Raw genomic sequence first — 57,671 nt, 5'->3', positions numbered from 1 at the left:
GTGATGAAAGGCTACCAGAACTTCTGCGTAAAAGAAGTGAAACAGGAAAAACAAAGATACAAAAGCGTGAAATGATAAGCATTCAAAAAATGAAAGAAGCAAGAGACTTCTTAAGACACTTTTTTGACATAATGGATATTCCTGAAGATGATGATGGACTTGTAGATTTTATAATTAGAAAATTTGAAGAGCTGAAAGAACACTATTCTAAATTAGAAGAAAAATACGAGGGGAAAAACTATCCAGATAAGAAAAAAATCCTTGAGGCAAAAGATTTATTATTAGCTCTTCTTGATGCTAGAAAGGACAATATAGGCTTTGTAAATAAGCTTATAGACATGGGGGATAAGCTTGAAGATATGCAAGAGGATATGGAGGCAGTAGAGGATTTCTTTAAGGTACAAGTATCAATCTTTGATGAAGCAACTAACCTAGAGAGTTTGCTACGTTTTGATTTAGATTATCTTCAAGATGAAAAAGAAATAAATGATGCCCTAAATAAAATAAGATTAATAGTCAATATAAATCCAAAAAAAGAAGACTTTGACTATGGTGATATCCCTAAACTTAATGGCTATATGGAAAGAGTTAAAGAAGGACACAACAAATTACTTGATAATAAACGCCAAGAAATATTTGAGATAGTTAGACAATGCATGGAAGAAATCCATAAGGGCGACAAGTATGACACTTATATCGGCAATATTATTAAGGAAACTGATGACTTTTATACACAAAAGAAGAAAGAGATTTCAGAAACACTAAGCCTAAGAATACTAGATGGGTTTATTCCAAGTTTGTGGGCAGAGAAAGATAAGGCAGTTAAAGATATTATCTCTATTGAAAAGAGTAATAATGTAGAAGAGAAAAGTCAAAAAGACCAGGATGGGGAAGAGGAAAGAGCAGACTCCAATTATGTAAAAGAAAACGATGGAGAGTCTGAACCTGAAAAGAAAAAGCATATTAAGAAATTTTATAGACAGGCAATTTTCCCAGCAAGAATACTTGAAAATGAAGGCGAAATAAAGGAATACGTAAAGACAATTGAAAGGAATTTAATGACTTTACTAGGGGATTGTGATGGAATAGAAATAAACTAGGAGGAAGATAGGCTATGAATAAAACAGCTATTAAGAATTTTGCAATTTGGGCAAGAAATGAACTTATAGAAAAAGTAATCCAAAAGGCAAAAATATATGGAATAGAAAAGGAACAAAAAATGGAAGATATGGATACTGCCCTAAATGGGCAGATCCTTACCAATGATGATAAAGAAGCAAGGAAAGTTTTAATAGAAAAAATAAAATCAGATGGATTTGACATAACCATAGAGGAAGTTGCCTATACTTGGTTTAATCGATTTATTGCCATAAGATTTATGGAAGTGAATGGATATTTACCAAGTCATATTAGGGTATTTTCTTCAGAAGACAATCAGTTTGAACCTCAAATACTATCTGAAGCCATACATATTGACCTTCTAGGACTTGATAAATCAAAAGTTTTAGATTTATTTAATGATGGGAACAAAGAAGAAGAATTATTCAACTACCTATTTATTACCCAGTGTAATGCCCTAAATGAAGTTCTTCCAGGTATGTTTCAGAAGATTAATGATTATACAGAGTTACTTTTACCAGATGGTCTATTAAGAGAGAAATCTGTCCTAGACCTTATGATAAAAGAAATACCTGAAGAAGATTGGAAAGAGCAGGTTCAGATAATAGGTTGGCTATATCAGTATTATAATGAAGAACGTAAAGATAAAGTTATAAATATTTATAAAGGGAATGTGGCCAAAGAAGATATACCTGCAGCAACACAACTCTTTACCACTGATTGGGTAGTTAGATATATTGTTGATAATTCTTTGGGTAAATATTGGATTGAACGAAATCCAGATAGTAATTTAAAGGATAAATTAGAATTCTTTGTAATGCCAAAGAATGGTGAAATAGAGTATATAGATGAAAAAATAGATCCAAAAGATTTAAGGATACTTGACAACTGTGTTGGTTCAGGACATTTCCTCTTATATGAATTTGATGTTCTTATAGAGATATACAAGGAATGCGGATATAGAGAAAGGGAAGCTGCAGAATATATTTTAAGTGATAATCTATATGGCTTAGATATTGACGAAAGAGCAAGACAACTTGCATATTTTTCTCTTATGATGAAAGCTCGTTCTTATAGTAGAAGAATTTTAAATAAGGGTATTAAGCCACATGTTTACTCTATACCAGAGTCTAATAATATAGATAAAAAATACTTTGAAGTATTTGGTAGTAGTTTGGCAACTGAAGAGAGAATAAAAGCTATAGAATCAATAAAAGAGCTACTAGCGAACTTTAAAGATGGAAAGAACTATGGGTCTATTATTAAAGTTGAAGAAGTCGATTTTGAACTTTGTAGAAGATTTATAGAAGATATTGATTTAGGACAGATAGATTTATTTACCTATCAAGCTATAGAGTTTCAAGAACAAATAAAAAATATTTTTGATGTATCTGAGGTGATGGCTATGAAATATGATGTAGTAGCTACTAATCCTCCTTATTTAAACAAGATGAATGGCCAGCTTAAAGAATATGTCAATAAACACTATAAGGATTATAAAACAGATTTATTCTCAGTATTCATACATAGAAACTTTGACCTGTGTAAACCAAGTGGATATTCAGGCTTTATGACACCCTTTGTGTGGATGTTCATTAAATCATACGAAAAATTAAGGAAGTATATTATTGAAAATAAAAGCATTTCTACACTGATACAGATGGAGTATTCTGCCTTCGAGGAGGCTACTGTACCTATATGTGCCTTTGTATTTAAAAATGGTCATGAAGACAATAAAGGACTTTATTTTAGGCTTTCTGAATTTACAGGTGGTATGGGGGTTCAGAAAGAAAAAGTACTTGAAGCAATAGAAAATCCTAATTGTAGTTATTTTTATGAAGCTAGCAAGGATAACTTTGTTAAAATACCAGGTATGCCAGTGGCATACTGGGTTAGTGATGAATTTCTTAAGAATTTTAAAAAAACGTTATTAAGTGATTCATGCACTATAAGAGTTGGCATGCATACGGGTTCAAATGCATTATTTGTGAGAGCATGGCAAGAAATATCAATAGTTGATTTTACAGACAATTGTAGTTCAAACGTAGATAGTAATAAATCAGGCAAGAAATGGTTTCCATATAATAAAGGAGGAGGATTTCGAAAATGGTATGGTAATCAAGAATTGGTTGTTAATTGGTATAAGCTTGGACAGGATATCCATAAATTCCATGGCATTCCAATGGATTATAATGGTGCTCCTGTAAGAGCGAAGCAACTTCAATTCAAAGAATCTGCAACATGGTCATTTGTGAGTTCTAGCTACTTTGGAGTCAGGTATTCTCCACCTGGCTTTATGTTTGATGTGGGAGGTTCTTCATTATTTGCTAGTCAAAGTCTTCTGTACTATACAATCGGATTATTATGTAGCAAAATATCATTTGAGATAATTAAAGTTTTGAACCCAACACTTAATTTTCAGGTAGGGAACATCTCAAACATACCCCTAATAACTAGTGAAGAAGATAAAGAAATCATCATAAGTTTAGTAAAAGAAAATATCTCTATCTCCAAAATAGACTGGGATACTTGCGAAAGCTCATGGAATTTTAAAATATTACCTTTAGCAAACTTTAATAAATATATGGAAATCTATTATGATAGTTTATATGAAATTGGAATAATTCCTGAAAGAAAAGAGATTTATATAGCTAACTTAGAAGGAGCATATGAGCATTATAAGGAATTTGCTAATTCCCAATTCTATAAGCTTAAAGCTAATGAAGAAAAACTAAACCGTATATTTATAGAAATCTATGGTCTTGAGGAAGAGCTAACCCCTGAAGTATCGGACAAGAACATTACCATAGCCAAAATCTTTGATTCTAAGGATGAAATATATGATGATATCAAGGGTAATAAATATATTTTAACAAAAGAAGATGTAATCAAAAACTTCTTATCTTATTTTATAGGTTGTCTTATGGGAAGATACTCCCTTGATATAGAGGGCCTTGCCTTTGCAGGTGGGGATTTTGATCAATCAAAGTACTCCTCTTTCAAACCAAGCAAAGACGGTATCATATCCTTTACTGATCAGGAGTACTTTGAAGATGATATCGTAGAATTATTTGTTAAGTTTTTGAAAGTTATTTTTGGTGAAGAAAATATAAATGAAAACTTAGACTTTGTAGCTTCTGTCCTAAAGGGGGGGCAGAATATTGGAAGCAGGGATAAAATAAGGAATTATTTCTTAAATGATTTTTATAAGGATCATTGTAGCATGTATAGGAATCTACCTATTTACTGGCAATATGACTCTGGCAAAAATGGGGCCTGTAGGGGCTTGTTCTACCTTCACAGATACGATAAGGATATGTTTGCAAAAATAAGAGTAAATTATGTTTTTGAAATCCAAGATAGGTATAAACAAGAGCTTGCTAGGCTAGAAGAAAATATTAGCCAGGCTAGTGGAAGTAGAAAAATAGAGCTTGAAAAAAGAGCAGATGAATTTAAAAAGAAAATTATTGAATCCCAGCAATTTGAAGAAAAGATCCAGCATCTTGCAGACTCCTATATAGATATAGACCTTGATGATGGAGTAAAAGAAAACTATAAAATATTTAAAGATGTTTTATCTAAGATTAAGTAAGGGAGGCAAGGACTTTGGACTTAGAAGAAATTTTAAAAGATTTAGAGAAAAGATTTAAAGAACCTTATCCTGAATTTTACAAGAGAAGGATTATCTTTTGGAAAGATGAAGAGAGAGAATTTGAAGATGCAATTGATACTATAAGCATTCAAGACGTAAGAGTTCTAAAGATGGCCAAGAATAATAAGTTTATAGTGAAAAAACTCTTATCTTTTGATGACCAAGAATCAGATTTCCTTGTTTATTGCCCATTTTATTTTGACAACATTGAAGATAACTGGATTAGAGATATCATGAGGTATAGTGAGGATTTTAGGGCAGACTTAGGGTCTATACAGACTAAAGAAATGAATTTACCTGATACCATCACCATAAGGCAGTCTGTAAAAGAATATAAGAAATATTTTAATGCTAAAGCAAGAAGAGAGTTTGTAAAGGGAAAAGCAAATAGAATTGAAAGTTCTGCACATTTAGAACTTGCCATTATGAGTAGTATAGCTGGATCTGACATGCAACCAGGACCCATTATTAGAGAAGTGTTGAAGGCTGGACTTGAAAATGATGATAATCATATTTACAAGGATTTTGTGAACTATAAGATAGATAAAAGATTTTGGGAAATGGTATATCAAGGTACAGGTTATCAAAGTGAGGAAAACAAACTGAAAAGTCTTTCCATCCATATATTTCTTACTGCTACATCAAGAAATATAAATAAAGAAGCTTTTTTAGGCCTAGATGACTATATATCTAGTCCTCATGAAGCCTTCTGCTTTCAATTTGTTGAGGATTGGCTTAGAAATGCTAAGGAAGAAAAATACATCTATAAGCTCGCTCGTATTATAGAAAGAGAGATTCGACTAGATGAAAGATTAATGAAATTAGACATTATAGATTTTGAAAAAAATGAAAGTTTTCCATGCGTTGATGAAGTTATACTTATAAAACTAATGACCAATATTAAAAATGATATTATTGACCCAGAGGATATTTCAGATATATTTGAAAAAAGACGAGTAGGAAGCTGGTTTGGAGAATTTTCTTCATACTATGAAGGAATCTATAATATAGGTAAAATGAAAGATTTTTATAATAAAAACCAGTCTTCATTTCATATGACAAGTGCAAAAGGACTATGGAAGACCTATACAGACAAGTTTTACTTAATGGATACCTACTATAGGAAATTTCAGAGAGCATATCAGAAAAGTCTTAGAAATTCAAATGACAAGCTTGATGATTTATTTAAATTTACTGTGGATAGGGCTGAAGGAATCTATAAAAATTGGTTCTTAGAAAAGCTTCTTACCAACTGGTCTAATATCAGCAGTAGAGAACTTGAGGAGTATGGAAGGGTTCTTGAAGTTGACCAGCAGGTAGATTTTTATGAAAACAATATTAAAAGAGCTAAGTCAAGAACCTTTGTAATTATATCAGATGCTTTACGATATGAAGTAGCAAAGGAACTAGTTACAGAATTAAAACAAGATATGCAATGTAAAGTAGAAATTGACAATATGGAAGCTGTTTTTCCAACAATTACACCTTTTGGCATGGCTGCTCTACTGCCTAATAATGGCTTAAAGACAGAAATCAGAAATAATAGCCTAAAAGTCATTATTAATGGGGAATCAACAGATATGGGAAACAGAGAAAGAGTACTACAAAATACCAATAAGAACTCTAAACTACTCAAATATGATGATTTAATCCATATGAAGAAAGAAGAAAGAAGAGAGCAAGCAAAAGGCATGGATGTTGTTTATATATATCATGATCAGATAGATTCATCTAGTCACACTTCTGATTCAATGGTTTTTTCAGCCTGTGACAAGGCTATAGAAGAGATAAAAAATTTAGTTAGAGTTCTAGCAAATGATTTTCCAAGTATAAACATTGTAATTACATCAGATCATGGTTTCCTCTATACCTATGAGGAGTTTACTGAAGATGATAAGATTTCAAAAGAAGGCTTTGATGGCCTAGTAGATTATGGTAGAAGATATGCCATAATGGACAAATCTGCCAATCCAAGCTTTCTAATGCCTATCAAATTTATTGATCAAGAATCAGGTTTAAAGGGTTTTGCACCAAAAGATAATATCCGAATTAAAAAACAAGGTGGAGGAATCAACTTTGTCCATGGTGGAATTTCACTACAAGAAAAGGTTGTCCCTCTAATTAAATACAAACACCTTAGGAGTGACAATAAAGAATATCAGAGGAATAGAGACAGATATGATGTTAAACCTGTAGAATTAAATATATTATCAACAGGAAGAAAAATCAGCAATATGATATTCAATTTATCTTTTTATCAAAGTGAAATGCTTTCAACTAATAGAGAAGCAGCTAACTTCCTACTTTATTTTGTTAATGAATATGGGGAGAAAGTATCTGATGAAGTTCGCATTATAGCTGATAAAAATACCGATGATGAGCAAGATAGAGTATTTAATGTGACCTTTAATTTAAAGGCTGGAAAATATGATAATAAAAAGACTTATAATCTTATTATTTTTGAAGAATCAGGACAGGTTCTTCCCAAGAAAACTGAGTTTGTTATAGATATTCCTTTCGCTACAGGGGAATATGATTTCTTTAGTTAGGGGGGATAAGTATGGAATTAGTGGATATAAGAGCCGAAATAAAACAAAAACTTAGAGAAAATTTTGATGGAAAAATAGTAAGCAAAGACTTAACTAAAAAAATTAAAGAAGGAGCTAATGTTCCTGTGTATGTTCTTGAATTTTTACTTGGCCAATACTGTAGTAGTGATGATGAAGAAGTTATAGATAAGGGCTTAACAACAGTAAAAAAAATACTTTCAGATAATTTTGTAAGGCCTGATGAGGCTCAAAAAATTCTTTCTATACTAAGGGAAAAAGGAAGCTTCTCCATTATTGATAAGGTATCAGTTAAATTAAATATTAGAAGGGACAAATACGAGGCTGAATTTTCAAATTTAGGAATTAGTAATATCTTGGTGCCTGATGAGTATCCTACAAGATATGATAGGCTTTTATGTGGGGGCATTTGGTGCATGATTCAACTTGATTATGATTATGACGAAAATGAACAGAGTAAGCATCCTATAAATATAACAAGACTTACTCCTATTCAAATGCCTCAGGTAGATATTGATGAACTTAAGGAAGGAAGGAGTAAATTCTCAAAAGATGAGTGGATAGATATAATGCTTCGTTCTATTGGTATGGAGCCAGATGAGCTAGAAGAAAGGGAAAAGTGGCTTTTACTTACTAGACTTATCCCACTTGTTGAGAATAATTTCAATTTATGTGAATTGGGGCCAAGAAGTACAGGAAAATCACATATCTATAAAGAAATATCTCCTAACAGTATTCTTGTATCAGGTGGACAAACTACAGTAGCTAATCTTTTTTATAATATGTCTACTAAGCAAGTTGGACTTGTAGGCCTTTGGGATTGTGTAGCTTTTGATGAGGTAGCTGGTATAAAATTTAAAGATAAAGATGGAATTCAAATTATGAAGGATTTTATGGCATCAGGTTCTTTTGCTAGAGGGAAGGAAGAAAAAGCAGCATCGGCATCAATGGTATTTGTAGGAAATATTAATCAAAGTGTTGATGTTCTTTTAAAGACTTCCAGCTTGTTTGATCCATTTCCTGAAGAGATGGCAAGAGATACTGCTTTCTTTGATAGAATGCATTGTTATATACCGGGATGGGAGATTCCTAAGTTTAGCCCTGAACATTTCACAAATGATTATGGATTTATAACTGACTATTTATCAGAATTTTTGAGAGAACTACGTAAAAATCAATTCGGAGATAGTTTGGATAAATATTTTAGACTGGGTAAAAACCTAAATCAAAGGGATACCATAGCTGTTAGAAAAATGGTTAATGGCTATTTAAAATTGATATATCCTCATGGTGATTTTACAAAAGAAGATATAGAAGAAATACTATGCATATCTCTTGAAATGAGAAGAAGAGTAAAAGAGCAACTGAAAAAAATAGGTGGTATGGAGTTTTATGATGTTAATTTTTCATATATAGATTTAGAGACTTTTGAAGAGAAATATGTAGGTGTTCCTGAGCAGGGTAGTGATAAGTTAATTCCTGACGGCATATTAAATCCAGGACAAGTTTATACTATAGCGACTGGTGGAAATGGAATGATAGGCTGTTACAGGTTGGAATCTCAAATGCTTCCTGGCAATGGTAAATTTGAAAGAACAGGACTTGGCTCAAATCGTGATGCTAAAGAGGCAAGCAATACAGCTTTTAATTATCTTAAGGCTAATGGAAATAGAATTAGTGGTACTATAAGCACTACAACAAAGGATTACATTATAAATTATCAAGATATGCAGGGAATAGGAATGACTGGGAAACTAGCTCTTCCTACACTAATCGCCCTATGTTCAATTGCACTTGGAAAACCTGTTATAAACAATTTAGCTGTACTAGGTGAGATAAGCATTGGTGGAAGTATTATGAAGGTTACGGAAATAGCAGATAGCCTACAAGTAGCTTTAGATAGTGGAGCAAAGAAAGTTCTTATTCCTAGTACATCCTTTGTTGATTTTGGAATAGTACCATCTGATTTAATGAGTTCATTTCAGATAATACCATATCAAAGTGCAGAAGATGCCGTCTTTAAGGCTTTAGGGGTAGAGTGATTAAGAAAGAGAATTAGTTGGTTGAATTTTAAATATTAAATTCGAAAGGAGATTACTAATAGTTATGATTTTTACTGAAGAGCAATTAAGAGATTATGCAAAGCCACTTAGTGAAACAGAAGAAAATCAATGTAAGAACTCTATACGAATGGTGTCAAAAGCCTTGAGTGATTTAGGATTAAAAGAAAATGAAATAGAGACTTTATATGGAACTTCTACAGCATATCAAATAAGAATGACTGACAGTTTAAGTGGATATGATATTAAATTATTTTTACAAGGGTCTTATGCTAATAATACAAATGTGAGAGGACATAGTGATATTGACATTGCTGTAGTCCAAGAAGATACATTTCGACCTAAATATAGACCGAATGTGTCCGGGGAGGATTATGGATTTACAAATGCTACTCCGAGAGTTAAAAGTTTTAAAGATGAAGTTGAAGATGCTTTAATCAAACATTTTGATAAAGATGTAGAAAGAAAGAATAAATCTATAAAAATAAATGGAAACTCATATCGAAAAGACACTGATAGTGTTCCAGCTATGCGTTCTAGAGACTATAGACAAGACTATAGATTTGATGATAAAAATTATATTGGTGGTATTTTAATTAAAGCAGATAATGGGCAAGAAATAATTAATTATCCAGAACAACATATAAAAAATGGAGTAGAAAAAAATAATGATACTAATTATTATTTTAAAAAAATGGTGAGAGTTGCTAAAGAATTAAGATATCAGATGAAAGATTTAGGATATTCATATGCTCAAAAAGCAAGTTCTTTTGGAGTAGAATGTTTGTTGTGGAATATTCCTAATCAATATTTTACTAAATACTCTACTTATTGTTATGTATTTGATGATATTGTTAAATATTTATATGATAACAGATTTAGTCTTCTTGATTTTATGGAGGTAAATAATATAAAAAAATTATGTGATGATTCTCCAGATAGGCGAGATATTTATAAAGGGTTTATAGAAGAATTAAAAGGATTCTATGCCTATGAAGTCTAGAATTAATAATTTATTAAAGTGGGCAGGAATAATAAGTGCTATTATTTTCTTAGCACTAAAATATTTTAAAGGTGCTGAAAACATATGGGATTACGGAGGATTGGCTGGTGAGGCAGCAGGATATAGTTCTATATTAGTTTTATTATATGAAAAATGGATTTGGAGATATAATCCCTTAATAAAAATACCTAAGCTGAAAAAAGAATATAGTGGTTTATTAAAATATAACTATGATAATATTCCAGGAGAAAAAGATATAGATATAATTATTTCCCAAACCTTAACCAATATAAATATTATTATTAAAACAGATGAAATAATAAGCAATAGTATAACAAGTGAGCTTATAGAAGAGAATAATCAATATGTTCTTTACTATACTTATTTAACTCAACCTAAAAGTCAATTTAGTGATAAAAACCCTATGCAATACGGTTCTAGCAAGCTTTGTATTGATAATGAGGATGAATTTCATGGAATTTATTGGACGACGAGGGAAACTAAAGGTGACATTTATTTCAAATCAATTTAAAAGAGGTAGAGCTACTATCTCTCAACCTCTTTCCCTAAATAATTATCATAGTTCTTCTTATACTGATATAGCCTATCCTGCTCTTGGCGGGATTGATTGAGTTTCTCAATGAGAGACTCTTTTTTTGTATGAAGTTTTTCAAGATCTTCGTATATTTGTTTGGTAGTAGGCAGGACATCGGAGTCCTGGAAACTTTCAGCAACTGCCTTTTTATAAAGCATAAGTTGAAGGTTATATTCATCAATAAAGGCCTTATCTTCAGGGTGATTTTTAGCATATTTATAAATTTCTTTATATTGTTCTATAGTATAGCGGTTCTCCATAATTTTCTTTTTTGCTTCTATAAGTTTTTCTATATCTTTATTTTCTGTAAGAAGATTTTGAACTTCAGTAGCTTTTTCATGTATAGCTTTTTCTAGTTGTTCTCGTGTTTTAAAACCCTCACTTCTAACCTGGTTAATAGTATCTGCCATAGTAGAAAGATTATGCTTTGTTGCCCAATACTTGTACCCTGGAGAGCTTTTAACCTTATCATTATCACATATATCAATAACATTATCTAAAGGCTTAAAAGGGGCTTTAGTGCGTTTGCTTTTCATGCCAACTTCTTCTAGGATACGTTCTTTTAATCTTTCCTCAGTATAATTTTCCCCTATTCTCATAGCCCTTGTAAAACGTTGCTGACCATCTATTTTTTTAAAAGAAATGTATTTTCCATATTTTATTTCATATCCATATTGCTTCATAAGATTAAGAAAATCATCCCAGTCTTTAGCTTTCTTAATTGCTCTATCTATATCAAATTGAAGCCTAGCCTTCCATGAGGTACCTTTCTTTCTCTCCTGATATTCCATATAAGATTTACCTTTAGTTTTATATTTTTCCTTGTATTTCTCATAGTATTCATCAATGACAACAAGATTATTTTCCTTGCATAGCTTGTCGCTTTGGTATCTTATCCTATGGTAACTTCGCTTGTTGGATTGATAGCATTTTCCTGTTTTCCAATTAACATTATTAAAAATAATATGGTTGTGAATATGGTTACGGTCTACATGGGTAGCTAGTACATATTCATATTCACCATTTAAAACTTCTCTGGCCAGAGCAAGACCTATCTCGTGTGCTTTTTCAGGGCTTACCTCTCCAGGAACAAAACTTTGTATTAAATGTCTAGCCAAAACTATTCCTCTAGTATCATTGACTTCCCTTGTATTAATAAATTGTAGATGGGCAGTTGCAGGAGAGCAGCCCACAGAACTTATTAATAGTTGATCATCAGTTTTATCATCGCTAGTAATATAATCAATTGCAAGGCTGAGAGTGGATTTAATGGGATGTATCTTTGTAATAGCCATTTTAATCAGCCTTATTCATATATTTTCTTGTCAGGATATTTTGAATTTTAATTATTTCCCTTGAGATATCATCATTCTCTTTTTTTAAGTCTTCAATATCCTCTCTATAGATTATTCCTGTACTATTTACTCTCTTTGCAATTTGATTAAGGTTGTTAGAGTTCTTTCCTATAAGAGTTTGTAGTTTTCTAAAGATATTCATATCAATCACAAATATAGGGGCTTCTAGAACACTTTTTCTAATAAAATGTCCCATTGATTTTGACTTGCTCATTTCAAGCTTCTTTTTAAAAAGTTCTTTTTCCTCATCAGTAACCATTACATGAATATCGTTTTTTCTAAGTCTATTTGCCATATAAATTCTCCTTTTCTTTTTTATTTGTAATAGGGTATTAGGGGAACCCTAAATCATTCCGATAGGAACAAGTAGAAAATTGGATAAAAAAGAAGCGAGCCTAAAGGGGGCCGCTTCATCAATTTTCTCGTAAGTGTGTCTACACTTACTGTGCTTGCTATTAAAGTTTTTTAAAAGCAGGCATTAAGCCAAGTATTTGATTTATATATCTATATTACCGCACTATGTGGCTAATGTCAGCGTAAAATATAAAATTATATATAAGATTCCTTAATATATACTTCTAGTTGCTACTACTTAATTACATTGTAAAAGGGAAAAAGAAAATGTATAATGATATTAACAATGTTGTCGGCAAGGTTATTATAAGAGGGGTGAGCAATATGAATGATGTTAATGAATTATTAAATGAAGCTATTAAGGAAACGGCAAATTTAAAAGAAGAAGAAATATTTTTAGTAAAAGAGTTGTTTAAAGGCTATGAGTGGAACAGAATACCACGAAGTGAAAGAATATTACTTGGAACATTATTTCTACACCATATTAATAAGGGAACTACAAGCATTAAGGCTATTCAAAAAACAACTTCTGGACAACAAAAATATCAGATAACAAAATCAAAAGGGGTTTAAATCCTATGGATAAATATAATTTTCAAAAACTTACTCCAATAAATGATGTAGAATTAAATATTTATGATCATGCCTTAGACTTTATTTTTAAAAATGATGATGTTAAAAACATTGCTATTTCGGGTGCATATAGTGCTGGAAAGAGTAGTGTTCTTGAAACATATAAAAAGAAACATAGTAATATTAAGTTTTTACATATTTCCCTTGCACATTTTAAGTCACCAATGGAAAAAGAAGATGAAGAAGCAGAAATAAAAGAATCTGTTTTAGAGGGTAAGATCCTTAATCAACTGATTCATCAAATTAATTCTGATAAAATTCCTCAAACGAATTTTAAGATTAAAAGACAACTCGACAATAAAAAAATTATTCAAAATGTAGTTCTAATAATGATTACTATTGTTATGATATTGCATCTGACAATGTTTAATTCTTGGCAAGCTTTTGTAAATAGCATTTCTATTAATTGGTTTATCTGGCTTAAAAATATACTGTTACTAACAGCCTATAGTGAAACACGAATTTTTAGCGGAACTATCCTTTTTATACTGTTTGGTGTTATTTGGGGTAAAATTATAAAAATCCAAAAAAATAAAAATATCTTAAAGAAAATCAGTCTACAAGGTAACGAAATAGAAATTTTTGAAGAAAATGAGGACTCCTATTTTGATAAATATTTAAATGAAGTCTTATATCTTTTTGAAAATTCGGATGCAGATGTCATAGTTTTTGAAGATATGGATAGATATAATGTAAACCAAATATTTCAAAGGTTGAGGGAGGTCAATACTCTTGTAAATAATCAATTAAAAAAGGAAAATAAAAATCCTCTAAGATTTTTTTATCTTTTGCGTGATGATATATTCATTTCTAAGGATAGAACGAAATTTTTTGATTATATAATGCCAGTTGTCCCTGTTATTGATAGTTCTAACTCATACGATCAGTTCATTGCACATTTTAAGGCAGGGGGGATTTTTGAATTATTTAAACAGAATTTTTTGCAAGATGTTTCTTTGTATGTTGATGATATGCGTATACTCAAAAATATTTATAACGAGTTTGTGGTCTATAATAACAGAATCAATACTACGGAACAAGATTATAATAAACTTCTGGCTCTCATAATTTATAAAAATATCTTCCCAAGAGATTTTAGTGACTTGCAATTAAATAAAGGATTTATATATACCCTTTTCGCAAAAAAAGAAGGGTTTATTAGCGATGAAAAAAATAATATAAATAAAAAGATAGATACCTTAAATGAAAAAATTGATAAAGCTCAAAAAGAAATTTTGTGTTCTGATGAAGAGCTTTCTATGGTATACAGTAAAAAGATTGAAGAACTTGGATATTATCGGCATAAAGAAAAAGAAATATTAAACGAGGAATGGGATGAACGTAAGGAAGCTGTTAAAAATAAGGAAGTAGAAAATATCGAAAGAATCAAGCAGGATATTTTTAATCTTCAGGAAGAGCTAGAGATGCTTAAAAATAAAAAGTTATGCAATATTATCTCACGAAACAACATTGATAATATTTTTAAAACTACATATATAAATGAAATAGGGGTGGAAAGAGATTTTAATGAGATAAAGGAAACCCCTTATTTTGATTTAATTAAATATCTTATCCGCAACGGTTATATTGATGAGAGTTATGCAGATTACATGACCTATTTCTATGAAAATAGCTTAAGTCGTATTGATAAAACATTTTTAAGAAGTGTTAGCGATAAAAAGGCGAAAGAATATACATATGAACTAAAAAGTCCTCGAATGGTAATTGATAGATTGAGTGATGTGAGTTTTGATGAGGAAGAAATTCTTAATTTTGATTTATTTTGTTTTCTGCTGACAACTCCTGAATATGATATGCAACTTCATAGGTTTTTGCTGCAGTTAAAGAATACGAAGAATTTCAAATTTATTCAAGGCTTTTTTATTTCCGAAAGAGAAATCCAGCAATTAGTATTTAAACTCAATAATCAATGGCAAAATTTCTTTTCTGAAATTTTAAGCAATGGTGTTTTTACTGAATCTCAAGTTAAGTTATATTCCATATATACACTTTATTACTCTCAAGATATTATAAATATGGTAAACAATGAAAAATCCCTAACCGACTATATCTCTGATAATTCTAATTACTTGGATATTGAAAATCCTAATATTGATAAACTTATAAAAGGATTTAAGCTAATTAATATATGTTTCAAATCAATTAATTATGACATAGCAAATAAAGACTTATTTATAGCAGTTTATGAAAACAGATTATACCAAATCACTTTCGGGCATATTACTTTGATGCTCAAAACCTTCTATGGTATAGAAGAAAGTGAAGATTTCAATCATAAAAACTATACATTGATTTTATCATTGCCAGAATCGCCATTGGCACAATATATTAATGGAAATATTAATTACTATATAGAAATAATAATTAATCATTGTGAAGGAAGTATTGTAGACGATGAATCGGTTGTGTTATCTATGTTAAATAATGATGAGATTACTCTTGAAAATAAACTTGAATATATTAAAGTTCTAAAAACACCAATAACTTTACTCGAAAAAGTTTCAGATAAGGATACTTGGTCATTATTACTTCAAAATAACCTAGTCGTATATTCGGAGAATAATATTCTCGAATATTTCTTTAATAGTGAAAAAAACTTAGACGACATTTTAGTTGAATTTGTAAATAGCCAAGATAATCATTTGGATTTTTCTGATTCAATCAATGATTTTGGTAAAGATGCTTCATCTAGTTTTTTCAAGGTTGCAATTGTATGTAACGATTTAAACAATGAAAAATATAGAGAAATAATGAGGTCGCTTAGGCGATATTATGATTCATTCAAAACCGAGGGGATTTCAAATGAGAAAATAGATATTCTAATTGATTTAGAAACCATAAGAATGTCACAAGACTCTTTGTTATTTATTAGGGATGAATATCCAACCAATACACTTCACTTTATAAAAAAGAATATTGATTCATATGTGAATGATGTTATCTCTGGGGAGACCTTTGATTTTAATGAAATGGTAGATGTGCTTTCTTTAGATACTAGCGATGAAAATAAAATTAATCTTCTTAAATTTACAGATGAAGCTATATCAATTATAGATACTGATTACTCTAATACGGTAAAGATTTATATACTTAACAATAATTTGGAAGAAAATGATATACCTAAACTGCTTACTGCGTATTTACATGAGAATAGTCCTATGAAAATAGAAATTGAAAATCTAACAGTTCGACAAAAACAAGTGATTTTCTCTGAATCATATCCATTTTCTATGCAGTTATTTGAAAAACTACTCGCAGATACAAGGCTTACTTATGAAGATAAAGTGGAATTTTTCATTATTATTCTTCCGACTTTTGACAAAAGACAAGCAATCATTTATCTAGATAAATTGAATTTGAAGGATTATGTAAGATTGTTTGATTTGGGTCGACCCAAATTTGTAGTTAACAATGTCAATGAACGGATATTAGAAATTTTCAAGGATAAAAATTGGATAACGAAATACGAAGTTGATAAAGATGACTCAGGGTATTATCGTGCTTTTGGTAGAAGGTTACAAGATGAACTTCCTAATGAACTTCTATAACATATATTGATTAGGTTAGAACCACATATCTACTTTAACTGCGTCCCTATTGGGACGCAGTTTTTTGATTGTATGCCCAGTATGGGCAACAACTTGGTTGTGAAAGTCCACTACGGGCTTGGTAGTAGGAACCGTTAGCTAAGAGCAAGGGTGTCCACGGCGACGTGGAATCTGAAGGAAACTGGAAGCAAAATCCCGAACCGACGAACAGAAATCACATCAGGCTGATTTAGAGTGGACGAGTTTACGATACAAAACAAAGTCCAATACTACCCGAACTATACACAGTAAATGTGACGGTTACATGGGATGAAGGTTGTTGTTCTTACCTGGGGTGTGGGAGGTCGGTAAATAAATTAATTATTTATCTCTTACCCGATTACCTAGACTTAGATCCATAAGGCTATTTATCCATCGGATTAGGATTTCCATAGCCAGACAAACTTCTAAAAAACTATTTTTATAAATCCTTATAAATTCCTTATAATTACCTTGTATACTTTAATTATAGATTAAATATAAGATTAATTTAGGAGGTAAGGGAATGTCAGATTATATTTTAGAAGTAAAGGGATTAACTAAAAAATTTAGGAGTCAAGTAGCTGTTAATAATGTTTCTATATCAATTAGGAAGAATTCTGTATATGGACTACTTGGACCAAATGGTGCTGGAAAGTCAACCATATTAAAAATGATTACAGGGATAATGAAACCATCCTCTGGAGAAATATTATTTGAAGACCATCTGTGGACAAGAAAGGACTTAAAAGATATAGGAGCATTAATTGAAGAACCAGCAATTTATCCAAATTTAACTGCAAGAGAAAACTTGAAGGCTGCCTCTACTCTTTATGGACTGCCAAAGGAGAGAGTAGAAGAAGTACTTGACATTATAGGTCTTAGGCAGGCTGAAAAAAAGAAAGTAAGGAATTTTTCCATGGGGATGAAACAAAGATTAGGACTTGGAATGGCTATTATAAATAATCCCAAACTGCTTATTCTGGATGAGCCTACTAATGGACTTGATCCAATAGGAATAGAAGAATTAAGGGAATTAATTCGTTCATTTCCTGCCATGGGAATTACAGTGATTTTATCTAGCCATATTTTATCAGAAGTAGCACAAGTGGCTGATAAGGTGGGAATCATATCCAATGGTATTATTGGCTATGACGGAGAGTTAAGCAAGGAAGATGATCTTGAATATTTGTTTAAAGAAATTATAAAAAGAAACAGGGGTGAAAATTAATGATTGATATAGTAAAATCAGAATTCTTAAAAAACAAAAGAACATCAACAAATAAATTTATCCTAATAACACCATTTTTTTCTCTTATATTATCTGCCTTATGGGGAGGAGGTCAAAATGGTGCATATAACTGGTGGTATGCTATGTTCCTTCCAGGAATGTTAGCTCTTATATCTGCCCAAACAATTACAAAGGAGAAAAACCTTTCCTATAAGGGGATGCTTTTGTATCCTCAAAGTAAAGAGAGGATATGGATAGGAAAGATACTATACATTAGTATTTTGTTAGTATTTACCAACTTGATATTTATGTTAGGAGCAGAGGTATTTGCTTTAATATGTGGCTCTACTATTCCTTTAAGAGCAAATATATTAGGAACTATTGTATTAATTTTTACATTTTTATTTAATATTCCTATCATTATGTTTTTAACTGCTAAGTTCAACATTTTCCTTGCTGTTATTTTTAATCTAGGAATGACAATTTTCGGAATTATAAGCTATGGATCTGGAATAAATTTAATTTTAAAGATCTTACCTTATGGGACATCATCCGCTCTAATGGTTCCAATTTTAGGTATTCTACCAAATGGCCTTCCAGCTCCAGAAATCAACTCAATGCCAAATAGAACTGGGGTATTAGGCAGTACTTTAATCAGTATTATTATCTTTCTGATATTGGCTATTCTTACTACAATATGGTTCGGAAAAAAAGAGGTGAATTAAATGATAGAATTTAAAAAGCTTATAAAAGCTGATATAATAAAATTTAAATCTACCCAAATTCCATGGATGCACCTGTATATCCCTATATTAGGGTTAATCATATTTTTAAGCTATTATTCTTATACACCTTGGACTAGTTTTAGCAAGATATCAGCTTATTTACAAGTTTTAAGCATAACATTTCCAATGTTAATAGGAATAATCACTTCAATAGTAGCAGAGCAAGAATATATAGCAGGGGGCTTTAAAAATATTTTAATTGCTTCAGAGACAAAGAATTTAAGTATAATGAGTAAATTTACCTTATGTTTATTATTTGGAAGTTTAAGTACTATATTGGCAGTTGTTGGTTTTTATATAGGTTATTCTTTTATAGATAGTAATATCTATCCTATTTATATAAACCTGGCTATTGTGGCAATTCTAATAGGGTCCAATATATTCTTATATATACTACATTTATTTTTAAGTTTTAGATTTTCTAAGGCAGTTTCTATTGGAGTGGGTATTGCTGAATCTCTTGTAGCAGCCTTATTTTTAACAGGAATGGGGGATGGCAGATGGCCTTTTCTTCCAAGTTCATGGAGTATTAGGTTTACTTCATCATTGCTTATGAAGTATCAAAGTGCTGAAGACATATTGCTAGACCAAGATTTAAAACTAGGAATTATTATATCTATAGTTTTAACTTTTATATCATTTGTAATTATGTTAGTATGGTTTAAAAACTGGGAAGGAAATAGAACCGAAGAGTAGGGGGTATTAAATGGCCAATATTTTAGTAGTGGATGATGATAAAGCTATTCTAGATTTGATTGAAAACATATTAAGTAAAAGCAATCATTTTATTAAAAAAATAGATAAACCCGAAAAGGTTCTTTCTGAAGATTTAAGTTTCTATCATTTAATAATTCTAGATGTAATGATGCCTGAAATTGATGGATTTAGCTTATGTTCTAAGATAAGGATACAGGTAGATTCACCTATTTTATTTCTTACAGCAAAATCAGACGAAGCAGATATAATTAGGGGGCTAGGATTAGGTGCAGATGATTACTTAACTAAACCCTTTGGAGTTCAGGAACTTCGTGCAAGGGTAGATGCCCATATTAGAAGAGAAGAAAGGGAAAAGATAAACTATATAAATATAGGTGATGTTAAATTCTTGCTATCAAGTAAAGAATGTTTCGTATTAGATAATAGGGTATCTCTAACTAAAAGTGAATATGAAATAAGTGAGTATTTAGCCCTTAATAGAGGTCAAGTTTTTTCAAGGGAACAAATTTTTGAATCCGTTTTTGGCTTTGAAAAGGAAAGCAATTTAAATGTAATAGCTGAGCATATAAAAAACATTAGAGCCAAGTTTATACAATTTAGCATAGAACCAATCAAGACAGTTTGGGGAGTAGGTTACAAATGGGATTAAGAAGAAGTAAAAGCAAAAGTCTTCGTACAATATTTATAAAATATATTTTATATCTTGGAGTATTTATTACAACCCTAATGTTAGTGAATTATTTAGTATTTGGGATAGCTTCAATTGGAGTATACCCAGCAAATTATTCTGAAAGAATAATTCAAAAAAACTATGATGAACTAAAAAATTCACCTAAGGTAAATATGGATTTATTGACACCAATGTGTAATTTTGGGGTCTATTCAGAAGCAGGAGATTTTTTATATGGTAATTTTTCTGTTAAATATATAGATGATAGTTGGGATAACTATAGGAAGGGGAAAAATACAATTGGACTATCAGACTATATTATTAGTATTGAGAGGGAAGAAGAAGTATTGATTATTAGCTATCCTTTAAGTATGCAGTTTACAAATGATGGATTGAGAAAAACTTTGCCTAATGCAGAATTAACAATTATATTTTCATTTTTGTTTCAATTATTTATATTGATTATTCTATGGTCGAATAGATTAGCTAAAAGGATAAATAGCGAGTTAAGAAATCTCTTGAATACTGTAGAGAAAATAGAAGAACATAATTTAGACTTTGATGTAGGTGTAAGTAATATAGGGGAGATAAATCTGGTTCTTCAAGGTATTGATATGATGAAGAATTCTTTAAAGACTGCTTTAGAAGAACAGTGGAATTTTGAACAGAAAAAGAAAGAACAAATATCTGCTCTCGCCCATGATGTAAGGGCGCCCCTTACTATAGTAAAGGGAAATGTAGGTTTACTAAAGGAAACTGATGTCACAGATGAACAGAAAAATTACTGTAACTATATTGAAAAAAGCAGTAATCAGATGGAAGAATATTTACAAAGATTATTATCAATAACTAAAGAAGAAATAGGCAATAGTGAGTTAGACAATATCATTAATATTAGAAAGTTTATACTTTCACTAAAAGACCAAGGGGAAGCTTTAGGAAAGATAAAAGATATTAGTATTATATGTAATATAGAGATTGATAAAGGTTTACATTTAAAGGGAAATGAAATTGAATTGGAACGTTCATTTATGAACATTATAACAAATGCAGTTAACTTTTCCCCAAACAACTCAACTATTACCATTAATGCTAATATAAAAAATCGCAATTTAATTATTGAGGTAAAGGATCAGGGAAAAGGATTTTCTGAAAAGATACTAAAGCACGGAAAAGAACAATTTTTTATGGAAGATGAAAGCAGAACAGAATCTGGGCATCATGGATTAGGTTTATATATTACAAATAATATTATTAAAAACTATAATGGGGAGCTTATATTATCCAATGACAAAAATGGAGGTGGGGTGGTTCAGGTTATAATACCACTAGTGAGAGGATAGAGTAAATAAACTAACCAGAGATTATTTTTATTCTTTACACAAATTAAACGACTACTATTAGGAAAAATTATTTCTACAGTAGTCGCTTTTTTCTGCCTAATTTTATTAAATTTCCTCAAGCTTACTTATTCGGTATCTCCATACAGGGAGTGTAATTAGTCCAAAAATCATATACTTTAAGAAAAGATTTAACATATGATTCTGTGATAGAACAACATCCCCATTAAAGGTAAAGTCAGTAATAAATATCTGAATTACAGGACTTAGTAGCCCAATGGCAAAGGGAACTGCAATAGACACACCTATAAATGCTATGAATAGATTAAGTGCATTGCTAATTATAGGGAAGGTATCGTTGATAAAAAAATTAAAAGTCCATATATAAGTATTGCAAGGATTCCAACACCTGTATTAAGAAGATATTGCAATTTACCACCAACAAGTTTTACTGATATATTGGGATGAAAAAAATATATTGAATAAAAAATACAATAAAAAAATCAACTCCAAAAGCCAAGGTCTTAAAAGAAAACAAGGTAATATTTTTATAAAGCTTTACAAAAAGAATGGATATGATTAAACATATTCCTATAAATAATCCTATAGGCATATTGACTTCCTAAAATTAATATTTATATTTTCTGTGCCATCTTACAAATAAATTATACCACTTAGCTAGGGCAGGCTGCCAGACCTAGATTTAAAATATTATTAAGTTTATTTTTCTAAAAAAGATTCTGAGTCTTACTTGACAAATAAAATAAAATTAAGTATTATAAAATGTAGTATTAATCAAAGGAGTTTTATCATATGAGGCATAATATTTTTAAATAACTATTAATAAAATAGAACAAGTACGTTTTCCATGCAAAAGGATATTTGTATGGCTTATTAATTGTACTTTTATTTAGAAATATTCTCATAACAATAAATTTATATTTTTATGTATTATATAGCATTGATTAGACTGTAGATGTAACACCTTGATGTTATATCTAATTGTGTATGTTATATTTACTTTAAGTAATTATATAAAAATAAGTTCCCCTGTGAAGAGAGTATTTTATCACAGGGGATTTTTTATATAATTATGGAGGTATAAAATGAAAATTATTAATATAGGAATATTGGCACATGTTGATGCAGGTAAAACAACTGTTACAGAAGGTTTATTATATAAAAGTGGGGCAATTAATAAAATTGGAAGGGTCGATAATGCTACAACGATAACGGATTCGATGGAACTTGAAAGAGATAGGGGGATAACTATACGGGCGTCTACAGTTTCATTTAATTATAATGATACAAAGGTGAATATCATAGATACACCTGGGCACATGGATTTCATAGCTGAAGTTGAACGAACTCTGAAAGTGTTAGATGGAGCTATTTTAGTAATTTCAGCAAAAGAAGGAATTCAAGTTCAAACTAAAGTGATTTTTAATACTTTAGTGAAATTAAATATACCAACACTTATATTTGTGAATAAAATAGATCGAAAGGGAGTATGTTTGGATGAGATATATGCCCAAATACAGGAGAAATTAACTTCTAATCTTGCAATAATGCAATCAGTTAGAATAAAAGATAAAGATGATTTTGAATTGACAAATATAAAGGATGATAAAGTAATTCAAAATCAAATATCCGAAAAATTGTTAGATATAAATAATGAGTTGGCAGAAAAATATATAAATGGAGATGTCATTACAGGAAAAGAATATAATGATGTATTTTTGGATGAGGTTAATAATTGCAATCTTTATCCTGTATTTCATGGTTCGGCTTTAAAAAATATTGGAATTGACGAGCTATTATTTGCTATTACAAACTATCTTCCTACTAATAGTTATAATACTGAAGACCTTTTATCAGCATATGTTTATAAGATTGATAGGGATGAAAAATCCCGAAAGATGACTTTTTTAAGAATATTTAGAGGTAGTATAAAAATACGTCAGGAAACTTTTATAAATGGTGGAGAAGAAGTTTTCAAGGTAAGAAACTTAGGATCAATTATAAATGGTGAAATTGTTAAGATGGATCAGGTTGGTAGTGGAGATATTGCCATCATTTTCAATGCTAATTCCTTGAAGATAGGAGATTATATTGGACATAAATATGATGAGGCGTTGGATACGGGGATAGCTCAACCATTATTAAGAGCCTCTATTAAGCCTTGTGATTTAAGTGAAAGAAGTAAACTGATAGAAGCGTTGTTTGAATTAACTGAAGAAGATCCATTTCTAGATTGTGAAATTAATGGAGATACTGGAGAAATCATATTGAAGCTATTTGGAAATATTCAAATGGAAGTAATAGAATCACTACTTAAAAGCAGATACAAAATAGATGCTAGATTTGGTGAACTGAAAACAATATATAAAGAACGACCTAAAAGAAACTCCAAAGCAGTAATCCATATAGAAGTTCCACCAAATCCTTATTGGGCATCTGTTGGATTGTCTATAGAACCACTACCAATAGGATTAGGATTATCGTATGAGACCACTGTGTCATATGGATATCTGAATAATTCATTTCAATATGCAGTAAGAGAAGCTGTAGAAAATGCTTGTAAAGAAGGACTTTATGGCTGGGAGATTACAGACTTAAAGGTAACTTTTGACTACGGATTATACTATAGTCCAGTAAGTACCCCCTCTGACTTTAGAAATTTAACACCATATGTATTTTGGGAAGCTCTTCGAAAAGCAGGAACTGAAATATTAGAACCTTATTTAAAATATACAGTTCAAGTTCCAAATGATTTCTGCGGAAGAGTTATGAGTGATCTCAGGAAGATGAGGGCTTCTATTGAAGATATAATAGGCAAGGGAGAAGAGACAACTTTAAGTGGAAGGATACCTGTTGATACATCGAAATCCTATCAGGCAGAATTACTTTCTTATTCAAATGGAAAGGGTATATTTATTACTGAGCCTTATGGGTATGATATATATAATGCTGAGCCGATAATTAATGATATTGTGAACGACAATAACGATAGTAACAAGGAAGGGTTAAGATATTTATTTCAGAAACAGGATAAAAATTGAGGCCTAGATATAAAATTTGAAATAGAATCGAGAAATCCTAGCTTAAAAATAGTTGGTGAGGATGCATACCTGTATCAATTAGAAAACTTGAATGGTAGTACATTACTAAAAAAATGAAATTGGTGATTTTCACTTCTGTATGATGGGAAAAATATAATTAAGATGACAGATTTAAAACGAGTATTTGAATCAATTGAATTTTATGAAGTAAAGACATATATTCAAAGTGGAAATGTTCTATTCAAATCAAATGAAGCGGGGGAATCCCTAAACGAAAATCATAAATCCTGTTTTATTAGTAAGTAAAAACGATGTTGTTTTAGTTGACTGTGGTTACCCTAATTTCTTATCCTTATTAGAAGATGAAATGAGATCAAAAGGAATAGACGCAGATTCATTGACAAAAGTACTGATTACACATCATGATGATGACCATATGGGGGCCATATATGAAATTAAAGAAAGACATCCACATATTAAGGTAGTTTCAAGTGAAATAGAGAGTAAGTATATTTCTGGGAAAGATAAATCTCTTAGATTGCTGCAAGCAGAGGAATTATTAAAAATAATGCCAAAAGAACAGCAACAATTTGGAATTGATTTCTGTGAAACATTAAGAAAAGTTAAACCTGTCAATGTAGATATAATAGTTAAAGATGGAGATAGTTTGGATTGGGCAGGAGGATGTCAGGTTATCTCCACTCCAGGTCATATTTCATTATTTTTAACAGAGACTAATTCCATTGTAACAGGTGATGCGGCAGTTGTAGAAAATGGTGAATTAGTAATTGCAAATCCGCAATTTGCACTTGACCTGAATATGGCTCAAGATTCGTTGAAAAAAATTATTTCAATGAATGCAGATAATTATTATTGCTTCACGGAGGAAGATTAGTTAGGTTCACAAAAGCAAGTAAATACAAATAATTTAAAGAGCATAGATGGCACAATGTCAAAGAATGCAATTACTGTAGTAACTGGAGTTACAGAATCGAGAAAGTTATCATATATGGGTATTGATTTTAGGCAAAAGTACGCAGATGGTATTTTTATTGACCTAAAAAAGATATATACAAGTGTTAGATAAACAGTTTTTAGTTATATAGGGATATTATATTAATAGTGAATTAGAAAGTCTTGATTTATAAAAGGGATTTATTAGATTTCTATAAAATGAGAATTAACCTTTTAAATAACTTTGAGTTTATTGGGGAAAGTATATAATATTATTATTAATTAAGCAATAATGAGTACCTTACAAATGTTATATAAATTGAGATAATTATAAATACTAAAATGACGAAGTTTAGGTCAAGAAAGAAGACCTTAAACTTCGTCATTTTATGTCTAATTTATTAAAGCTCTTCAAGCTTACTTATTCGGTATCTCCATACAGGGAGTGCAATTAGCCCAAAGACCATATACTTCAAGAAAAGACTTAACATATGATTCTGTGATAGAACAATATCTCCATTAAAAGTAAAACCATGAATAAATATTTGGATTACAGGACTCAGTAGTCCAATTGCAAAAGGGACGGCAACAGACACCCCTACAAATGCTATGAATAGGTTAAGAGCATTGCTAATCGTAGGGAAGGTATCGTTGATAAATAAAATTAAAAGTCCATACATAAGTATTGCAAGGATTCCAACACCTGCATTAAGAAGATATTGCAATTTACCATCAACAAGTTTTACTGATACATTGGGATGGAAGAAGTATATTGAGTAAAAAAATATAACAAAGAAATCAACTCCAAAAGCCAAGGTCTTAAAAGAAAATAAAGTAATATTTTTATAAAGTTTTACAAAGAGAATGGTTATGGTTAAACATATTCCTATAAATAATCCTATAAGCATATTGACCTCCTAAAATTGATATTTGTATTTCCTGTATCATCTTATAAATAAATTATACCACTTACTTGGGGCTGGCTGCCAGACCTAAATTTCAAATATTATAAAGTTTAATTTTTCCAAAAGAACTATTGCAATAATTTGGATTTAATATTATAATAGTAATCACCAACAAAGTGTTGGCGATTAGAAAGGGGGTAGAAAATGAGAACCAAAAGTCCCAAAAGAATGGAAGAAATAATTGACTATGTAAATCAATATACAAATCACTATAGGACTTCTCCTTCTACCAGAGAAATTGCAAAAGCTGTAAAAACTGATAATGGTACTGTATATCGTTATCTTGTGGAAATGAATGAAAAAGGTATGCTTGAATACAATGGCAAAGAAATTATTACACCAACAATTAAAAAGATGGAAACCGACATGATACAAGCGGCTGTCTTAGGATCTGTATCTTGTGGACTTCCCCTTTTGGAAGAAGAGCATATAGAAAGCTATGTATCTTTACCTGCAAAGTTTTTTGATAAGGGCGATTATTTTATCCTTAGAGCCAATGGAGATTCCATGATAGAGGCTGGGATAGAAGATGGTGACCTAGTAGTTATAAGAAAACAAGAAGAAGCTAATGAGGGTCAAATAGTTGTTGCTTTACTGGAAGATGGAACTACTACATTAAAAAGATTATATCTTGACCAAGGCAAAAAGTGTGTAAGACTTAAGCCAGAAAATAAGAATATGAAAGATATAGTGACAGCAAATTGTTCTATCCAAGGAATAGCTGTAAAAATTATGAAAGACCTAGTATAATTTCTAGGGTCAAAAATTGTTTAAAGGTTAGGGGTTGGTATTGGCCAGCCTCTAATAACAAACTTAGAAAAGAAGGATTAATGATGAGGAAAAAAATGATAGCCTTCTGTGGTACTTGGGTGTTAGATTAGTAAGTCATCTGTAGTTTTCTTTCCCCAATCCACTTAGAAGGCAATAAGAAAAGAAGGATTGCAGATGAAGAAAAAAAAGAAAAAATTTATTATAGTATGCCCATACTGTGGCAAGGAATTATGTAAAAGTGGTTTTACAAGTAGTTTTAGTGACATGGAAATCAAATGCTCTAGGTGTGGAGCAAATTTAGAAGTAGAAATTACAAATGGAATAATTACTTATCATCCAGATAAGAGATTATCCATGGTAGCTGAATGTTCAGCTGATTATGAAGATATAAAATAAGATACTTAAGTGAGTTTCTGTGCAATTTATATTTTGGCTATTGGACTAGGCTAGAACCTTTAGGAATAGGAATATAAATTAAAAATCTATAGGAGACTGAATTCGGCTAAAACCGTCAAGAGTTACATAGATAAAATATTTAATCTAGAATCAGAATCTAGATTGTAAAAAAGTTCTCCCTTAAATATTTTAGGCAAAATTGAATAGCTGAGATTTATACAGAGGTGTTGGACTGGGCTAGAACCCTTAGAAACAACAGTTATAAATCAAGAGTTTGTTGACTGGTCTGAACTGGACAAGAATCCTTAAGAGCCACGCAAAACGGAAGTTTTTATCTGAAAAGATAAATCTGTTTTGTGTGGCTCTTTTTTTGTACCCAAAATACTTTCGTTAATGCGCCGGCTCTGAAATTAAAAGAAAGAGCAGGTGCATATGAAAAGACGTTGGGAAACCTATATTGCTAGGTATCCATGATCTCCAATTTTAAAAATTCATTTTGATTTTAAAATTGGGGGGTTATGGAAAATGAAAGAAAATAAAAAAAATTATTATATATTCCTTGGAGATAGCAAGGTGGATGTATCTGAAAAAGTATATAAGGGATATTGGCAAGAAACCAATAGGGAGAATTATCTTAATAGGCTAGACAAGGAGAATAAATTAGGTTATTTCTCTGAGTTTATATCAGATAGAGCAGATAGGAGCATGGAAGAGAGGCTAATAGATAAAGCCGTTGACCTAGAGAAATTAGTAGCAGTGAAAATGCAAATAGAAGCACTTAATAAAGCCTTGGATAAATTAAGCCCAGAAGAAAGGGAAATTATTCAGGCTCTTTTTTTTGATGAGATACCCCAAAGGGAACTGGCGAAAACACTTAATATTAGCCAAGGGGCAGTCTTTAGGAGGAAAGAAAAAACCCTAGAGAAGTTAAAGGTCTTTTTAGAAGATTGGGGTGAAAAATAAAATCTTTTTTAAAAAAGCGAATCAAGAGGGTGGTTTTTTCACTGTTATATATAAGGGGCAAATACAGCCCCTTATATAAGAATAAAAAATTATATATTTTTGAACTTTGACAACTTAATAGACCAGGACAGGACATTATCCGTTTAAGGAGCCAGTATGAAACTACGTCATGACCATTCTGCTAAAGGTGACTTTGGTTTAAATGAATACCTACATAACGCTAAATGTATGGGATATAAGGATGAGAGCGAGAAATAGTTTGCTACAAAAAAGTATTGGCAAAACTTTTTGCAAAAATCTAGATGGTGATAATGATACTTCTATACGTTGTTGCTTCCCACCGAGAAAAGGGGAGAGGTGAAATTCCTATGAGCTGCCAAAGCACCTGTCAATGTCATAAAACTTAAAATAAAATATTAAGAAAGAAGAGGTAATTAAATGGAAAATATTAATAAGAAAAACCAAAACTCTTCTTCTGTTAATTATGGATATAAAGATGAACAATCAATGGGAGCGTATTTGGATCAAAAATTACAAGAGATTCCAGAAGATAAAAAGAATGTTTTTATAGAAGTAGGAAATGTTGTTGTTAATTGTTGTATAGGAAATACAAGGGTTAGCATGGATGATTTTGTATCAGATTTATGTAAGTTAGAATTAAGGATTTAAGGGCTGACAGATATATATAAGTGCGGTAAGATAAAAATATAAAGTTTCTGAAATCCTTAATAAATTGCACCCAAAATAATTTATTAAGGAGAGTGTAGAGATGAAAAAGATCGAGGCTTATATGTATCTTCGCTTATCAAGAGATGATGGAGATGAAGGAGAAAGTAATTCCATTGGTAATCAAAGGGAACTTATAAAAGGCTATGCTGATAAGGCTGGTTTTAAAATTGTCAAAGAATATATTGATGATGGATTTACAGGTTCAAACTTTGAAAGACCAAATTTTAAAAAGATGCTTAGTGACCTTGAAAAGAAAGCTAGCAAAACGATTATTGTAAAAGACCTTTCTAGATTTGGAAGAGATTATATTGAATCGGGAAAAATTCTTCAGAAGATTTTTCCACAAATGGGGGTTAGATTTATATCAGTTAATGATAACTATGATAGTGAAAATGCTGATGTAAATGACACACATCTTATTCTTCCTATAAAAAACTTTATCAATGATAGTTATTGCAGGGATATATCCATGAAAGTTAAAAGCTCTCAAAAGACTAAAAGACAGAGGGGAGAATTTATAGGGGCATTTGCTCCATATGGATATAGGAAAAGCACAAAAAAGAAAAATCATCTTATAGTTGATAGGAATGTAGCCTATGTTATTAGAAGAATTTTTGAGATGAAAGTAGAAGGATATTCTTCAAAGGCTATAGCAGATGAACTTAATAGGCTAGGTATTCAAACTCCACAAGCTTATAAGGAAAGTAATGGATCAAATTATGCTACAGGCTTTGCTAGTAATCAAAGTAAGTGGCAGGCTAAGATGATAAATAGGATTATTGAGAATAGGGTTTACCTTGGAGACTTAGAACAGGGGAAGAGAACCAAGCTTAATTATAAGTCTAATAGGGAAATAAAAGTTACCCAAGAAGAATGGGTTAGGGTTGAAGGAACTCATGAAGCTATAGTTACAGAAACAATGTTTAATGTAGCTAATAAGATGATGGGAAGAGATATTCTTAATAGGAAAACCAAACCTGATTTTTTAGCAGGGCTTCTTTATTGTGCAGATTGTGGAAATCAGCTAGTAAGAAGAAACCAAAAGACAAAAAATGGACAAACAATTTATTATATATGTGGCTTATACAATCGTGGTAAGGGTTGCTCAAGGCATAGTATTAAGGAAGAGGATATTTTATCTTCTTTGAATTACATCCTAAAACAACATATTAAATATCAAGAAGAACTATTTTTAAGAATTAGGCAAACTGATTTTAGTAAATCAGAATATGACCTTGATTTAGATGATCTACTTGCTGAAAAAAAGAAGTATGAAACCCTTAGACGTTCTCTTTATATGGACTTAGAAGATGAGCTTATAGATGAAGAGGAATTTCAATCCTTTAGGAAGAGCTACCAGTTTAAAATAAAAGAGATTGAACAGCAAATTATAAATAGAAGGAAAGCCTATAATGATTTAGAAGAGATACTTAATTCCAAAGAAAATTGGCTTACAGGCTTGGAAAAGTATAAAAATATAGAAAGTATTGATAGGCAGACACTAGCATTTTTTGTTGACCGTATATTGGTAGGGGAAAAGGATGAAGAAGGAAGACCAAGAATAACAGTATTCTTTAATGATATGGAAAAGTTAGATATATTAAAGAGAATATTAAAGAGAGCTAAGAAAACCAAGACTTCTAATCTTGCATCCTTCAATAGCATGGCTATAAAAGGACTATCCACTGAAAGGGAGGGGGTAGCTCTCTATGGCTAGAATATCAAGAAGAGATTTAATAAAAACAGAAGAAAAAGCGACTATTAATTCATCAAGAGTTGGAATCTATACAAGACTTTCGCAGGAAAGAACAGAAGAGTGGAGAAATAAATCATATTCTATAGAATCACAAGTGGAGATTTGCCAGGAGTATATTAATAAAGAAAATATGACCCTAGTTAAGGTTTATACAGATTATGAATATTCTGGAACTAATTTTGATAGGCCAGGTTATATTGAAATGATGAATGATGTTAGAAATGGCTTTATAAACTGCATTATAATTAGGGATTTATCAAGACTTGGTAGAGAACATCTTGAAATGGGAAGACTTGTAGATAAGGTATTTCCTTTCCTAGGAGTAAGATTTGTATCAGTAATAGACAAGATTGATACAGAAAAGGGAATTGATGCAAAACTATCTTTTGAAATCTTAATAAAAAACCTTATTAATGATATGTATGCCAAGGATATATCACATAAGATTAAAACCAGTAGGCAGGTTCATGCCAAACAGGGATTCTTTATAGGTTCAAATCCACCTTTTGGATATAAGGTAGTAAAAAAAGATGGAGGAAGAAAATTAGAGCCTGATGAAGTAAGCATGAAAATAGTCCAAAGAATCTTTAATATGTATGTAGATGGGGTTAATACACTTAAAATTGCTAAAGAACTTAATGAGGAAAACATCGCAACATCAAGTGCCTATAATAAAACAAGGTCTATTATACGAGAACCTGGACAACCACAATGGAGAAAAGGGACTATAGCTAATATGCTAAGACAGAGAGTCTATACAGGTTGCCTTGTTCAAGGAACTAAAGAAAATGTCCAAGGGAAAAAGTCCGGTCATTATAGGCAAAAACCTAAGGGTGAATGGATTGTTGTAGAAAATGCCCATGAAGCTATTATTTCAGAAGAAATGTTTAATATAGCCCAGGAGATACTTGATAATAATAAAGATAAATCGGAATTTAAAATAACAAGACATGATATGAAAAGAGATCCAATTAATAAATACAAAGGTGTAATTTTTGATGCAAATACGAACCTACTTTTAATTAGAAATGGAGTAAGAAGTAATAAGAAGAATGCCAACTTTTATTATTATAAGTTCACAAATGAAGAAAACAATGGTATTTTACTTGAAACTCCCTATATTTCTATAATGGAAAGTGACTTAGATAATCTAGTAATAAATAAGTTGAGAAATATACTCAGCATTGATGTAAGTGGAAAAGATTGCAGGGATAGAATTACTGATATATGCAAGATGAGAATTGAGATGGTAGAAAGAAATCGCCAGTCTATTTCTCTTAAGATTTCAAAACATAATTCAGACTTAAAAAGACTATATGAAAATTATAGTTTGGGAAAGATTGAGAAAGAAGACTATCTTGAAAAAAGAATATTAAATAGAAAAGACCTAGCCATCTATGAAAAGAGCCTAAGTGATCTTGACCTTGAAATACTTTCAATAGAAAGTCAAGCTGAGGAGGAGATAGGATTATTTGATAGCTTGTTTTCTAATAAAGATATTAAGCTAGATGAAAATATTGTTCAGAAATATATTGAACGTATTGATGTATATGATAATGAAAGTATAGAAATTAGTTTAAAAGGCTTTTTAGGTGGAAAGGAGATGAGGTCAAGTGAATAATATTGCTATTTATCTTAGAATATCCGTACTTGAAAAAGGAAATCTAGGGCATACAGAAGATACAATAAATTCTCAAAGGAATATTATTAAGAACTTTATCTTTAATGACCAAGAGCTTAAAAAGGCAAATATAGAAGAGTATATTGATGAGGGCTATAGTGGTAGCACTACTTCAAGACCTGGCTTGGATAAGCTTCTTTTAAAGGTAAAACAAGGAAAGATAAACTGTATCATTGTAAAGGATATGTCACGATTTATGAGAAATTATATAGAGATGGGAGATTATCTTGAAAATATCTTTCCTTTTATGGGGATCAGATTTATAGCAATTAATGATGGCTATGATAGTAGTAATGAAGTTCAAAATGGAACTGAATTAGATATCCAATTTAAAAATCTTCTTAATGACTATTATAGTAGGGATATTTCAGAAAAAATGACAACAGCTCTACTTGTAGCGAAAAAGCAAGGGAAGTACACATCTGGAGCTCCGCCATATGGTTATTTAAAAGATCCTGAGGATAATTATAAGCTTATAGTTGATGAAAAGGTTGCTGAGAATGTTAGATATATATTCCAACTTCTTCTTGAAGGACATAGCCTAAATGAAACAGCAAAAACTCTTAATAGTGAAGGTGTTATGACTGCAAGAGCAAGAAGGAAAGAGATTAAAGGCTATGATGCCTATGCAAATAGGTGGGAATCTACTGTGGAAGATACAATATGGTCTCACAGTATGGTTAGAAGAATAGCAAATAATGAAGCATATACGGGGACTTTTGTTTTTAATAAATCAAGAAAAAGTAAGCTTGATGGAGGTAAGGTTACTTATCATCCTAAAGAAGAATGGATAAGAGTTTATGATAATCACGAAGCCCTTATAAGCAAAGAAACCTTTGATGAAGCTAATAATATTATAAAGTCAAGAAAAAGGAATAAAATGTTTAAGTGGGGTGAACGCAAATATAAGAATAGTCCCTTAGCAACTTATGTAAGATGTAATAAATGTGGCTATAAAATCAGATTTGGCATTAGTTCTAATGGAAAAGAAATAGTAAGTATAAATCTTTATTGCTATCACTGTAGAATGCTTGAGCAGGAAGAAAAGCTACCTCATAATAAGGAATTAGAAAAAGAGGTATTTAAAATCCTTAAGGATAAGTTTCATACAGATAAGACGGAAAAGAAAAAGCTCCTTGATGAACAAAAAGAGCTTTATGACAGGAATGACCAACTATTAAAAAAGAAAAGGATAGAGTTTGAGAATTATAAGTTTGGTAAAATCTCAAGAGAAGATTTTATGGAAACAAAAAATCAGATACAAGAATCTGAGGAAGAAAATAAGGAACGTATAGGAGCAATAGACGAGGAACTTAAACAAGCAGGTAGCATAGACAGTCTAACTAAAGAAATTGTCGAGAAATATATTGATAAAATTTATATTTCAGGAAAAGGTATAGAAAGAATAGAATATCAATAGTACAATAGAAGGAGATCCATTATAGGGTCTCCTTAGTTATTGGTTTAAATAAAAAATTAGCTTAAGTGAATTTTATTAGATTAGCTAAAAGATGATTATAAAAAAGAACAGAAGTAGTGATTATAAAATCAAAATAAACAGGAGATGTAATAATCATGAGAAAAGGTTTAAAGGAAACATACGACTGGTATGAAAGTCGTGGAAAGCAGCTCATTGATAAATATACTAATGTAGGTGAGTATGTAAAAAAATATAATAAAGTAAATGGTACAAATGAAGTTTCAGGGGTTTATATGATATGTTTTAATAATCTTCCAATTGCTATAGGAGAAAGTAGCCAAATGGGTGTAAGGTTTATGGAGCATGTGAGGGCTTTAGAAGAAGATGGTAAGGAACTTTGGGGAGTAAACATAGAAGAAATTAAAGCTGGAAAAATAACCATCAAAATTGAAGTTTTAAAGACTGGTTTATTAAATGAAATAGATAGAAGAGATGCCGAGATTGGTGAGATAAATGAATATCAGCCAATTTTTCAAGTTGAATATGAAAAATATTATCCCAATGATAAAGCACAAAAGCAAAATGGAAGATGGCTATTAAGACATGAGATAAGGGAGGATCAGTATATTAAAAGAAAATATAGAAGAGAAAGAATTAAGGAGTTTTTAGATTTATAATTTACAAGTATTTTCTATCATACCCTTGACACGAGAGGGGTCAGGAAAAACAATTACCAGTTTTAAAACAGCTTGGCTTGCCAGCCGTTTATCCAATGTAGGTAAAGTTGTCTTTTTAGTTGACCGGATAGCACTGACAAATCAAACAGCCGATGCATATCAAGCGTATGATCCAGTAGCAGGGTTTGAAGGGAAGACAGGGGTTGTTAGTGAGACAGCAAATATTTCTGACCTTCACCGTAAATTGACAAGAAAAAGTGATAAGAATATTATTGTTACAAGTATTCAGAAGATGTCTCGCTATGTCGTACGAGATAGCTTTAAGCCATTGAATGACAATATTCTTTTTATTGTTGATGAAGCTCATCGCTCAACTGGTGATGGTACTGAAAATGAAGGAATGCTTGAAATGATACGTAAAGCTGTTCCGAATTCTGCATGGGTAGGCTATACAGGTACGCCCAAATTTCCTGAAACCCGGGAAATATTCGGCGATCTCCTCCATGCTTATACGATTAAAGAAGCTATTGCAGATAAAAATGTTCTCGGCTTCAATGTAGAATTTAAGGAGACAATTGAAGCACCCGAAGATCCAAGTGAAGAAGATATTGATGATAACATCCGCGGCAGCGTGTACGATTACAGTCCAGAGCATGTTGAACTGGTCGTACAGGATATTTTTGATAATTGGAAAAAGCGGTCGAATAATCGTAAGTATAATGCGTTGTTTACCGTTCATGTTGGCGGGAATAAAGCAAGTACGCCCAGAGCGATGGAATTCTTTGATAAGTTTGCTGAGGAAAATGGCAAACGCCCAGCGGATGAGCGGTTAAAAGTAGGCATTAGTTTTTCAGCAGTTACTTCTAATAGCGACCATCAACTTGAAACAAATATGAACTTGCACCGTGCAATTAAAGCATACAATGCACAATTTGGAACGGATTATGACATGACTAGTGTTAAAGCTTACACAGAAGATTTGACACGCCGCCTTAATAAGACTGCAGATGATGGTCATTTTTTAGACTTGGTGATTGTTGTGAATCAGCTTCTAACCGGTTTTGATGCGCCGGAGATGAACACACTCTATGTTGACCGTACCTTGAAAGGCGGTAGTTTGATTCAAGCTTATTCGCGTACCAATCGTGTGCATAATCTCATTGATAAGCCGTGGGGAAATGTTGTCAATTACCGCTGGCCTGTACAAAATGAGTATGAAATGAATCAAGCTTTTGCAGTTTATTCTAACCGCGCTTCAGCGGATGAACAACTGTCACTGGATGATTTAAAAGCAGGAAACGAAGAATCAGGTATTATCTCAAAATCTTTTGGAAAAGTCCAAGAAGAAATGAGAAATGTCGTTGAAAAACTTGCCACTTTGACAGATAATTTCATACAGCTACCGCCAAGTGAAAAGGCCCAAGATAAACTATTTGATAATTTGAAAGAATATAACCGTTTGCTTAGTCAACTGAAGCAATACACGGAAGATGATAATAAAAATCCGATTTCTGCTTATGACAATCCTGAAGAGTTCTATGAACGACTAGGAATCACCGAAGAGCAGGAAGTAATTTTGACAACAGTCATTGCAGGGGAGTTGAAAGAGCGTCGTGCCGAACGTGACGATATAGATATCTCACAAGTCAACCTTGCAATGGTCCACATTCATGATGTTACGATTAACTATGATTACTTAGTAGACTTGATAGCTAAGATGGCCGATGAAGTACATGTTAATGATATGTTTAATGCTGCAAATACAAGAAAAGAAATTCATATTGAAATTGCCAAATCGGATAATGAGAAAGAAAAAGCTAAAGTTAATCACTTTGTTTCCAAAGTATTCTCTAAAGAATTTGAATTTGACCATTACCCGGCTCCACGTGATGTGGAAGCAATGAATCGGGCGATGGATCAAGCGCAAAGGAATACTAACATTCAACTATTGACAAACTTTATTAGAACATGGGGCCTTGACAATAGTACGAAGCCGAAAGAATTGGAGCAATTGATTAAAAAGCATCAATTTGGACAAGAGGACTTAGATAAACAAGGTGAATTAACAAAAATTATGAATGATGCGAAGTCTGACTATAAAGAAATTGCAGATGACGAGATTGCAGCATTGACTTGGGTGCGGTACCGTATTGAATTCCGTAAAGCTTTCAAAAAAATGGCTGATGAAATAAAGAAGGGTGAGTAATAAATGAAAAAAATGTTTGACATAAGAAAAGGTGATTGGAAATGACTAAAAAAATAAAGAACTCACCTCAAATAAGATTTAATGGTTTTACTGATGCCTGGAAACAGCGTAAGTTGGGGGAAATAGCAGATAGATACGATAATTTACGTATTCCAATAACCGCATCTAAAAGAATTAAGGGAACTATTCCGTATTTTGGAGCAAATGGAATACAGGATTATGTGGAGGGCTATACTCATGAAGGGGAATTTATTTTAATAGCTGAAGATGGTGCTAATGATATACGGAATTACCCAGTTCATTATGTTAGTGGAAAAGTTTGGGTCAATAATCATGCCCATGTTATCAAAGCTATTGCAGATATTTCAGATAATAGGTATCTTATGAACTTTATAAAACAAATGAATTTGGTACCATTTTTAGTTGGTGGTGGAAGGGCGAAATTAAATTCCGAAACAATGATGAAATTGAAAATAAAGCTACCTTCTTATAATGAACAAGTTAAAATAGGTTCATTTTTCAAGCAGCTCGACGACACTATCGCGCTTCATCAACGTAAGTATGATTTGTTGATAAAAATGAAAAAATCTTATCTTCAAAAAATGTTTCCGAAAAAAGGAGAAAGCAAACCAGAAATTCGTTTTTCTGGATTTACTGATGCTTGGGAACAGCGTAAGTTGGGGGAAGTGATAAATGGTCAATACAATGGACAAACTCCATCTAGAGCTAAAGCTTCTTTTTGGAATGGAGACATTAATTGGCTTTCAAGTGGGGAATTAAATAGAGGAACAGTGACTACTACAATTGAAAAGATTACAGAGCAGGGTAAAAAAAATGCGAATCTAAAAATGGTCCCTAGAGATACTTTTGTGCTTGCAATAACTGGGTTAGAAGCAGCGGGAACACGAGGGAATTGTGCAATTTTAGGCATTGATACAACACTCAATCAGTCCTGTATGGCTTTATTTCCAGATGAAAAATTACTTGATTCATCTTTTTTATTCCATTGGTATCGAAAAGTGGGTGAAGAGTATGGTCTTCAATACACTCAAGGGACAAAACAACAAAGCTACAATGCGGAATTGATTAAAATTCTTCCTATAGTTTTACCAAGCGTAAAAGAACAATTAGCAATTAGCAGTTTTCTAAGTAAGCTCGACGACACTATCGCGCTTCATCAGCGTGAATTAAATTCACTAAAAACTTTGAAAAAATCACTGCTTCAAAAAATGTTTGTATAAGAAAAGGAGATAGAGATATATGAGTAAAGCAACAGACATTACTTCAAAGCTATGGAGTATGGCAAATAAATTGCGAGGAACAATGGACGCAAGTGAATATAAGAATTATATCTTGCCCTTCATGTTCTATCGCTACTTATCAGAAAATCAGGACGAATATTTAGAAGAAAACGGACTTGAAGAGTTTTATGAAGTAACGGACAGCGATGAGTTGGAAGACTACCTTGAAGAAATCAGCAAAGGGATAGGGTATGCGATTAGTCCGGAATTTACGTGGGATAGTATCGTGAAAAAAATTGAAAATCATAAAATTAAAGCGAGTGATTTTCAAGATATGTTGGACTCTTTTAATATCAATGCCAAGCGTAACCCGATTGCAGAAGCAGACTTTGCTAATGTGTTTTCTGATGTCAATATTGGCGATACACGGCTTGGGACAAGTACGAATGAGCGCGCCAAGGCTTTAAACGATATTGTCTTGATGATTAATGAGTTCACCTTTAAAGATGACTCTGGTCACGATATCTTAGGTGATGTTTATGAATATCTTATTGGCCAATTCGCTGCCAGTGCAGGAAAAAAAGGCGGAGAATTTTATACGCCTCATGAAGTTAGTCAAATTTTGGCAAAAATCGTAACCATTGATGCAACTAAGACAGAAGACCAGTTTCGTGTATATGACCCAGCCATGGGTTCAGGCTCATTACTGTTGACCGTTCAAAAAGAATTGCCTTACGGAGACGAAGAAGGTAGCGTCGAGTTCTATGGTCAAGAATTGAACACAACTACCTATAACTTGGCACGAATGAATATGATGATGCATGGTGTTAACTATCGTAATTTGCAGTTGAGACGTGCAGACTCACTTGATGCGGATTGGCCATTTGATGAAAAAAACGGTACGCAAATTCCGTTACAGTTTGATGCGGTTGTTGCTAATCCACCATATTCTCAACATTGGGATATCAAAAATGTTGATCGTGAAAAAGATACGCGATTTAAGGGGTATGGAGTTGCGCCAGCATCAAAAGCTGATTACGCATTTGTATTGCACGGCTTATATCATTTAGACAAAACTGGAACAATGGCTATAGTTTTACCTCACGGAGTCTTATTTCGGGGTGGATCTGAAGGTAAAATCCGTAAAAATATTATCGACAATAATTTGTTAGACACAGTGATTGGTCTACCAGCAAATCTTTTCTACGGCACGTCAATCCCTACTTGTGTGCTTGTATTCAAAGGCCGCGAAATACGTAAGAATAAGGACGTCTTGTTTATTGATGCTTCAAGTGGCTTTATCAAAGGGAAAAACCAGAATAAACTATCACCTGACAATATTGATAAGATTATTGATACATATCAAAAACGTGAAGATGTTGAAAAATATGCTCATGTGGCATCACTGGAGGAAATCAAAGAAAATGACTACAACTTAAATATTCCTCGTTATGTCGATACTTTTGAAGAAGAGGAAGAGATTTTACTTTCAGAAGTAGCCAAGGAATTAACTAAAGTTAAGGCAGATATTGAAAAATCAACAGATAAATTATTTGAGATGTTGAGTGATTTGGAAGGCACGACAGATGAAGCTAAAAATGAACTGAGTGAATTTATGAAACTCTTAGGGAAATAAATATCTGTGAGGAGTTGCTACCTGTCGAGATTGTGTAGTTAAAATTAAACAATCTGGAATATAGTAAATTATATTAGAGGTGAGTCTCAGCGGCATCAAATCACAAAAAATTATTAGATGAATTTTTCGCATAAGCGATTGGAAAACAATTAATAAAACATCTGCTGCTAGTATAGAATTGGAAAGATAAAATGAGTAGAGAACCTCTTTCGGAAAAATTATGTGAGTTAAGACCACATGGTATGGCAAACTCTTTATTAGAGACACTATTATTGTGCCGACATTCAATTAGTTGGTTTTCCTCAAAGGGAAGATGTTTATAGCTTGATATTTGTACGTTATTCTTAGTTTGCACCATGATAAAAATTTCTTTCATTGTTGGATGGATACTTCAACGATATATGAAATTTTTACCATGGTGCCTTTTATTTATTTTAGGGTGGTTAACTTGATTTTACAACTGAGACAATGATTATTCATCAGCATTTTCAGTTAAAAAGTTAACAGCAAATTTTACTGTAGCGCCAAGGCTGTATGGCATAGCATCGTCATCCATGTCAAAACGGTCATTATGATGTTCGGCACCGCTACCTAATTCTTTATTACCTATGCCAACGAAAGCAAAGACGCTAGGAGCTATTTTGTCATAATGTGAAAATGATTCGGAAGCATACCATTGAATATCGGTTACCAGTTGCTCTGGGTAGAGTTCTTTGACTCCTTCACGAGCGAGCAAAGATAGCTTATCATCATTGTACACAGGTATTGTGGCAATTCTCATTTCGTTTGAAAATTCAACTGAGCAAAGGTGAGCGGAAGCAGTTTTTTCCGTCAAATATTTGAAAACATCAAATGCTTTTTTACCTTCATTCAAATCAAAATACCGGAGACTTCCACCAATGCGAGCTTTTTCAGGAATAACATTATTGACCGCCCCTGCATGAAATTGAGTGAGTCCTAGAGTTACAGTTTTGCTGACATCTAGCTGATTCGCCCAAGCACTTGTCAATCCGTTTAGGACGGCAGAAGCCGCAAAAATTGGATTGATAGATAAATCAGGGCGTGAACCATGACCGGAACGTCCGATAACTTCGAAATCAATGACGATAGCTCCAGCCATTCTTGGACCACTATCTAAACAAATTTGCCCAGTAGGCATGAAAGAAGTCAAATGAGTGCCATAGATTGCATCAATAGATTGATCCTTGATACCATCCAGCATAGCCTCAATACCTGAACCTATTTCCTCCCCTTCTTCAAACAGGAAAAGAACTCTACCTTGTAGATCATCTTTGATATCCACTAAGAGTTTCATAGCTGCTAGTAAAACAGCCATGTGTCCGTCATGTCCACACATGTGAGCCACGCCATCATTTTTGGAAATCCATTTTCTTGGACCTTTTAGATTGTTTGGATTTTCCTGAATTGGTAGTGCGTCGATGTCAGTACGTAATGCAACAGTTTTTCCTGGCTTTCCAGTGTCAAGAATCGCAAAGAAACCTGTTCCTTTGACTGGAATGATTGGCAATCCTAACTTTTGAATTTCTTTTTTTAAAAACTCTGCCGTTTCATATTCTTGTGAGGATAGCTCAGGGTGTTGATGCAGATAGACTCGAGTTTCTTTCATATAAGGAGCTAATTCATTTATTTTTTCCAGTAGAATTTGATTACTAATCATATTAATTTTCCTCCTGTTTTTAGTTTGATGAATGCTGACTGACGGCTGTTTTTAGGCGTTGCAATCCAGCCTGTAATTTTTCAGTAGAACAAGCAAGATTTATCCTTTGATACCCAGAGCCTTCAGGTCCGAAAATATGTCCAGCATCCAGTATCAACTGGCAATCTTTAATCAGAAAGCTATCTAGGTCTTCATCTGACATTTGCAGTGCTCTGCAATCAAACCATTGAAGATAAGTTCCCTCTAAAGGCGTTAGTTTAATCATAGGCAAATGTTCTGTGATATATTCGGTAAAAAGCTGACGATTGTGTTCACTCAGTGCGAGAAATTCTTTCAACCATGGGTCACCGTGCTGGTACATGATTTCACAGGCTTTCGGACCGATACAATTCAGCATATGAAATCCATCACGACTTTGCTGGTCGATAAATGCTTGTCGCAATTGAGGATTTGTGATTATCACATTTGCAGTTTGTAGGCCTGCAAGATTAAATGTTTTGCTAGGAGCAGTGAAGACAACCGTATTTTTACTTGTTTCAGGAGATAATGTGCTGAATACAGTATGTTGATGTCCGGGCAAAATCAGATCAAAATGAATTTCGTCAGAAATCAAAATGACATTGTGTTTTCGGCAAATCTCGTCGACTTTTTCCAGTTCTTCTTTTTTCCATACTCTACCTACAGGATTGTGTGGACTGCAAAACAGCAGCAAACCAACATCTGGCTGACTAGCTTTAGTTTCTAAATCAGTGAAGTCGATGGTGTACTCTCCTTCTATTTCAAGAAGGGAACTGCTTAAAACTTGACGCCCAGACTTTAGAATGGCGTTGCGAAAAGGGTAGTAGACAGGCGATATAATCAGAACAGAGTCGCCAATTCTTGTATAAGCTTTGACTGCATTAAATAGAGCACTCACCACTCCCGGTGAAGGAACGATATCTTCTGGACTTATTTTCCATTGATGATGACGTTCAAACCAGTTAACGACAGTTTCGAGGTAAGTATTTGTTAGTCCTGTATAGCCAAAGATCATTTCCTGTATATATTCTTGCAAGCCATTAATTAGTTCCGGAGGGTGGGGCAGGTCTACGTCTGCTACAGAATATGGGACAACCTCTTCTTGGATTTCAGGATTTAACTCTATCATCTGTTGCCATTTGGCAGAGCCTTGGGACAGACGATTAATGGTGGTTTTAAAATCATAAGTCATTTATTATTGTTTCCTTTCATCATTTAGGTAAAGGCAATACTTGCAAACACTCCTGCAAGGATTGCAGAAACGAGGGAGACAGATACGATACCGGCAATAATCATTTTTGGCATGAGATAAGCAGTTAAGTAGTTGATTTCTGCTGGATCATCTGTCGCTCCTTTGATAGCTTCCGTTGTTAAAGCGAAGTTAAAAGGAAAGCCTAAAAAACAATTGAGACCGATAACAAAAGTCATTTGTGGCGAATAGCCAAACAATTTTCCCAAAAAATACGTTGATATAAAAATGGCTATTAAAGCTAAAACCATTAAGACAACGATTTTTATTAGAAGTGCAATTAATACATCCCAAGTTGCCATAGCAAAAGAACTCATAAAACTTGCAAACAAAGCCAAATTGAGGATACCGCTAGAAGCAGTTTTATCCATTAACTTAGGTTCGAGCAGTCCAACGTAACTTAAGATAATTCCTACGAAAACTTGAACGATGGCATTGTTTATCCCTGTTATTTCCGTAATCTTAGAACATACAAATCCAAGAATAGCCAACAATGCCAAGTAATAAGTGGGTGTTTGAAAACGTTCAGGGACCATTTCATAAAAAGGGCGATAGTTATTATTGTTTTCGTCTATATTTTCTACAGTATTGTCTGTTTTTTGAGCAGGTGTTTCAGATTGCTCATGATTATTTTGACGAAACACATTTAACAATCGTTGACTTTCTTTTCCAAGAAAGGTCGCTGTCAGAGGGAAGCCGAAGAAACCGTGCATAATAAAAATCATCATAGCTAACATACCTAATTCAGGTAAACCGGCAGCAGTTGCTGCGTCTTTCATAATTAGGGCAGCCATGCCACCACCTGTCATAGGAGCAGCAGCAGTAAAAGCAGTTTCTTTTCCGAAAAGCAACGTCCCAAAAATAAGAATTACGAGCACAATACCTGCAACAGCAGCTAGAGTGGTGACGACTACTTTCCATTCGTTTAAAATATCTTTGATATTGAACATTGTTCCTACATGAATCAGAATGAAGGACATCATAATATTAGCCAGTGTCGTAATACCGGCTATGTCCAAAATATCTTTAGGAAATATTGTCCAATAACCTATTAGAAAAATTACTGCAACAACGAGCATTTGGGGAATACGACCTTTAGACAACGTCGAAATGATATCTCCAATGAACATCGTTACGACCACAATCGCTAGTGCAGAACTCATAGTGAGGTTTAACATAGGGCGCATCAGTCTCCTATTCTTGTTTTTTCATTGATAAGTTATCTGTCAGGATAATCTAGAGGCTTTTTCCGCAGAATAGTGTCAGTAATTAATAATCAAATAGTCTATAGCCTATTTGATAAAATCAGCTGACAAAAACTCGTCAGTTTTCTTGTCGCAGGAAAAGTTGAAATATTCATAGCACACAAAAAAGCGGTATTAGACAAGTTGTCTAATACCGCTTACCATAGTCTATGGGAAATATATTTCCTGCTTGACACATAACCATGTATTTTAAAATAATCTATTCTAAACTATATTTTGTCTGAAATGCTGCTTCAGGCAAAAAAGGACTAGAAATTATCCTTTGAATTGATTATAATAAACATGTTAGCGTCTTGCGCTAGCCTATTGGCAACTTGATTAGTCAGCTTATCCCTGATTAGTCAAGGCTTCACAGGAAGGCGCCAACCTTCCTGTGCAGTGCCAAAGAACATATTCATTTTTCTAAATTATCCTAACGCCCACATTGTATAATCAATAGAAAGCGTTGTCAAACTATTTTTGTGAAATAGTAGGTTAAAAAAATCAAAAAAAACCTTTTCAATAGCATTTAACTATAACAAATAGGAGCTGTATAAGGGTAGAGAAAACAATTTAATAGATGGTGTTAAATTGTTTTATTTACCCTTATACATTGATTAGTTAGCATTTATACAAAAATGTCTTTGAATAAATGGTTTTAAATAAAAAAACATGATTTATATTAATATTAATTGATAAAATAACACGCAAATTTTTGTAATTTGTGTGTTTTTTTTATTTTTTCATATATTTCTCGGCAAAAACGCCTTCTCCAACGTGTTGGTAATGAAAGGGGAAATACTTCTTTGTCATAAGGGATGGAGTTGAGAAGAATGGGGAAAAGCAAAGAAGAAATCATTGAAGAACAGTTTGATGCCTATTGTAAGGCCGTATTACGGAATAAAGTCAGAGGTATTTATCGCGAAGAAAAAAGACATGATGACAAACAGGTTCTATTGTCTGGAATTCCAGAACAAGTGTTAGATGAATTATCTATATATGATGATTATTTGCTGGATGCGGCCACTATGATGGCAGCGGATATTCTGGTTACGATTAGGGATGTTACACTTGCGCTGGCTATTGACTCTTTACCTGACACAATAAAAAAAGTGATATTAATGTCTTTCTACTTGGATATGAACGATACAGAGATAGCAGACCATTTGAATGTCTCCCGTGGCACTGTTTATTACTATCGCCAGAAAGGTTTGAAACAGATCAAGGACTATTTGGAGGGGATAGCTCATGCGACAATATAAGCAGAAACTCATACCTTATGCCACAATCATGTTAGCCATCAAACAAGACGTGGAGGCAATCCAAACAATTATTCACTATTATGAAAGTTATATGATTTATTTATGTCAGAAATCTGTTATTGCCGATGAAGGAATAATCAGAAACATGCAATTTGATGAGGAAATGAAAAGCAGACTGGAGATTAAACTGATGATGGCTATTTTGAAATTTAAAGTTGATTAGATTGAGTTAAGCTTATGTCTGAATAAATGAATGCATGGGCTCAGAACTTTCTGTCATAAAAAATACGACTAAATGAACTACCTATCCATCGATGAAACGGATGGATAGGTACTTTTTCGTGCTTTCTATTGGTATATATGAAAATGTTTTGGACTAATTCTATTTGTAGTTCTTAAATTGGTAAAACAGGAACATTAAAAATTCCGTAATCATATTATAGGAGCTAAACTAAAAATTATTTGTAACAAAAGATAGTTTATTTAGATATTTCGAATGTTCCATCATTGGGAGTTCCGCTGTTGTAAGATGACTGTAGGTTATTCGTATGCACTCGTTATTTTATAAACCTTTCGTCGAAACTATTTTTAGTTGTCTAACTTAGTTTTAGAATTGGCGAATTAAGGAGACAGAAAAATTTGACAAGTACCTGTAGATGAATATCGACTATGAAGAAAGCAGTTTGAGAGAAAAGATGAAGATAGCCGCACTACAATTAGGGAAATCTTCGAGCTACCTGATCAAAAACTGCTTAAGAGGGCTGACTCTGAGATCTCGTAAACTTTAATTTGTAATAGAACTATCAAAACTATTTGGAAAGTAAGCTTTTAACAGAGTCTCGACAAACTAGTCTAGTATTTAAAAATATTTGTTTTTTTGATTTTAAACCAGAGGTATTGTTTTCAATCATAGAAATTGCCTCTTTAGCAATTTCCTTGATGGGAACATGAATTGTGGAAAGTTCAGGACTCATAACTCTACATTCGAAAATATCATCAAAGCCAATAACCGAGATATCTTCAGGAATACGATAGCCTAGGTTTTTCAAAGTTTTTATTGCGCTTATAGCGATGTAATCATTCTCACAAAATATTGCTGTTAATCCTTCAACAAACAAAGAGAACTGTTCCCTATTTTTTGAAATAACTTTAATATCCATTGCTGGTAAATAGAATTTAGGTAGCTTATTTGGGCTCAAATGATTAAATTTCAAAGCATCTTTGAAACCTCTTCTTCGATCATAAAAATTATTTATTCTAGGAAGTCCTTTTATATAACCTATATTCTCATGTCCCATGTCCAATAAAAACTTTGTAGCATAAAGCCCACCTTGGTAACTATTCATTGTTACTGTATTACAATCTAAATTACTACATTGAGTATCTAAAACAACCAGATTTTTGAAATATTTATTTACTGGTGCTATGTGTGTTGAGGTCAGGTTTGTCCCCAAGAGTAAAATTCCGTCGCTAGGGTTCGCATTTTCCAGTGAAACTAGCTCGTTGAACAAATTATTTTTAGAAAGATTATTACTTGTAAGTATATGATGGTTATTCCCTACTTCTGTGGTAATGTATGAAAGTAATTCTTTAAAGAAAGGAAGTTGATCATAATCATCAGTAATTACATTTTCGTTTGTACAAGCTACAAATCTGATTTTCAATTTTGTCTCATCAATTTTCATGTGTTTTCTTAGAGGCACATAGTTGTTTTCTTTTGCAATTTTTAAAACACGCGCTCTCGTTTTCTCACTAACTCCTGGCTTTCCATTTAAAGCTAACGAAGCTGCTGATTTTGAAACATTTGCTAGATGAGCAATATCTTCTAATTTCATATAATTAGTCTCCTCAAAGTTCTTCTTTTCATTATAAACTAATCAAAACATATTTGGTAGGTTTAGCCTTCTTTTTTTCATTTTTAAATAATTAAATCGTATAAATCTTAGGGATTCTTTTTTGAAAACGCTTATATTCTCTTAGTTTAGTAAACTAACAAAGAAATAAAATTATATTTTAATGTTTTGTATTGTTTTGGTTTATCTGTAGTGATACTCTAAGATAAAGAAAGCGTTTAAAATAATGGAGGATATATTTAAATGGATAAAATTAAAATTGGATTTGTACCAACTAGAAGAAATTTGTTTAGCGCAGAAGCGGCAATAGAATATGCAAATCTCACGAGACAAAAACTGGATGAACTGGAAATTGATTATGTCGATATTTTAGATATCAATGCCGATGGGTTGCTTTTTGATGATGAAGGTGTAGAAAAAATTGCTGAAAAATTCAGCCAAGCTAAGATCGATGGATTATTTTTAGCAAATGAAAATTTTGGAACAGAGTATGCTTGTGCGCGACTAGCAAAAAAAATGAATGTGCCAGTATTGCTTTGGGGGCCTAAAGATGAACCACCTGCTAAAGATGGTTCACGATTAAGGGATACTCAATGTGGTTTATTTGCAATTGGGAAAGTGCTCCGCCGATTCCAAGTTCCTTTTACTTATTTAAAAAATTGTGATATCGACACACCTGAGTTTGAACGTGGAATCAATGATTTCATTCGCATCTGTAATGTTGTTAAGACTTTTAGAGAAACACGAATACTTCAAGTTGGCCCAAGGCCGTTTGATTTTTGGTCAGTAATGTGCAACGAAGGTGAATTACTAGAAAAATTTAATATCTCTCTTTCGCCAGTTCCAATTGATGAAGTAGTACAAGAAATTGAAAAAATCAAGAAAAGTGATTATAAGAGTGTCCAAAAAGCAATTGATTATTTCAAAGATAATACGGATGTCCAAATTTCAAAGGGTGAACTGGAAATGGTTGCGGCATTAAAAGTAGCCCTTCAATCATTATGTCAGAAATATGGATGTAATTCTGGTGTCATTCAATGCTGGACAGCACTGCAAGATCGAATCGGCATTCTACCTTATGCATCACTTTCATTACTTCAAGAAGAAGGGATTCCATTTGTATGTGAAACGGATGTCCATGGGGCGATTTCCGAATTATTAATTGAAGCCGCATCATTAGGGGAACACCGTGCGATTTTTGCAGATGTTAATTGTCGCCATCCTGAAAATGAAAATGGTGAGCTGCTTCAACATTTGGGAGTATTCGCGTATTCAACAGCAGAAACAAAACCTATTTTACCACCAAGACATTTTGTGTTTGATTATCCTGGTTCAGTAGCTTTCAGAGCAATTAAGGATGAGTACACCTTGTGTCGTTTTGATGGAGATAATGGCGAGTATTCATTATTGATGGGTACAGGTAAAGGAATAGATGGTCCTTATAATCAAGGGACTTATCTTTATCTGGAGTTTGAAAATTTAAATCGTTTAGAATTTAAATTAGTTTACGGTCCATACATTCATCATGTTGCCGCAGTTCGAAAAAATGTCGTACCAATTTTATACGAATCATGTAAATACCTTGGGATTACTCCAGATTTTTATGATCCAATTGAAGAAGACGTAAAAGCATATTTTAGGGGGGAGTAATGATGGAAATAAATGAATTAAAGAAAAAAGCGATAGAAATTCGTAAAGAAACACTAGAGATGATTTATAATGCCAAAACTGGACACACTGGTTCAGATTTGTCATGCACAGATATCTTAGTGGCTCTATATTATGAAGTGATGAATATTGATCCTAAAAATCCGGAAATGATAAATCGTGACCAATATATTCAGAGTAAGGGTCATGCCGCTGAAGTATTATGGACCGTCTTAGCGAATAAGGGTTTTTTTGAGAAGGCAGAACTAAAAAAATTTTCACAGTATGGCTCAAGATTGATTGGGCACCCAAACAATAAGGTAGCCGGCGTTGAAATGAATACAGGCTCTTTAGGTCATGGCCTCTCTGTATCTGTTGGAATAGCTTTGGCAGGTAAAATGAATGGGGATAATTTTCACATCTACACCCTTATGGGAGATGGGGAACTTGCTGAAGGCTCGATTTGGGAAGGTGCCATGGCAGCGGCTAATTTTGGCTTAGACAATTTGACAGCCATCATAGATCGTAACGGGCTTCAAATTACTGGAGCATCTGAAGATGTTATGAAGATGGAATCTCTTAAAGACAAGTGGATTGCTTTTGGATGGGAAGTTCAAGAGATAGATGGAAATAATATGGAAATTTTGGTTGATACGCTAAGAAAACCAAACAAAACTGGGATTCCAAAAATGATTATTGCTCATACAATAAAAGGAAAGGGCATATCATTTATTGAAAATAAAGCAAACTGGCATCATAAAGTGCCTACTGAAGATGAGATGATGACTGCCTTAAGTGAGTTAAATCAACAATTGGAGGAACTAAAAAATGTCTAAAAAAAATACGATTGCAAATCGTCAGGCAATGTGCGAGGTATTGATAGAAGAAGCTAAAGAGAATTCTGATGTAATCGTTTTGACAAGCGATTCAAGAGGTTCGGCATCATTAGCTAAATTTGCTGATCAACTTCCCGCTCAACTCATTGAAGTTGGTATTGCAGAACAAAATTTAGTCAGTATTTCTGCAGGGATGGCTCACATGGGGAAAAGACCTTTTGCAGCTTCGCCAGCGTGTTTCCTAAGTATGCGCAGTATTGAACAAATCAAGGTTGACGTAGCGTACTCCAACAAGAATGTAAAGCTTGTCGGCATTAGTGGTGGAATCAGTTATGGTGCTTTGGGCATGACTCATCATTCGTTGCAAGATTTTGCTGTGACAAGAGCCATTCCTAATTTACAAGTTTTAGTTCCGGCTGATAGACATGAAACGAAAAAAATGTTTAAAGTATTAGCTACTACAAATATCCCGGCGTATATTCGATTGGGAAGAAATCCTGTTGAGGATTGCTATCCAGATGATAGTTATGAATTTGAAATCGGAAAAGCGATTACGATGACTGATGGAACAGATTTAGTTTTTATTGCTGCTGGAGAAACTGTTCGTCAAGCAATGGATGCATCATTGCTACTGAAGAAGAAGGGGATTTCCGCAAAGGTCTTAAATCTCCATTCTTTGAAACCTTTTGATGAACTGGCTGTAAAAAAAGCAGCTAGAGAAACAGGAAGAGTGATTTCTGTTGAGGAGCATAGCATTTACGGAGGTTTAGGAGCTGCTGTAGCTGAGTCTTTGTCTGAAGAAAAGGGAATCGTTCATAAAATTGTCGGGCTTCCTGATGAGGCACTTGTTACGGGGACTACGATTGAATTATTCAAACACTATGGAATGGATGGTGCCTCTTTAGCGGAGTTAGGTAAAAAGATGGTGGAATGATCATGAAGGATAAAGGAACTTATAGAATTGTTATAGATCAAAGTACTTCTGGTTCAAAGCTGTTACTAGTTTTAAAAGGGAAAATAGTTAAGCGATACGATAAGAAACATCGCCAGATTTTCCCACAGGTTGGTTGGGTTGAACACGATCCAACTGAAATAATGGAAAATATTTATTCTCTTTTTGAAGAGATGCTTGCAGATAATCGATTAGCACCTAATGAAATCAAATCAATCTCTATTACTAACCAACGGGAAACAATCGTTGCTTGGGATAAAAAAACGGGCGAACCTGTTTACAATGCAATCGTTTGGCAGTGTAATCGCAGTCGGGAAATCTGTGAAACCCTTATCAAAGACGGTTTTGAGAAACAAATAAATGATAAAACTGGTTTGAGGATCGATCCTTACTTTTCTGGAACAAAAATCAAGTGGCTCTATAATGAAATTCCAGAAATAAAAGAAAAATCTCAACAAAAAAGATTGGCGGTCGGCACGATTGATAGTTGGATTGTATGGAATCTTACCAAGGGCCAAGTTTTTGCAACTGAGCCCAGTAATGCCTGCAGAACACTATTATACAATATCAGTACTAATTGTTGGGATGAAGAATTGATGACGCTATTTGGAATAAACAGAACTGATTTACCTGAAATTAAAAACTCTTCAGAAACATTTGGGTTTTACGAGAATATTCCGATACGCGGGATAATGGCTGATTCTCAAGCTGCACTTTTTGGTCAAAATTGTACCAAAACAGGTGATGTAAAGGTCACAATGGGAACCGGGTGCTCAATTATGATGCAATTAGAGCAAGACAATCATTTCAGAGATTCTAGGATTTTGACTACTGTTGCAAGAAGGGATAATAAACAAAACTATTATGCACTGGAAGGAATTATTCGTTCTTGTGGGGATTCAATAAATTGGTTGAATGAAAATATCACTCATTTTGAAAACCGCGAGTCTGTTTGTAATCAGGTCCTTGAGAATAAGAGTGAAGAAGAAGTTTATTTTATTCCTGCTTTACAAGGCTTAGGGTCACCCTATTGGGACAATGAAGTTCCAGGAGGTTTTATTGGGGTTAGAAGAACAACGACAAAATATGATTTGCTTTGTTCCATATTAGAAAGCATTGTGTTTCAAGTAAAAGCCGTTTTGAATGTGATGGAAGAAGTATCAGGAATCGCTATTGCTAAAGTCAAAGTAGACGGGGGTGTTACAAAGAATCTGAAGTTAATGGAAGAGATGGCAACACTTTTAAACAAGTGTATCTTTGTAAACGACATTGAAGAATTATCAGCAATGGGAGCATTAATCATTTCTGGCGAAACAAAAGAAACAATCGACTGGTATTACCAAGTCGTTAATCCATCAACTGAAAACCAAGAAATTATTCAAAAATATGAAAAATGGGAAAAGTTAGTCAATTGTTTTTTAAATATAGATATTTAATGGAGGGCGGATGTGAATGATTCATTTTATTTTAGCTTCTCATAGTGAGTTAGCTCATGGAATGAAGGAAACTATCAAAATGCTGACCGGTATCGACGAACCAATTTCTGCTTATGGTTTAAAAGAAAATGTAAATGTTATTGAGATATCAGAAGCAATCAGAGAAAAAATCAAAAATTCATCTGATGGAGATATATTTGTGATTGTCACAGATATTCCAGGCGGTAGTGTAAATAATGCTTTACTGGATTTAGTTAATTCTGAAAAAGTCTATCTTTTATCAGGTATGAATGTTGCACTTTTGTTAAATCTAGTTCTTAAACCGAAAATTAATGAGAAAGAGATTGCTGAATGTATTGAATTAGCAACCCAATCAATTGTTTTTTTCGGCAAAGATATATTTGAAAAAAATACTGAAGGAGATGATTTTTTTGATTAAGCTAGTTCGAGTAGACGAGCGTTTAGTTCATGGCCAAGTAGCAGTCTCTTGGACAAAATTTCTCGGCGTGAATCGAATAATTGTAGCAGATGACGAAGCAAGTGAAAATGAAACACAAAAGATCGCAATGAATATGGCGGTTCCAGAAGGTACAAAATTGAGTGTTGTTCCGGTGGAGAAGGCTGTCTCACTACTCAACGATCCTAGAGCAGCTAAGTTATCTATTTTTGTTGTTGTACGTAATCCGGAAAATGCACTTACACTAATTAATAACGTGAAAGATATTCCTAAGATCAATTTTGGAAACTATGGAAGAATGAGCGAAGGGGATTCATCTGACAAGATTAAGTTGGAAGCAAACTTATATGTTACAGATGCTGAACTTGAAACAATTAAGGAAATTATTGGTACTAATGTACCAACTAAATATCAAACTGTACCAAGTGAAAAAGAATTTGATTTGAAATCAATGATTAAGTAGGGAGGAAGAAAAAATGAAAGAAGCATTTTTAGTAGGATTGATCATGTTTATCGGTATGTTCTCCGACAATGGAATGGGGGATCCAATGATCAAAAGACCGTTAGTCATGTCAATGCTCGTAGGTTTAGTGCTTGGTGATCTCGAGACAGGAATCAAAATGGGGGCATCATTAGAATTAGTATTTCTTGGTGTAACTGGTATTGGTGGTACCTTGCCATCTGATTCGATGGTTGGTGCAATTTTCGGTACTGCTTTTGCAATTCTGTCAAATTCTGGTAGTGAAATTGCTTTAGCTTTAGCAGTACCTATTGGTATTTTATCTGTATTTATCAGAAATTTATTGTTTGTCATTAGCTCATCATTGATGCCAATGGTTGATGGATTTATCGAAAAAGGTCAAGATAAAAAAGTTTCATTGTTTCAAATTGGAGTTGCTCTATCGTATTCTCTGACATATTTTGTAATCGGATTTTTAGGTATTTCTTTAGGAAGTAGTGCAGTTCAGTCAATTGTTGATGCTATTCCTCAAAATGTAATGGACGCCTTAACAGTTGTTTCTCAAATATTACCAGCCTTAGGATTAGCCATCTTGCTTAATATGTTATGGGAAAAGAAAATTGCAGTATTCTTATTACTTGGATTTGTACTTGCAGCTTATTTAGAAATGCCGGTAATAGCAATTGCACTTATTGCGGCAGTATTTGCTATTTACACTGCTTTTAAAGATTTGGATTTGAAGAAAGATTTGGAATCAAGAACAGCTGTGAATACCGACTTATCAGTGGAGGAGGAATTTTTCGATGAATAATAAACAGATTAGCAAAGAAGAGAAAAAGCTTTTAAATAAAGTGTTCTGGAGATCATTTTTAATTTATGGTTCATACAATCCAATGAGGGCAAGTGGCATTGGCTTCCTGTACGCTATTATGCCTTTTATCAATAAGTATTACATAAAAGAAGATGAGCGAATCAAGGCTATGCAAAGAAATGCAGAATATTATAACATTACTTCTGCAATTTCTACTTTCCCAATGGGAATTATTGCGAGTATGGAAAAGGAAAATAGTGCTACTGGAAAATTTGATTCTTACTCAATCAATGCGATTAAAGCAAGTTTGATGGGACCATTATCAGGTATTGGAGACTCATTTTTCTGGGGAACATTTCGGGTAATTGCAGCTGGTATTGGTATTGGTCTGGCTGAACAAGGTTCAATCTTAGGGCCATTGCTATTCTTGCTTTTATATAATATCCCTGCTATTGCTGCACGTTATTATGGGACTTTTTTAGGGTATGGGCTTGGAGAAAAATATATTAAAGAAGCTTATGAAAAAGGGATTATTTCTACTTTAACAAAAGCTGCAGGTATATTAGGTATTACCATGGTAGGAGCAATGATCTACACTACTATTGGACTTCAAACCGGATTAAAATTCAATCTCAGTGGTATGGAATATAATCTTCAAGATATTCTAGATCAAGTTTTGAAGGGGATTCTACCTCTATCAGCTACAATGATTTGCTTTTTCTTTGTTCGTAAGAAAGTTAGTGCAAGTAAAATTATGCTTGGGATTATTGTTGTTGGTGCTGCTTTAAGTTTAATTGGATTGCTATAAATTGATTTAGTGCTAGACAAGTTTAATAGACTATTTAACTTGTCTAGTTTTGTTTAAAATGAGGAGGAAAAGAAATTGACAATTTCAGTGAATGCTGATGGTCGGACACTAAGTAAGAATGGTAATCGATTTTTCTATCTGGCAGATACTTGTTGGAGTGCCTTTACAAGCATTGAAGAGAAAGAATGGCATTATTACCTAGAAAAAAGAAAAGAACAAGGTTTTAATACGTTACAAATCAATATTTTACCGCAGTGGGATAGAAGTCTAGGTAAATTTGATCTACTACCTTTTTCTATTGATGAAAAGGGAGCCTTTAATTTTGAAAGAATAAATCAAGCCTATTTTGAGCGTGCTGAAAAAATGTGTGAAATAGCAACTGATAACGGTTTTTCTCTTGCTTTAGTTGTCCTTTGGTCTAATTATGTTTATGGAACATGGGCTAGTAAATTAGATGAAGAAAAAAATATTATTCCTCCAGAATCATTAACGAAATATTTTGAGATAGTAAGCGATACATTTAATCAATTTAGTCCAATTTACTTTATTAGTGGGGATACAGATTTTCCAAATGACAAAACTGTTCAGACATATGATTATGCTTTGGAGTATTTCAAAAATGAATCTCCTGAGTGTTTAAAAACATTGCATATACGTGGAAGATATGAGGAAATTCCTGCAAGTTTAGTAGAGAAAATTGATATCTATTTGTATCAATCAGGACATAACAGTACATTCCTAAATATGCCATATCATTTAGCTAAGGTATTTTATGATAAGAATCCTAAAAAGCCAATTATTAATTCCGAACCGTGTTATGAACAAATGGGATATAGTCGAAATGTTTATGGACGTTTTTTACAATTTGATGTCAGAAAAGCTGCTTGGCAAAGTGTTCTTTCGGGTGCGTGCGCAGGAATTAGCTACGGAGCTCACGGGATTTGGAGCTGGCAGGGATTAGATGGTAACTATTCTTCATCTGCTGGAGAAGCATTTGACTTGCCACTATTATGGCAAGATGCGTTGAAGTTGCCAGGTTCTTGGGATTATGGGTTTTTATTAAATTTACTTGAACTTTTTAAAGTTGGGAATTTAGTACCATGTAATGAACTATTATACGAGGCAGATGAACAAATACGATTTGCTGTAGACAAAGAAAATAATTGTTATTTAATGTATATTCCATGTAATACTACTGTTAAGATTAGCAAAGATTTTTCATCGTACAAGGTTAAGATGGTGGATCTTAAAACAAATAATTTTATAACTCCTAAGTTTGTTATAAATGCAGGAGGTTCAGTTTTTAAGATGCATTCATGTGAAGAGGATGTACTGTTAGTGATGAAGCAATAAATTCGTTGACTTCTACTACATGAGTATGTTGTAGGAGTCTTTGGGAGGCTGAATTGTGAAAAATAAGCGTATAAAAATTAATGATACTGGTTGCTTTGATACATATTTACTTCATAATTCAAAAGAATACAATATTGGAAAAAGGCGTCCTATAGTGATTATTTGTCCAGGGGGAGGCTATGCTTTTACGAGTGACAGGGAAGCAGAGGTAATTGCTCTTAAGTTTAATAGTATTGGATTGAATAGTATCATTTTATGGTATACGACAAATGATGAAAAAGATAATATTCCAAAACATGCCTTAAATGAAGCTGCTTATACGGTGAAGTACGTTAGAGAGCATGCTAACGAGTGGCTGATTGATACAGAGAACGTTATTATCTGTGGATTCTCAGCTGGCGGTCACTTAGCTCTGCAAATGGCAAATAATTGGAATAAAGAAAAATTAAGTAATGAGTTAGCAACAACAAAAAATCTATTAAAGATTAATTTAGCAATATTAGGCTATCCATTAGTTCATTTAGAGAGTGCATTCGAAAAAAATGATTTAGGTTTTGCAGCCAATTATGTTGATAAACCTAAAACTGGAAATGAGCGCTTTTTTGGAACTTTATTTCCAGAAAAACAGGATTTAGATAGTTTTAATCAGATAAATAATGTTAACTCTGAAACACCGCCAATGTTTATTTGGCACACTTACGAAGATGTAGTTGTTGATGTAGAACAATCATTATTGTTAGGATTAAAACTTAGAGAAAACGGGATTCCGTTTGAGATGCATATCTTCGAAAAAGGGGAACACGGATTAGCATTGGGAGATAGAACAACAGCTAGAAAAAAAAGCCATTATAATAGTCATGTAGCCAAATGGTTTGAATTGTGTGAAAGATGGCTTAGTAGTTATATAGATTAGAATCTGACAGTGATCTACGGTAAGTTTAAACAACTGTAATACTCTAAGAGAACTATGGATATAGGTCAACATTTTGGATATATTTTAGTGGAGGCATTCAATCCGTTTTAGCCTTTTCCAAAACTTCAAACTCCTGTGGAGATTATAAAACACTTCAACATATTTAAATAAGGCTTGATTCGCTTGTTCAAAATCTGAGCAAGCGGTCGTGTATATTTCTTTTTTCTTTAAAGAAACATGAAAAGGTTCAATGCCGGCATTTTCATAAGTTGCTCCTTTACGGATATAGGAATACCTTATTTTATTTGCTTCAATCCATTACTCTACTTCAACAGCTGTATATTAACTTTCTAAATCGGTATGGAAAATCATTCTATTTGGAATATGATAACGTACTTTTGCCTTATTTAATGTTTGTAATACTCAATCCACAGTTATTAGTCGCCGATAGTAAAATTAAGCTAGACAAATAAAAAAAGTCATCTGTGCTACACTCAAGATAGTTCCATCCAAAGAATTATAAGGAGTGAGTACAAATGACCTACACCCATCTTACACCAAACGAACTC

The 57,671-nt window shown here is 32.7% G+C and carries 47 protein-coding genes (1 of these 47 running past the window's edge); 39 read left to right on the top strand and 8 right to left on the bottom strand.

Going from position 1 to position 57,671, the window contains the following annotated elements; all coding sequences use genetic code 11:
• The 6 genes from brxC to CBF29_RS08255 all read left to right on the top strand — a co-directional run.
• Positions 1-1,100 carry the 3' end of a BREX system P-loop protein BrxC gene (brxC, locus tag CBF29_RS08280; RefSeq protein WP_126809277.1) on the top strand. 2,500 nt of this gene lie to the left of the window's left edge, so only the last 1,100 of its 3,600 coding nucleotides appear in the window; the start codon falls outside the window, past its left edge; its stop codon occupies positions 1,098-1,100.
• Positions 1,101-1,114: 14 nt separating this feature from the next.
• Positions 1,115-4,711, top strand: a complete 3,597-nt coding sequence (gene pglX, locus CBF29_RS08275) for a BREX-1 system adenine-specific DNA-methyltransferase PglX (protein ID WP_126809276.1) — start codon at positions 1,115-1,117, stop codon at positions 4,709-4,711.
• A 14-nt stretch (positions 4,712-4,725) separates the two neighbouring features.
• On the top strand, positions 4,726-7,320 hold the full coding sequence (pglZ, locus tag CBF29_RS08270) for a BREX-1 system phosphatase PglZ type A (protein WP_126809275.1): 2,595 nt from the start codon (positions 4,726-4,728) through the stop codon (positions 7,318-7,320).
• A gap of 11 nt (positions 7,321-7,331) precedes the next feature.
• Positions 7,332-9,380, top strand: a complete 2,049-nt coding sequence (gene brxL / locus CBF29_RS08265; RefSeq protein ID WP_126809274.1) for a protease Lon-related BREX system protein BrxL — start codon at positions 7,332-7,334, stop codon at positions 9,378-9,380.
• A gap of 64 nt (positions 9,381-9,444) precedes the next feature.
• On the top strand, positions 9,445-10,401 hold the full coding sequence (locus tag CBF29_RS08260) for a nucleotidyltransferase domain-containing protein (RefSeq protein WP_126809273.1): 957 nt from the start codon (positions 9,445-9,447) through the stop codon (positions 10,399-10,401).
• Entirely contained in the window at positions 10,391-10,933 is a 543-nt protein-coding gene (locus tag CBF29_RS08255) for a Cap15 family cyclic dinucleotide receptor domain-containing protein (RefSeq protein WP_126809272.1), read from the top strand. Before CBF29_RS08260 ends, CBF29_RS08255 begins: the two co-directional genes overlap by 11 nt.
• 14 nt (positions 10,934-10,947) lie before the next feature.
• Here the strand turns inward: CBF29_RS08255 and CBF29_RS08250 are convergent, their stop codons facing one another.
• Positions 10,948-12,291, bottom strand: coding sequence for a relaxase/mobilization nuclease domain-containing protein (locus CBF29_RS08250; protein ID WP_126809271.1), 1,344 nt, complete (start codon positions 12,289-12,291; stop codon positions 10,948-10,950).
• A gap of 1 nt (position 12,292) precedes the next feature.
• Positions 12,293-12,646: a plasmid mobilization protein gene (locus CBF29_RS08245; protein WP_126809270.1), complete on the bottom strand. Its 354-nt coding sequence runs from the start codon at positions 12,644-12,646 to the stop codon at positions 12,293-12,295.
• A 383-nt stretch (positions 12,647-13,029) separates the two neighbouring features.
• Between CBF29_RS08245 and CBF29_RS08240 the strand changes: the two genes are divergently transcribed.
• The 10 genes from CBF29_RS08240 to CBF29_RS08195 all read left to right on the top strand — a co-directional run bounded on the left by CBF29_RS08240 (position 13,030) and on the right by CBF29_RS08195 (position 25,625).
• Complete coding sequence (locus CBF29_RS08240) at positions 13,030-13,278, top strand: single-stranded DNA-binding protein (RefSeq protein WP_026254112.1); 249 nt, start codon at positions 13,030-13,032, stop codon at positions 13,276-13,278.
• Between the two features lie 5 nt (positions 13,279-13,283).
• Positions 13,284-16,907 (top strand): YobI family P-loop NTPase, encoded by a 3,624-nt coding sequence (locus tag CBF29_RS08235; protein WP_018579540.1) that lies wholly within the window; start codon positions 13,284-13,286, stop codon positions 16,905-16,907.
• A 544-nt stretch (positions 16,908-17,451) separates the two neighbouring features.
• Positions 17,452-18,156 carry a lantibiotic protection ABC transporter ATP-binding protein gene (locus CBF29_RS08230; protein ID WP_018579539.1) on the top strand — a complete coding sequence of 235 codons (705 nt, stop codon included), beginning with the start codon at positions 17,452-17,454 and terminating at the stop codon, positions 18,154-18,156.
• Complete coding sequence (locus tag CBF29_RS08225; protein ID WP_018579538.1) at positions 18,156-18,881, top strand: lantibiotic immunity ABC transporter MutE/EpiE family permease subunit; 726 nt, start codon at positions 18,156-18,158, stop codon at positions 18,879-18,881. Before CBF29_RS08230 ends, CBF29_RS08225 begins: the two co-directional genes overlap by 1 nt.
• Entirely contained in the window at positions 18,882-19,637 is a 756-nt protein-coding gene (locus CBF29_RS08220; protein ID WP_018579537.1) for a lantibiotic immunity ABC transporter MutG family permease subunit, read from the top strand. It begins immediately after the preceding gene.
• 10 nt (positions 19,638-19,647) lie between these two features.
• A complete protein-coding gene (locus CBF29_RS08215) occupies positions 19,648-20,307 on the top strand; it encodes a response regulator transcription factor (RefSeq protein WP_018579536.1) in 660 nt (219 codons plus the stop codon).
• Positions 20,298-21,671: a sensor histidine kinase gene (locus CBF29_RS08210; protein WP_018579535.1), complete on the top strand. Its 1,374-nt coding sequence runs from the start codon at positions 20,298-20,300 to the stop codon at positions 21,669-21,671. Before CBF29_RS08215 ends, CBF29_RS08210 begins: the two co-directional genes overlap by 10 nt.
• Positions 21,672-22,774: 1,103 nt before the next feature.
• The gene (gene tet, locus CBF29_RS08205; RefSeq protein WP_018579533.1) at positions 22,775-24,730 is read left to right on the top strand and encodes a tetracycline resistance ribosomal protection protein; all 1,956 of its coding nucleotides are present in this window, start codon (positions 22,775-22,777) and stop codon (positions 24,728-24,730) included.
• Between the two features lie 135 nt (positions 24,731-24,865).
• The gene (locus CBF29_RS13860; protein ID WP_341853110.1) at positions 24,866-25,036 is read left to right on the top strand and encodes a DUF1697 domain-containing protein; all 171 of its coding nucleotides are present in this window, start codon (positions 24,866-24,868) and stop codon (positions 25,034-25,036) included.
• On the top strand, positions 25,008-25,625 hold the full coding sequence (locus CBF29_RS08195; RefSeq protein WP_051076755.1) for an MBL fold metallo-hydrolase: 618 nt from the start codon (positions 25,008-25,010) through the stop codon (positions 25,623-25,625). Before CBF29_RS13860 ends, CBF29_RS08195 begins: the two co-directional genes overlap by 29 nt.
• 460 nt (positions 25,626-26,085) lie before the next feature.
• Here the strand turns inward: CBF29_RS08195 and CBF29_RS08190 are convergent, their stop codons facing one another.
• Entirely contained in the window at positions 26,086-26,592 is a 507-nt protein-coding gene (locus tag CBF29_RS08190; RefSeq protein WP_018579531.1) for a hypothetical protein, read from the bottom strand.
• Between the two features lie 201 nt (positions 26,593-26,793).
• Here CBF29_RS08190 and lexA point away from each other — a divergent pair, with 201 nt between their 5' ends.
• The 11 genes from lexA (at position 26,794) to CBF29_RS08140 (ending at position 40,125) form a co-directional block, all read left to right on the top strand.
• Positions 26,794-27,399 (top strand): transcriptional repressor LexA, encoded by a 606-nt coding sequence (gene lexA, locus CBF29_RS08185; RefSeq protein WP_018579530.1) that lies wholly within the window; start codon positions 26,794-26,796, stop codon positions 27,397-27,399.
• A 195-nt stretch (positions 27,400-27,594) separates the two neighbouring features.
• Positions 27,595-27,816, top strand: coding sequence for a hypothetical protein (locus CBF29_RS08180; RefSeq protein WP_018579529.1), 222 nt, complete (start codon positions 27,595-27,597; stop codon positions 27,814-27,816).
• Between the two features lie 525 nt (positions 27,817-28,341).
• Positions 28,342-28,779 (top strand): sigma-70 family RNA polymerase sigma factor, encoded by a 438-nt coding sequence (locus CBF29_RS08175; protein WP_018579528.1) that lies wholly within the window; start codon positions 28,342-28,344, stop codon positions 28,777-28,779.
• Positions 28,780-29,217: 438 nt separating this feature from the next.
• Positions 29,218-29,448 (top strand): hypothetical protein, encoded by a 231-nt coding sequence (locus CBF29_RS08170; protein ID WP_018579526.1) that lies wholly within the window; start codon positions 29,218-29,220, stop codon positions 29,446-29,448.
• Between the two features lie 100 nt (positions 29,449-29,548).
• Positions 29,549-31,225, top strand: a complete 1,677-nt coding sequence (locus CBF29_RS08165; RefSeq protein ID WP_018579525.1) for a recombinase family protein — start codon at positions 29,549-29,551, stop codon at positions 31,223-31,225.
• Positions 31,218-32,885 carry a recombinase family protein gene (locus CBF29_RS08160; RefSeq protein ID WP_018579524.1) on the top strand — a complete coding sequence of 556 codons (1,668 nt, stop codon included), beginning with the start codon at positions 31,218-31,220 and terminating at the stop codon, positions 32,883-32,885. The genes CBF29_RS08165 and CBF29_RS08160 overlap by 8 nt, the downstream gene beginning before the upstream one ends.
• Positions 32,878-34,365 carry a recombinase family protein gene (locus CBF29_RS08155; RefSeq protein WP_018579523.1) on the top strand — a complete coding sequence of 496 codons (1,488 nt, stop codon included), beginning with the start codon at positions 32,878-32,880 and terminating at the stop codon, positions 34,363-34,365. The genes CBF29_RS08160 and CBF29_RS08155 overlap by 8 nt, the downstream gene beginning before the upstream one ends.
• A gap of 155 nt (positions 34,366-34,520) precedes the next feature.
• Entirely contained in the window at positions 34,521-35,042 is a 522-nt protein-coding gene (locus CBF29_RS13770; RefSeq protein WP_018579522.1) for a hypothetical protein, read from the top strand.
• A gap of 25 nt (positions 35,043-35,067) precedes the next feature.
• Positions 35,068-37,248 (top strand): type I restriction endonuclease subunit R, EcoR124 family, encoded by a 2,181-nt coding sequence (locus CBF29_RS08150; RefSeq protein WP_245987316.1) that lies wholly within the window; start codon positions 35,068-35,070, stop codon positions 37,246-37,248.
• Positions 37,249-37,289: 41 nt separating this feature from the next.
• Positions 37,290-38,489, top strand: coding sequence for a restriction endonuclease subunit S (locus tag CBF29_RS08145; protein ID WP_126809269.1), 1,200 nt, complete (start codon positions 37,290-37,292; stop codon positions 38,487-38,489).
• A gap of 19 nt (positions 38,490-38,508) precedes the next feature.
• On the top strand, positions 38,509-40,125 hold the full coding sequence (locus tag CBF29_RS08140; RefSeq protein WP_126809268.1) for a type I restriction-modification system subunit M: 1,617 nt from the start codon (positions 38,509-38,511) through the stop codon (positions 40,123-40,125).
• A gap of 472 nt (positions 40,126-40,597) precedes the next feature.
• Here the strand turns inward: CBF29_RS08140 and CBF29_RS08135 are convergent, their stop codons facing one another.
• The 3 genes from CBF29_RS08135 to CBF29_RS08125 are packed head-to-tail and all read right to left on the bottom strand — an operon-like array spanning position 40,598 to position 44,248.
• Entirely contained in the window at positions 40,598-41,803 is a 1,206-nt protein-coding gene (locus tag CBF29_RS08135; RefSeq protein WP_170170029.1) for an amidohydrolase, read from the bottom strand.
• A gap of 19 nt (positions 41,804-41,822) precedes the next feature.
• Entirely contained in the window at positions 41,823-43,013 is a 1,191-nt protein-coding gene (locus CBF29_RS08130; RefSeq protein WP_126809267.1) for a MalY/PatB family protein, read from the bottom strand.
• 23 nt (positions 43,014-43,036) lie between these two features.
• Positions 43,037-44,248 (bottom strand): hypothetical protein, encoded by a 1,212-nt coding sequence (locus CBF29_RS08125; RefSeq protein ID WP_170170028.1) that lies wholly within the window; start codon positions 44,246-44,248, stop codon positions 43,037-43,039.
• 899 nt (positions 44,249-45,147) lie between these two features.
• On the opposite strand from CBF29_RS08125, the gene CBF29_RS08120 reads away from it, so the two are divergent.
• Both CBF29_RS08120 and CBF29_RS08115 read left to right on the top strand, forming a co-directional pair.
• Positions 45,148-45,576, top strand: coding sequence for an RNA polymerase sigma factor (locus tag CBF29_RS08120; RefSeq protein WP_170170027.1), 429 nt, complete (start codon positions 45,148-45,150; stop codon positions 45,574-45,576).
• Positions 45,563-45,799: a helix-turn-helix domain-containing protein gene (locus CBF29_RS08115; protein WP_126809264.1), complete on the top strand. Its 237-nt coding sequence runs from the start codon at positions 45,563-45,565 to the stop codon at positions 45,797-45,799. Before CBF29_RS08120 ends, CBF29_RS08115 begins: the two co-directional genes overlap by 14 nt.
• A gap of 586 nt (positions 45,800-46,385) precedes the next feature.
• On the opposite strand, the gene CBF29_RS08110 is transcribed toward CBF29_RS08115, so the two are convergent.
• Positions 46,386-47,411 (bottom strand): LacI family DNA-binding transcriptional regulator, encoded by a 1,026-nt coding sequence (locus tag CBF29_RS08110; protein ID WP_126809263.1) that lies wholly within the window; start codon positions 47,409-47,411, stop codon positions 46,386-46,388.
• Between the two features lie 261 nt (positions 47,412-47,672).
• On the opposite strand from CBF29_RS08110, the gene CBF29_RS08105 reads away from it, so the two are divergent.
• The 10 genes from CBF29_RS08105 to CBF29_RS08060 all read left to right on the top strand — a co-directional run bounded on the left by CBF29_RS08105 (position 47,673) and on the right by CBF29_RS08060 (position 57,102).
• Entirely contained in the window at positions 47,673-49,079 is a 1,407-nt protein-coding gene (locus tag CBF29_RS08105; protein WP_126809262.1) for an L-fucose/L-arabinose isomerase family protein, read from the top strand.
• A gap of 2 nt (positions 49,080-49,081) precedes the next feature.
• A complete protein-coding gene (locus tag CBF29_RS08100) occupies positions 49,082-49,912 on the top strand; it encodes a transketolase (RefSeq protein WP_126809261.1) in 831 nt (276 codons plus the stop codon).
• Complete coding sequence (locus CBF29_RS08095) at positions 49,905-50,846, top strand: transketolase family protein (protein ID WP_126809260.1); 942 nt, start codon at positions 49,905-49,907, stop codon at positions 50,844-50,846. The genes CBF29_RS08100 and CBF29_RS08095 overlap by 8 nt, the downstream gene beginning before the upstream one ends.
• Positions 50,847-50,848: 2 nt before the next feature.
• Positions 50,849-52,300: an FGGY-family carbohydrate kinase gene (locus CBF29_RS08090; RefSeq protein WP_126809259.1), complete on the top strand. Its 1,452-nt coding sequence runs from the start codon at positions 50,849-50,851 to the stop codon at positions 52,298-52,300.
• Between the two features lie 16 nt (positions 52,301-52,316).
• Positions 52,317-52,739, top strand: a complete 423-nt coding sequence (locus tag CBF29_RS08085) for a PTS sugar transporter subunit IIA (protein WP_126809258.1) — start codon at positions 52,317-52,319, stop codon at positions 52,737-52,739.
• On the top strand, positions 52,732-53,220 hold the full coding sequence (locus CBF29_RS08080; protein WP_170170026.1) for a PTS sugar transporter subunit IIB: 489 nt from the start codon (positions 52,732-52,734) through the stop codon (positions 53,218-53,220). Before CBF29_RS08085 ends, CBF29_RS08080 begins: the two co-directional genes overlap by 8 nt.
• A gap of 13 nt (positions 53,221-53,233) precedes the next feature.
• Positions 53,234-54,028 (top strand): PTS mannose/fructose/sorbose/N-acetylgalactosamine transporter subunit IIC, encoded by a 795-nt coding sequence (locus tag CBF29_RS08075; protein WP_126809256.1) that lies wholly within the window; start codon positions 53,234-53,236, stop codon positions 54,026-54,028.
• Complete coding sequence (locus tag CBF29_RS08070; RefSeq protein ID WP_126809255.1) at positions 54,021-54,836, top strand: PTS system mannose/fructose/sorbose family transporter subunit IID; 816 nt, start codon at positions 54,021-54,023, stop codon at positions 54,834-54,836. The genes CBF29_RS08075 and CBF29_RS08070 overlap by 8 nt, the downstream gene beginning before the upstream one ends.
• A gap of 75 nt (positions 54,837-54,911) precedes the next feature.
• Positions 54,912-56,189 carry a glycoside hydrolase family 140 protein gene (locus CBF29_RS08065; RefSeq protein ID WP_126809254.1) on the top strand — a complete coding sequence of 426 codons (1,278 nt, stop codon included), beginning with the start codon at positions 54,912-54,914 and terminating at the stop codon, positions 56,187-56,189.
• 55 nt (positions 56,190-56,244) lie between these two features.
• Entirely contained in the window at positions 56,245-57,102 is an 858-nt protein-coding gene (locus CBF29_RS08060) for an alpha/beta hydrolase (RefSeq protein ID WP_126809253.1), read from the top strand.
• Between the two features lie 84 nt (positions 57,103-57,186).
• Here CBF29_RS08060 and CBF29_RS14255 read toward each other — a convergent pair whose 3' ends face one another.
• The gene (locus CBF29_RS14255) at positions 57,187-57,354 is read right to left on the bottom strand and encodes an IS3 family transposase (protein ID WP_425469894.1); all 168 of its coding nucleotides are present in this window, start codon (positions 57,352-57,354) and stop codon (positions 57,187-57,189) included.
• Between the last annotated feature and the right edge of the window lie 317 nt (positions 57,355-57,671).

This window comes from Vagococcus elongatus (assembly GCF_003987645.1).
Taxonomy (GTDB): domain Bacteria; phylum Bacillota; class Bacilli; order Lactobacillales; family Vagococcaceae; genus Vagococcus_A; species Vagococcus_A elongatus.
The sequence above is the reverse complement of the archived record's forward strand: the minus strand, read 5'-3'. Positions and strand labels throughout refer to the sequence as shown.

Coding starts and splice junctions, on each gene's coding strand:
- pglX (WP_126809276.1), top strand. CDS start 1,115: ATGAATAAAACAGCTATTAAGAATTTTGCAATTTGGGCAAGAAATGAA.
- brxL (WP_126809274.1), top strand. CDS start 7,332: ATGGAATTAGTGGATATAAGAGCCGAAATAAAACAAAAACTTAGAGAA.
- CBF29_RS08260 (WP_126809273.1), top strand. CDS start 9,445: ATGATTTTTACTGAAGAGCAATTAAGAGATTATGCAAAGCCACTTAGT.
- CBF29_RS08255 (WP_126809272.1), top strand. CDS start 10,391: ATGAAGTCTAGAATTAATAATTTATTAAAGTGGGCAGGAATAATAAGT.
- CBF29_RS08250 (WP_126809271.1), bottom strand. CDS start 12,291: ATGGCTATTACAAAGATACATCCCATTAAATCCACTCTCAGCCTTGCA.
- CBF29_RS08245 (WP_126809270.1), bottom strand. CDS start 12,646: ATGGCAAATAGACTTAGAAAAAACGATATTCATGTAATGGTTACTGAT.
- CBF29_RS08240 (WP_026254112.1), top strand. CDS start 13,030: ATGAATGATGTTAATGAATTATTAAATGAAGCTATTAAGGAAACGGCA.
- CBF29_RS08235 (WP_018579540.1), top strand. CDS start 13,284: ATGGATAAATATAATTTTCAAAAACTTACTCCAATAAATGATGTAGAA.
- CBF29_RS08230 (WP_018579539.1), top strand. CDS start 17,452: ATGTCAGATTATATTTTAGAAGTAAAGGGATTAACTAAAAAATTTAGG.
- CBF29_RS08225 (WP_018579538.1), top strand. CDS start 18,156: ATGATTGATATAGTAAAATCAGAATTCTTAAAAAACAAAAGAACATCA.
- CBF29_RS08220 (WP_018579537.1), top strand. CDS start 18,882: ATGATAGAATTTAAAAAGCTTATAAAAGCTGATATAATAAAATTTAAA.
- CBF29_RS08215 (WP_018579536.1), top strand. CDS start 19,648: ATGGCCAATATTTTAGTAGTGGATGATGATAAAGCTATTCTAGATTTG.
- CBF29_RS08210 (WP_018579535.1), top strand. CDS start 20,298: ATGGGATTAAGAAGAAGTAAAAGCAAAAGTCTTCGTACAATATTTATA.
- tet (WP_018579533.1), top strand. CDS start 22,775: ATGAAAATTATTAATATAGGAATATTGGCACATGTTGATGCAGGTAAA.
- CBF29_RS08190 (WP_018579531.1), bottom strand. CDS start 26,592: ATGCTTATAGGATTATTTATAGGAATATGTTTAACCATAACCATTCTC.
- lexA (WP_018579530.1), top strand. CDS start 26,794: ATGAGAACCAAAAGTCCCAAAAGAATGGAAGAAATAATTGACTATGTA.
- CBF29_RS08180 (WP_018579529.1), top strand. CDS start 27,595: ATGAAGAAAAAAAAGAAAAAATTTATTATAGTATGCCCATACTGTGGC.
- CBF29_RS08175 (WP_018579528.1), top strand. CDS start 28,342: ATGAAAGAAAATAAAAAAAATTATTATATATTCCTTGGAGATAGCAAG.
- CBF29_RS08170 (WP_018579526.1), top strand. CDS start 29,218: ATGGAAAATATTAATAAGAAAAACCAAAACTCTTCTTCTGTTAATTAT.
- CBF29_RS08165 (WP_018579525.1), top strand. CDS start 29,549: ATGAAAAAGATCGAGGCTTATATGTATCTTCGCTTATCAAGAGATGAT.
- CBF29_RS08160 (WP_018579524.1), top strand. CDS start 31,218: ATGGCTAGAATATCAAGAAGAGATTTAATAAAAACAGAAGAAAAAGCG.
- CBF29_RS13770 (WP_018579522.1), top strand. CDS start 34,521: ATGAGAAAAGGTTTAAAGGAAACATACGACTGGTATGAAAGTCGTGGA.
- CBF29_RS08145 (WP_126809269.1), top strand. CDS start 37,290: ATGACTAAAAAAATAAAGAACTCACCTCAAATAAGATTTAATGGTTTT.
- CBF29_RS08140 (WP_126809268.1), top strand. CDS start 38,509: ATGAGTAAAGCAACAGACATTACTTCAAAGCTATGGAGTATGGCAAAT.
- CBF29_RS08135 (WP_170170029.1), bottom strand. CDS start 41,803: ATGATTAGTAATCAAATTCTACTGGAAAAAATAAATGAATTAGCTCCT.
- CBF29_RS08130 (WP_126809267.1), bottom strand. CDS start 43,013: ATGACTTATGATTTTAAAACCACCATTAATCGTCTGTCCCAAGGCTCT.
- CBF29_RS08125 (WP_170170028.1), bottom strand. CDS start 44,248: ATGTTAAACCTCACTATGAGTTCTGCACTAGCGATTGTGGTCGTAACG.
- CBF29_RS08120 (WP_170170027.1), top strand. CDS start 45,148: ATGGGGAAAAGCAAAGAAGAAATCATTGAAGAACAGTTTGATGCCTAT.
- CBF29_RS08115 (WP_126809264.1), top strand. CDS start 45,563: ATGCGACAATATAAGCAGAAACTCATACCTTATGCCACAATCATGTTA.
- CBF29_RS08110 (WP_126809263.1), bottom strand. CDS start 47,411: ATGAAATTAGAAGATATTGCTCATCTAGCAAATGTTTCAAAATCAGCA.
- CBF29_RS08105 (WP_126809262.1), top strand. CDS start 47,673: ATGGATAAAATTAAAATTGGATTTGTACCAACTAGAAGAAATTTGTTT.
- CBF29_RS08100 (WP_126809261.1), top strand. CDS start 49,082: ATGGAAATAAATGAATTAAAGAAAAAAGCGATAGAAATTCGTAAAGAA.
- CBF29_RS08095 (WP_126809260.1), top strand. CDS start 49,905: ATGTCTAAAAAAAATACGATTGCAAATCGTCAGGCAATGTGCGAGGTA.
- CBF29_RS08090 (WP_126809259.1), top strand. CDS start 50,849: ATGAAGGATAAAGGAACTTATAGAATTGTTATAGATCAAAGTACTTCT.
- CBF29_RS08085 (WP_126809258.1), top strand. CDS start 52,317: ATGATTCATTTTATTTTAGCTTCTCATAGTGAGTTAGCTCATGGAATG.
- CBF29_RS08075 (WP_126809256.1), top strand. CDS start 53,234: ATGAAAGAAGCATTTTTAGTAGGATTGATCATGTTTATCGGTATGTTC.
- CBF29_RS08070 (WP_126809255.1), top strand. CDS start 54,021: ATGAATAATAAACAGATTAGCAAAGAAGAGAAAAAGCTTTTAAATAAA.